The sequence below is a fragment of the Pantoea agglomerans genome (genome assembly GCF_020149765.1).
GTDB lineage: Bacteria > Pseudomonadota > Gammaproteobacteria > Enterobacterales > Enterobacteriaceae > Pantoea > Pantoea alvi.
Genome location: NZ_CP083808.1, coordinates 57672 through 114762 on the forward strand (window position 1 = coordinate 57672; position 57091 = coordinate 114762).

Consider the following 57091-nt stretch of genomic DNA (forward strand, 5'->3'; position numbering starts at 1 on the left):
TCATGCGCTTGCCTTTCAGCTTTTTGGCCTGTGCGGCGGCGGCGGGGTGCCTGCCGAGCAGATCGCCATAGGTATGCACCACATCGGCGTTAGAGGCGACCGCGCGGGTTTCAAATACCCGACCATCCTCCAGATGCACGGCGGAAATCGCGGCCTCTTTCGCCTCGATATGGCTGACGCGCGCGTTCAGCTCCAGCGTGCCGCCTAAATCCTGGAACAGCTTCAGCATGCCCTGCACCAGCGCGCCGGTGCCGCCGCGCGGAAACCAGACGCCCCATTCGCGCTCCAGCGCGTGGATCAGCGTATAGATCGACGAGGTGGCGAAGGGGTTGCCGCCGACCAGCAGCGAGTGAAACGAAAAGGCCTGCCGCAGCTTATCATCCTCGATAAAGCTCGCCACCTTGCTGTAAACGCTGCGCCACGCCTGCAGGCGCGCCAGCTGCGGTGCGGCGCGCAGCATATCGCGGAACGACAAAAAGGGCACGGTGCCGAGCTTCAGGTAGCCTTCGGCGAACACGGCGCGCGAATAGTCGAGGAAGCGCTGATAGCCCGCCACGTCGGCTGGATTAAATTTGCGGATCTCCGCTTCCAGCCGCGCCTGGTCGTTATCGTAGTTAAACACCTCGCCCGTCTCCCAGCAGAGCCGGTAAAAAGGGGTCACCGGCAGCAGCTCGACATAGTCGCGCATCGATTTTCCCGCCAGGGCGAACAGCTCTTCAATAGCGGACGGATCGGTGATCACCGTCGGGCCCGCGTCAAAGGTAAAGCCCTGATCCTGATAAACATAGGCGCGGCCGCCCGGCTTGTCGCGCTGCTCCAGCAGCCGCGTTGGAACGCCTGCTGCCTGGAGGCGAATTGCCAGTGCCAGCCCGCCAAATCCTGCGCCAATTACCGTGGTGTGCTTCATCGTGATGCTCTTCGTCCAGAAGGGTGGGTGAGAATAGCCTGCAGCGCCGCCAGCACCGGGACCGGCGGCTTGCCGCTAAGAATGCGCGCGCGGTCGGCCAGCGTCAGCCGTCCGGCGTAAAACCGGGCGATCAGCCCCTCGGGCAGGCCGTAAAAGCGCTGCATTACGCGCCAGCGCCGATCGCCCTCGGCCGCCAGGAACAGCATGCGGTTAAGCATGCGGAAAAAGCCCTGTTTACGCCACGCCGCCTGCGCAAAGCGGTGAATACGCGGCGCGAGCGCCTCAGGGGAGAAGTCCGCCTCTGCGGCGAGCGCGTCCGCCAGCGTCGCCGCCAGCGGCAGGGAGTAGCCGGTCGTGGGGTGAAAAAGCCCGGCGCGCAGGCCGACGCAGGGGGCGCGATGATGCCAGAAGCGGTCGAAATCGCCCGCCAGCGTAATCGGCAGCGCGCCGCGCTCTTCGCGCAGCAGCGTCTCCAGCTGCCAGCCCTGGCGGGTGGCGTAGTCGCAGATATTCTGCCGCGCCTGCGCCGTCGCCAGCGAGGCGTCGTTAATATAGTGGGTATCTTCAATCAGCAGACGCGTCGGCGAGAGCGGCAGGGTATAGACGAAGCGATAGCCCCCCTGCTGATCCACGGCCGCGTCCATCAGAATCGGCCCCTCCAGCTGATGCGGCTGGCTCAGGCGCCACTCCTGACCGACAAAGGACTGAAAGCCAATCTGCAGGGCGGCGTCGGGCTGATAGCCGCGGCCGTCAATGACGGCGCGCGCGCGCAGCACTTCGCCGCTGGCGAGCTGCACGTGATCGGGGCCGCTGCTGGCGACGGTCTGGTTAAGCCGCAGCGCGTCGCCGAGCGTCGCGCGCAGCACCTCGTCAAAGCGCGCGGAAGTGACGCAAAAATAGCCGCTGTTAAGCTGGCGCGTCAGCGCGGGAAAGCGTACCTCGTAGTGCGGCCAGCGGTGCGCCACCAGCGGCGCAATCCACTGATGCTGCGCGGCGCTGAGATCCTCTTCGTGAAAGCACCAGGTGTGATTGCCACCGGCGTGGGCGTGGGCATCAAGCACCAGCACGCGCAGCTGCGGCTGGAGCGCTTTCAGCCGCAGCGCCAGCAGCCCGTTCGCCAGACCGGCGCCGAGCAACAGCAGATCATACTGCGATGTCATAGTACTTCTCCGCGCGCACCGGCTGGCGCGTCAGCAGCGCGCGCTCGGTAATCTCAGCCGCGCGCTCGACGCCGCCGCAGGCGGCCAGCTGCGGCTGCAGGCGCGTCATGCGCTGCTTAACCGCACCATCGTCCAGCAGGCGACGCAGGCGACGCGCAATCTGATGGCTGGTGGAGAAGCGCGATGCGCGCATCCCCAGGCCATGGTGCGCCAGCCGCGCGGCAATGCCGGGCTGATCGAATGCCAGCGGAATCGCCAGCAGCGGCGTGCCATAGGTTACGGCGTCGAGCACCGTATTTAAGCCGCCGTGGGTAATGGCCACGTCCGCCTGCGCCAGCGCGGCGCGCTGATCGACAAAGGCGGCTACCCGCGCCGCCCCGGCGCGCAGCAGTTTACGCGCCTGAAAATCGCTCAGGCCGCCACAGTGGGCGATCAGCAGCTCCGCCTCCAGTTCGCGACAGGCTTTCGCCAGCGTTTTAAACAGCCCGTAACGGCCGCCCTGCAGCGTGCCCAGCGAGGCGAAAACGCGCGGCTGCTCGCGGTTGCTGAACAGCGGCGCTGCGGCAGCGGCGGGCGGTTCGCGCAGCGGGCCGGTGGCGTGGAAATGGGCCGGCAGCTCGCGGCGCGGAAAGTCGAGGGCGTGCGGCAGCTGGCTGATTTGCGCCAGCGGCGACAGGCACTGGTGCGGCTGACGGCGGTCGGCAAGGCCAAAGGCGTCGGCATGGCGCGCCAGCACGCGATCGTGGCTGCGCATCAGCCAGTCATAAATTTTTTCGCTGGAGGCGAACCGCTCGCGCGCGGCGCTGCTGGTACCCCACAAAAAAGGCATGACCGGCAATGGAAAATGGGCTTCACGATTGACCGGCAGGGCGCAGGCGACCGAAACGAAGGGCAGCCGCAGCGCCTCCGCCACCAGCCCGCCCGCTGGCGCCATCTGATCGACGATCACGCCATCTACCGCCAGCGCCCGCAGCGCCTCCGGCAGCTCGCGGCACAGCATATCGGTGCTGCTGGCCATATCGCGGATCAGGCGCAGAATGCCCAGGCCGCCGGGATGGGCCGCCAGCGCCAGCGTACGGTCGAGCGTGCCGACAGGATGCGTTTCCAGGCCGATGGCGTGAAAGCCGATAGCGGCGTCGCTGAGCAGGGTGGCAACCTCCGCCTGCTGAATAAAGGTCACCCGATGGCCGCGCGCTATCAGGCTCTGCGCCAGCGCCTGAAGCGCGCGCACGTGGCTGTAAAAGGGAGGGGCGATCGCGGCGAAATGGCTCATAGCGTTTCTCCGGCGCGATGCAGCGGCGCAAGGCGCAGCTGGCGCAGATTAGCGCTGCCGGTGCAGAAACAGGCGACGCGCAGCTGTTCAATCAGCGTGTTAAAGTGCGCGACCACCGCATCCGTAGAGTGCAGGGCGCTGCTGAGCACCGCCGCCGCCTGGCCAACGATATCCGCGCCGAGCCGCAGCGCCTTCGCCGCGTCGATGCCGTCGCGGATGCCGCCTGAGGCGATAAGCGGTATGGCAGGCAGTCTGTCGCGCACCGCGCGTAAGGCTTCATCTGTGGGAATACCCCAGCTGGCAAAGGCCATCGCCACCGCGCGCTGCTGCGGGGTGCTGGCGCGTTCGCCCTCTACCGCCGCCCAGCTGGTGCCGCCCGCACCTGCGATATCGATCATGCTGACGCCCGCCTCGGCGAGCCGCTGCGCAACCTCGGCCGAGATGCCCGCGCCAACCTCTTTCACCACCACCGGCACCTCCAGCGACTTCACCAGCTGCGCAATCGCCTGCAGCACGCCGCGCCAGTCGCGATCGCCGCCGCGCTGCAGCGCTTCCTGCAGCGGATTAAGATGGACGATCAGCGCATCCGCCTCGATCATGCTTACCGCATTTCGCGCCAGCCTGCGGCCCTGTTCGCCCAGAATCTGCGCCGCGCCGAGGTTCGCCAGCAGCGGAATATCCGGGGCGATACGGCGTAAATCGCGCGTCAGGCCAGAATCGTTGTCGCTTTCCAGCGCCACGCGCTGCGAACCGACCCCCAGCGCCAGACCCAGCGTCTGCGCCGCTTCGGCAAGATGGTGATTAATCGAGAGGGCGCGCGCCGCGCCGCCGGTCATTGAGCTAATAAGAAAGGGCGCCTGCATGGGGCGATTGAACAGCCGCGTGCGCAGATCGATCTGATCCAGGTGCAGCTCCGGCAGGGCGCAGTGGGTAAAGTGCCAGCGGGCGAAGCTGCCCGACGCCGGCGCGGTATTACGCAGAACAATGTCCAGATGATCGTTTTTGCGTTTCGTCAGGTCCGTGTCCTTCATTGCTGCTCCATATACTCAGACAGGAAACGCGCGGTCAGCCGACCATAGCGAGTTTTTTATCGAACCAGGCCTGCACGAAGTGCCGGGTGGCGTAGCCGCTGTCGCAGGCCGAAGCGAGGTGGCGATCGGCGCGTCGCAGATGGTCGCGCAGGCGCTTTTCTACCGCTTTGCTGCCCAGCATGTTCACCAGCGTCGATTTCCCCACGTCCTGATGGGCATCTTTTCCCGTGTCGCTCTGGCCGTCGGTCAGGTCGTCCAGCAGCTGAAAGGCCTGGCCGAGATCCCGCGCGAAGCGGTGCAGCTTTTCACGCGACGCCAGCGGCGCGCCGGCGATGATGGCGGCCATCTGCATCGCCGCGCTGAACAGCGCGCTGGTTTTAAAGTGGTTGGTCAGCTGAATGGCGTCGGCGCTGCGCGGCTGGCCGCCTTCGGTCAGATCGAGAAACTGTCCCTGCACCAGCCCCTGAATGCCGACTGAATGGGAAAGCTCCGCCACGGCCTGGGTCTTCGCCTGGCTGCTGATGCCGTCCGCCAGCGCAATCACGCCGAAGGCGCGGCTCAGCAGGGCGACGGCGGCGAGAATCGCCACCGGCTCGCCGAACTGGCGATGGATTGTCGGCCGGCCGCGCCGCAGTTCGGCATCGTCCATGCAGGGAATATCGTCGAGTATCAGCGAGGCGGCATGCACCATCTCGACGGCGCAGGCGAAGTCGAGCAGCCCGCTGAGTTCGTCGCGATAGCCAAGGTCGTGAGCGGCCAGCATCAGCAGTACCGGCCGGATGCGTTTGCCCGGCGCCAGCGCGCCTTCGCGCATGGCGAGCCCCACGCAGTCGCGTTCGCTTTCTACCGGCAGCAGTCGGTCAAGACGCTGTTCAATAATCGCCAGTAACATCAGGGGATCGCTGTAGATGAGGGTAGAGTCTCTTTCAGCAAAAATGGTCATAATGGCAGTCCTTACTTGCAGGTGAGCGTCGGCCTGTCGTAATTGCAAATGAACAAAGTGGCGCAGAAAGAGCCATCTAATAATTAACGTCGAACCTGTTATTTTTAGCGTCGTCGCAGATCAGCATTGTTGTTTGGTTTTGGCGAGACGGTGAAATAAAGCGTAGTCGAGAATTCGCCTGCTGAAGGGCAAAACGGAGATAAGTGATAATAAAATAATAATTTTATTCACGAACTAAGTGCCGGGTCAGATGGCGCCGCGGCAGTGGAAAGCAGCTGGTTGAGCAAAGCAATAGCCTGCCTGACCTCCTGCGGCGTCAGCGCGCCATCTCTGGCGAAGCGCACCACCCCCTGTGCGTCCAGCAGCATCACGGCGGAGCCGTGCGGCGTCAGCTGCCAGCTGTTGCGCGCCACACCGCTGCTGTCGATCACGAAATGCTGCCAGGGCGCGTCGCGCTTGCTCGATTTAATGCTGCGCTCGACAAAAATGGCGCTGCCTGGAATGGCGTCGTCGGTATTGACGATAGTGGTGGTCTGAAAGCGGCTGCGCGGAAAGTTTGCCTGTTGGACGGCGGCGATCAGCGGCGCGTTTTGCTCTTTGGCCGACAGCCGCCCGGCGACGTGGATCACCATGCGGACTTTGCCGGTCAGCGACTGGCTGCTCCAGCGCTGATAGCCCAGCATCTCATGCTGCATCACCAGCTCGCCCTCGTTGGCGATAAAGACCGGCGGAAGAGGTTTTCCCGTTTCAACGCTGTGTGCAGCGGCAAGGAGAGGAAACAGCAGGCTGATAAGCAGCAGTGGGTAGAGTTTCACGCATCCTCGCACGCAGAAGGAAAGAGCCTCAAGCCTGGGTGAAAATCTGCCGCTTCGCCAGTTAAGAAATGATGAATTTTTACGCTTTGCTCAAAATTTAATCACTGGTTCAATGCGCCAGATCAAACAACGCGCGGTGAAAGGAATCGAAGATGCAGTGAATCGCTCGCAAAAGGAGATGGGTATGAAAAGTGAATTGATGACGCTGTCTGATGTTGCGCGCTACCTGGGGGTCTCTCCGCTGAGGCTGGTGCGTGCCTACTGCAATCGCGGATCGCTGGATGGGGTACCACTGCCGGCGCCGCTGCAAAACGTAGCGTTCAGAGAACGCTGCTGGTCGCGCGAAGAGGTACGTCAGTTCCGGCACCGACTACAGCGCGCCCGTCACCACGCCTGATAAAAAAGGGAAGGTGTTCACCTTCCCTTATTATCAACTGCCGCTAACGGTTCCGCTCATCACGCCGGTCGCTTCCGCATCCACCAGAAAACAGATCAGCGTGGCGTCGCGCTCGGCGGTTACCTCTGGCAATGCGTCGGCGTCACCGGCCACGTCCCCTTTATGCAGACGCTGTCCCTCCAGATTCACCACGCCGTCCAGCACCGCCAGCCAGGGCGCGAAGCCGGGCAGCGCGGGCACCGCCAGCGTTTTGCCGCGCTCCAGCCGTACGTCGTAGATATGCACCGCCTGACGCAGCGTCAGCGGCGCGGCACTGCCTTCCGGCCCCGCCAGCCATGTCCAGGCGTTATGGGCGACGCCGTCAGCGCGCTCCAGCAGCTGGGTTTTCGCTTCGCCTCCGGCGCGCGCCGGGCGGATAAACGCCTGCAACAGTTCAGCTTCAATCAGCGGCGCGGACTCTTCATGCCGCAGACCATCACCCGCATTTACCACCATTACCCGTTTAGCCGACAGCGGCGTGCGCTCGCCCTGCGGGTCGGTATGCTGCACCGAGCCGCGCCAGACGTAGCTGAGGATGTCATCGTTCACATGCTCATGCATCGGAATGCGCGCGCCGAGCTTGAGCGTTGTCATATCGACAATCGCCAGCGGCCCAAAGCGTTCGCCGGGGCGAAGACGGCGAATGGTAAAGGGACCATATTCAAACAGCTGGCCGCGATGGGCACGCACAATGTTCATCATCTTCTCCTGTTATGAGCTTACAGAGGGATAATAAACCTGCTGGAAAAGAAGAGAAGGAGGGGGAATTGCTGAGAGAGTTCAGTTTTTTTGAACAAGCCGCCCGCCACGGCGGGCGGGCAGCCTGCGCCTTTACTTACCCTGTTCGTCGCTCTCGCCGGGTAAGTCACCAGCTATTTAATCAATCAAAATTCAGAGGCTTAACGGTGGTACAGCAACGTTATTCTGCATTCGCGCTAAGCATCAAACCACTCTTTACCTCTGCCCGCTGTGTACTTATCTGTTATGGAGGGTGACGTGTGCCCTTTTAGCAAAGCGCTTTCCATGTTGCCAGGCATAAAGCCTGCCGGGCAGTGAGGAAAGTTTTTCAGGCGGTAACGCCTGTGATATGCCGTCTATTCACGATAATAGGGAATATCGACGGGATAGAGATTTTTTAAACTTAATAACCGACAACTGACCAGCCGCTGATGGTCTTCATACCAGTAATAAAAATTTCCAGTTTTATGATTGAAAATCATTTCATCCATATTTGCGAACTGAAATAGCAAAAGAGACCCTTTTCGCGCGTGCCCGCCACCCGTTTCAAAGTGATCCGTGCCCCATGATTCCTGTGTGTGCTCATAACGATGGAGGATGACTTCAATCTGTCCACGCACGGGACAAAGCAGTCTGATATCGGAATTATCGAGGGAGAGAGCCTGTACCTTTGTGGAAGCCAATATAAGAAAAAGTGAGAGCAAAGCATATTTCATCTGGGTGTCCTTTTTTTCCGGCTTTATGGCATTCCGTCAGGCACCTTTCATTGAGTTCGGTCATACCGGCTATTTAACTGATGGCGAAACAGACAACCTGAGATAGCGAACGACCGGATGCGATCTGTCAGGCCTGTTTTGGCAAAACTGATGGAGTAAGAGGCTGGCGCCGCCTGCTGGATTCCTGGGGAAGACTCCCGGTACCAGATTGTGCTGGTGCAGAGGGAATATCCCCGGACATCTGTATCTGTTAATGGCAGGCAGGGGTAAAAGGAGACCGCGCACGGAAGCAAAATGGGCTTTCGGCGCGGTTTTTGTGGTCTGAAAGGGCGACCAGACTTGTTGCTTTATACGCAGCGACTTTTTTAATCAGAAATCATCCTTGATTAACGGGTTTTAATCCCCGCTATCACTGCTCTCGCCGAGGAAGAAATACCACAGCGGAATCGACATCAGGCCGGTAAAGACCGAGGTATAGAGGATCACCATCAACCCCTGGGTGACATACATCAGCAGCGACCAGTCGCTAAAGGCGATCTGATACTGATCGATCACGCCGCTGATAATGGCCTTGCCCATTACCGTGCCGACAATCAGCCACAGAATCACCACGCTGCGCAGGAAATAACGCATCTCTTTCCGCTTTTCAGCGAAGCGTCCGCGCACGATGCCCAACGGCGACTGCTGATCCAGCGGCGCTTCCGGCTGCGGCATGGCGGCGCGCTGCGCCCTGCGCCAGCGCAGCAGATCGAGCGCGACAAACGCCAGCAGGCTGGCGCCCATTACCGGCAGCGCCCAGCCCAGCGCCAGCGCGACCATCAGTGAGACGGCCTGCGCGTAGCGCGGCATCGCCAGCCAGGCGATAACCAGCGTTTGCGCCGGGTTCTGCACCGGCAGCGCCGGACGACGGATCCACCACATGCGGTAGCCGAACGCGATGGTGGCGCACAGGCCAAAGCCAAAAAAGGCCAGCAGCAGCTGATTGGGCCAGCCAAACAGCACGCCCATATGGGCGTCAACGCCCCAGCGGGTCAGCTTCGCCACCAGCGGAAAGTGCGCGAACTCAACGCGGTCGACGATAGCAAACGTCGCCGGATCCACCGAAACGGCATCAACCTGACTCGGCCAGCTGCGATCGATCTCGCTGACCGTCCAGGCCTGGCCGTCCGCTTTCGGCTGGCGCAGCTCCAGTTTTGCGGCGTGAATATCGGCGCGGCGTGCGGCGTTAAGCACGCTGTCCCAGTCAGCGTCCCGGACATTCACGGCGTGAGCCGGTTTGGCTGGCATCGCCATACCGCTCATATCCATGCCGTCCATCTGCGGCATTGCGTGATGGTCGGCATGGGGATCGGCGCTGGCGGCGGGCGCGCTGGCGTCCAGTGCGGTGCGCACCTGCGGCGTCATCCAGCCCAGCTCGCTGCGCATTTTATCAATGTTGCCGCCTGCCCACTGCGACCAGGTCAGGCCGGTGACCGAAAAGAACAGCAGGCCGAGCGACAGCGCCAGGCCAAGGGTAATATGCCAGTGGCGGGCGAAGGCGAAGCCCGACGTGGGCTTTTTCACCTTTCTGCGCGGACGCGTGCCGAGCCACAGCACCAGACCGCCGAGGGCGGCGACCCAAAGCCAGGAGGCAGCCAGTTCGCTGTAGAGGCGGCCAGCGTCGCCCAGCAGCAGACCGCGATGCAGCTGATCCAGCCACATGCGCAGCGGCAGCACGCCGCTGGTGCCGTAAACCGTCATATCGCCCTTAACCTGCAGGGTATAGGGATCGATAAACACCGAGCGCGACTCAGACGGACCGAGATCGCTCTGGCTGAACTGCACGCGGGTCGTATCCTGCGCGCCAGGGGCCGGCCGCACCGCATAAACCTGCGCCGCCTCGCCGATATGACGCCGCGCCGCGGCGACCTGGGCCGAAAGCGGCTGCGCCGTTCCCTGCGGCTCGGTGGTGAGCGCTGAAGCGTAAAGCACATTCTCAATCTGCGGCGTCAGCACGTAGAGGGTGCCGGTCAGCGCAGCAATAAAGATAAAGGGAGCGATAAACAGCCCGATGTAAAAGTGCAGGCGGCGTAAAAAATTGAATAACGCGCCGCGCGGCGGCGCCGTTTCCCGAAGTGATGACATAGCACATCCATTTTTATTCAGTTAAAGACGAACCCGTTTCCGTCGCTTTACAGGGCGGAAAGGCAGGTATTCTGATTAAAAAGCGCAGCGGGAAGGCGGGGCGCGAGGCCGGTAGACGCGGCGTTGGCGTCGGCACGGCGGCGGGTCCGCGCGCTGCGTCGGCGGCGGCGCGCGGGAGATCAGCATCATCAGCCAGAGAAGGGGAACCGCAGCCCAGATCATCAGCGGCACATGCACCAGCAGCTCGCAGTAGCCGCAGGCGATACCCTCTTCCCCCGCCATCATATGACCCGGGGGCATCATGGCGTCGTCCATATGATGCATCATCGGCATGGCTTCGGCGCCGTGCGGCATCGGCATCATCGGAGCGGCCATTGCGCCAGCATGGCGCGCCATCAGATCCTTCGACACCACGGGCGCGACAAACAGCAGAAGCACCGCCAGGATAGCCAGGCAGGCGCTGAGTCGCTGTTGCAACGGGGTGAAAAAGGTCATCAAAACATCACTGGCTGGTAAACGTCAGGCGCTATTTTACCGCGTTACGGCGATAAACGGGGCTAATTCCGTAAAAATTCTTAGGCTTTGCCTGTATCGTCTGAGCACCACGCCGTACCCGCTAGAAAACAGAGCTGCCGAGACGCTCGCTGAGCAGCTCCAGCGCAGCGGTGCCCGCCAGCGAATTGCCGATGGCGTCCAGGCCCGGCGACCAGACCGCAATGCTCATTTTACTGGGAATAATGGCGATGATGCCGCCGCCGACGCCCGACTTCGCTGGCATGCCGACGCGCCAGGCGAACTCGCCCGCGCCGTCATACATGCCGCTGGTGATCATCAGCGCGTTAATCTGTCTCGCCTGACGCGGGGTGATAATCTGCGCGCCGTCGGCCGTTTTGCCCTGGTTTGCCAGATAGACAAAGCTGCGCGCCAGCTCGACGCAGTTCATCGACAGCGAGCAGTAGTGGAAGTAGGTCTGCATCACCTTGCTGACGTCGTTATGAAAATTGCCGAACGACTTCATCAGCCAGGCGATAGCGGCGTTGCGCGCCGAGTGCTCATACTCGGAGCGGGCGACGTGGCGATCGTAATGAATATCGGGCTGGCCGCTCAGCTGACGCACAATCTCCAGCATGCGCTGGCGCGGCGCGGTCAGGCGCGTTTCCAGCATATCGCATATCACCAGCGCCCCGGCGTTGATAAAGGGATTGCGCGGCTTGCCGTGCTCCAGCTCCAGCTGTACCAGCGAGTTAAACGGCTGGCCAGAGGGCTCTTTGCCGACGCGCTGCCAGATTTCATCATCGGAGTAGCGGGTGAGCGCTACGCTTAGCGACAGCACTTTAGAGATGGACTGGATAGAGAAGCGCTCCTGCGCGTCGCCTGCCTGCCAGTACTGACCGTCCGGCGTCGCCACGGCGATGCCGAGCGCATGCGCGGGCGCTTCGGCCAGCGCGGGAATATAGCTGGCGACGCTGCCGCGCGCGGTAAGCGGGCGCACCTGCTCCAGAATCTCTTCCAGTAGCGCGTTGCTGAGTTCGGTCACGAGTGAATCTCCTTTTCTGAGGCGTCTGGCGCCGGATAATGAACGCGAGTCGCCGCTGAATCAATGCAGCGCGTGTAAAATATGTGAACTCTCACCGCGACCCCGAGGCCGCTATGTTAACCAGTCTGTTTGACGCTTTCCCGCAGGCCGCCGAGCGCGGCGAACAAGAGACCTTTGAGGCGCTGCTGCGCCGACCCGATCTTTGCATCGAACGGATTATCTCGACCGGACAGGCGAGCCCGCCCGGCTTCTGGTATTGCCAGCCGCAGGGCGAATGGGTGCTGGTGGTGCAGGGCGCGGCGGGCGTGCAGCTGGAGCATGAAGCCGAAGAGCGGGTGCTGCGCGCGGGCGATTTCATCCATCTGCCCGCGCAGACGCGCCATCGCGTGAACTGGACCAGCCGCGATGAACCGACGATCTGGCTGGCGGTCCATTACGCGCTGCCGCCAGAGAGAGAGGATTGATGGCTTAGCTCATATCTGTCTGCTGCTGCCGGCCAGCGGCGCCAGCAGCATCTGCGCAAAGCTCAGCACCGCCAGCAGGGTGAGCGGCAGCGTCCAGCCGCCGCTCTGCTGGTGCAAAATGCCGAAAGCGAGCGGGCCGAGCGCCGCCAGCGCATAGCCTACGCACTGCGCCATCCCGGAAAGCTGCGACGCCTGACGGTGATCGCGGGCGCGCAGGTTGAACAGCGACAGACAGAGCACCAGCGAGGCGCCCGCGCCTGACCCGGCGATAACGAGCCACAGCGCCGCCAGCTGCGGCAGCAGCAGCAGGCCGAGCATGCCGCAGAAAATAGCGGCGGAAGAGACCAGGGCGGTCAGGCGCGCGTCGCGCAGCCGTTTGAGCGCCACCATACAGCCGAGGTTGGCAACAATGGCCACCGCCTGGTAGAGAAACAGCAGCCAGCCTGCTTCCGCCTGAGTGTAGCCAGTGCTCTGCGCGTAGGGCGTAAACCAGTCGATCAGGGTGTAAAACGCCAGCGACTGCAGCGCCATAAACAGCGAAACCTGCCAGCCGATGATCGATCGCCAGGGCGTGACGCCCGCGGAGAGGGAAGAGGGCGCGCCTGACGGGCCTGCTGCGCGCGGCGTCCGCAGCAGCGGCAGCCAGGCGAGCAGCGCGACAACCCCCGGCAGCGCCCAGACGCCGAGCGACAGCCGCCAGTCCGCCTCGGACAGGGCAGCAAGCGGCACGGCGATCCCCGACGCCAGACTGGCGGTCAGCGACATGGTCGCGGCATAGAGCCCGATATATTTCGCGGTATGCTGGGTAAAGTCGCGTTTAATAAGCGGCGGCAGCAGCACGTTGGCGGCGGCGATCCCCGCGCTGAGCAGCGCCGTGCCGCTCCAGAGGGCAGCCTCGGCCGGCAGCCAGCGCAGGATTGAACCCAGCGTAATCAGCAGCAGCGCCGCCCAGAGGCTGCGCTCCAGACCGAAGCGATTGCCCAGCATGGCGGCGAACGGCGCCAGCGCGGCGAACATCATCAGCGGAATAAAGTTGAAAAAGCCCGCGGCGGCGGCGCTCAGGCCGAAGGCGTGGCGAATGTTCTCCAGCACCGGGCCGACAGCGGTAATGGGCGCGCGCAGGTTAGCCGCGGTCAGCAGTAACACCAGCAGGAAAAAACCAGGTTGGGTAAGACGGGAAGCCCGTAGAAGAGTCATGAAATCCGCATCACAAAGCACGGCAGAGCCGCTGTGGTGCGTTGGTTGACGTTAACGCTTACGCATCAGGCGCTGGTCCCGATGTCTGGGCGCTACTTTAAAGGCTGCTGCCGTTGCTGTAAAGCTGAACCGCCGCCGCCCCGCTTATATATTGCTGAACAATACCAGACAAAATGATAATAAAAGCGCTGACTTATTCTGGGTTGTCAGATGCTACCCGTGCTAAATAAGCGGAGCGATAATCAAAAGGTGTTTTTCAAATAGCGGGCGCCACCTGTTCGCTATTTAACTGAAGCGGCATCTCAGACAAAAATAAGAATATTCCTTAGTAATCAACCCATTTTTACGCCACGCTTCGCTTTTATTAAATTTGCGCAATTGTGCTTAGCAACTATTATTAATTTCTGTAGCGTCCTGGCCAGGAAAGCAATCACCTGATTTGATAAGAGGAACTTGTAATGGCGATTAAAACACTGGTGGATCTTTTTATTCATGACCTTTCTGATGTTTACAGCGCAGAAAAACAGATTACGCGTGCGCTGCCAAAAATGGCACGCGCAGCCACTGACGCCTCGCTGAAAGCGGCGTTTGAAGCCCACCTTGAAGAGACGCGCGGACAAATTGAACGTCTGGACCAAATTGTTGAAAAGACTGAAGAACTGCGCATCCGCCGTATGAAGTGTCATGCGCTGGAGGGCCTGGTGGAAGAGGCTCAGGAGATTATCGACTCCGTTGAAGCCGGTCCGGTGCGCGACGCTGGCTTAATTGGCGCCGCCCAGAAAGTTGAACACTACGAAATTGCTACCTACGGCACGCTTACTGCAATGGCAAAAAGATTAGGCTTTGACGAAGCGGCAAAATTACTGGCCGAAACGCTGCAGGAAGAAAAAGCCACAGATGAAAAGCTGAATGTAATTGCTGAGAAAACCAGTTAATTACCCCCTGGTAGACGATTTATTTTCGCAGCGCTAACGTTTTTAAAGAGGTGAATTATGTCACATCAAGAGAATTATCTGGCCTGGCTGAAAGATGCGCACGCTATGGAAAAGCAGTCGGAAAGCATGCTGGAAAAAATGGCCGCTCGTCTCGAACATTATCCTGATTTAAAAGCGCGCATTCAGCAACATATTGAAGAAACGCGTCAGCAGCAGAGCTTATTACAGTCGGTGATCGATCGTAATGATACCTCCAACTCAGCCTTTAAAGATGCGCTGGGCAAACTCTCCGCGATGGGTCAGGCGATGGGCGGCATGTTTGCCGACGACGAAGTGGTGAAGGGTGCAATCAGCGGCTATGTCTTTGAGCAGTTTGAGATCGCCAACTACACCTCGTTAATCGCTGCGGCGGAGCTGGTGGGCGACCACGAAGGCGTGCGTATCTTCGAACAGATTCGTGAGCAGGAGATTGCGATGGCGGAGTGGTGCCTGACGCATCTGCCGGACGTAACGCAGCAGTTTATGACGCGCGATGCGGCTGAAGGCGTTGAAGCGAAAAAATAATAACGCCACGGCCAGGCTCTCTGCAAAGAGAGCTTAAATTCAACTTGAAAGGAATGAGCAATGTTCAGACACGTAAAGAAACTGCAGTATACGGTCCGTGTTGAAAAGCCCAATCCTGGACTGGCTAATCTGCTGCTGGAGCAGTTTGGCGGTCCTCAGGGCGAACTCGCCGCGGCATGTCGCTACTTTACCCAGGGACTGGGCGATGACGATCCGGGCCGTAAAGATATGCTGATGGATATCGCCACGGAAGAGCTGAGCCACCTGGAAATTATCGGTTCGCTGGTAGGGATGCTGAACAAAGGCGCGAAAGGTCAGCTGGCTGAAGGCACAGAGGAAGAGGGCGAAATTTATCGCAACATAACCGGTGCCGGCAACGACAGCCATTTGACCTCGCTGCTTTACGGCGGTGGGCCGCCGCTCACCAACTCAGCTGGCGTACCCTGGACTGCGGCCTATGTCGATACCATCGGCGAAGTCACCGCCGACCTGCGTTCGAATATTGCCGCCGAGGCACGCGCGAAAATCCTCTATGAGCGACTGATCAATATGACCGACGACGTCGGCGTTAAAGATGCGCTGGGCTTTTTGATGACGCGTGAAGTGGCGCACCAGATCTCGTTTGAAAAAGCGCTTTACTCGATTCGCAATAACTTCCCGCCGGGTAAACTGCCGCCGATTGAGCAATATTCCAACGTCTACTACAACATGTCGTCAGGCGAAGGTGATATGCGCGGCAGCTGGAACTCTGACGAGAACTTTGAGTTTGTGGCCGATCCGGCGCCGGCCGTTGACGGCGGCGACGGCAGCGCGTCAGTGACCCTGCCGTCCGATCAGGCGACCGACCTGGCTAATATGGCCAGCCGCACCGCCTCCGATCCCAGCCTGAACCCTACCACGGGTGCTGAACTTGGCTCGACGCTGGGCGAAGCCAATCAGATCTCGGATAAACCCCGCTCGTAACCGCCTCTCGCGTCAGTCAAACTGCTGACTGACGCGATATCCCCCTCTCCTAAATGCGACCGCACTGGCTTAACGCGGGCTGCGCGCTGACTGATTAGTGAAATTCCGGTTCAGGAAAATGGCCGCAGTCGTTCTGACTGGCGGTGGTGCCAGGCTGACAGGTCTGCTGCCGCGTTTCCGCGGAAGGTACCGGTTTTTCCGGCGCCATGGGACCTGACCGACAGGCGCTAAGCAGAGTGATAAACAGGGCAAAGGCAACAAAACGCATATCCGCTCCTTGTGATGATAAAAAGTAAGCAAACAAACGTCGTTGGTCATCAGCGTGACCAGAGGCGTAGTGATAAGTGTAGCTGGCGGCAGGAAAAGGTCGAAAAATCAGCATGAAGCCGCATGGCGGCTTACGGGATCAGAACAGGGCGAACATCAGGGCGACGGGAAAGCTCATCGGCCAGGTAGCGCCGACCAGAAAGGCGCTTAACGCCCGAATCGACAGCTTATCCTTTGCGATAAAAAAGGTGATAAGCGTGGCGATCGAAGCCATAACCGCATAGAACACCAGCATATGTTGATAGAGGCTCATCATTACTCCGCATCGTTATAGTGGTTTTGCTGCGCACTATGCGGAAAATAGTGATCCAGATCAAGTAAAAAGCCTTATCGGAAATTAAAGAAATTGATTTGGCTTCGGAGAAGCAGTGGATGCCAGCGATTTCAGGCTGAAATTGAGCTGAGAAAACGCGCCGAATCCTTCTGGCGCGGGGGCTGCACGCGCAGAAGCGCGTGGCGAAGTCAGTTTAGTCAGAGAAAGCGCTGTTCAATATCGCGCCAGCTGTCGACGCGGGCGTAGCCGGTTTCCTGCTGGTTTTGCGCCGTGCTGAACAGGACGCCTTCCCCTGTGAACTGGGCGAGGTTTTGCGGACGGGTATCGATCAGATAGTCCGCGTTGAGAATGCCTTTGCTGCTGCAGCAAATGATATTCATCGGGCTGATAAACGGAAAATTGGCTTTCAGCCATTCGAGTTTTGCCGCCAGCGAGCGTGGGAACTCCACCGCCGCGGTGGTGATAAAAATTTCATACTCCTGTGAAAGACGTTCAATCACGCGCTGCGCGTCAGGCAATGGAGGCAGGCCGACGTAAAAACTCTCTTCGCCGATCAGCTCTTCAATCTCCTGAAACAGCGCCGGGCGCGACTGCTGTGGTTTTGCTGCATCCAGTGGACCTGTCTGCGCCTCAGGTGAGGCAGCGTCAGGGCTTAATTTGTGGTTCAAGTCGATAATGACTTCATCCATCTCAATGGCGATACGTTTCATGGTTTCCCCTGGTTAATCTTGATGCCAGACGGGCTAGGATATCAGCCGCACGGCTCCGCTTGTAGTCTAAGATAAACGCCAGACAAACAGGCCAGTAAAACAGCAATTGAAGCGGGTAAATTCGACAATGTCTGTGAGGTGCGCCAGAAGAGGAAAAAAGAGGGGAGAATGCCGCCCAAAAGGCGGCATGCGGCTTAACCTTGCCGATAGAGCGCCTTAATATCCTCCAGCGTTGCTTCGCGCGGGTTGCCGCCGGTGCAGACATCGTCCAGCGCCGCCTGGGCCAGCGCCGGAATATCATCGGGGTTCAGGCCGACGTCACGCAGCGAGGCCGGAATGCCGACGTCGCGGCAGAGCTGTTTTACCGCCTCGACCGCCGCCTGGCGCGCCTCTGCCAGCGACAGGGTGTCGGTTTTTACCCCCATCGCGCGCGCGATAGCGCGATATTTCTCACCGGTGTAGTCTGCATTCCACGCCATGACCCTGGGCAGCAGGATCGCATTGGCAACGCCGTGCGGCACGTTATAAAAGGCCCCTAACGGATGTGCCATGCCGTGTACCAGGCCCAGCCCGACATTGGAAAATCCCATGCCCGCGACGTACTGACCCAGCGCCATCTGTTCCAGCGCCTGCATATCGCCCTCTACCGCATCGCGCAGTGACTGGCTGATAATCTCAATCGCGTCAAGATGCAGCATATCGGTTAGTTTCCATGCGCCACGCGTTACATAACCCTCAATGGCGTGCGTCAGCGCGTCGATACCGGTCGCGGCTTTCAGCGACGGCGGCATGCTGGCCATCATCTCTGCATCAACGATCGCCACCCTGGGAATATCATGCGGATCGATGCAGACGAATTTACGACGTTTCTCTTCATCGGTAATAACGTAGTTAATGGTGACTTCCGCCGCGGTGCCGGCGGTGGTGGGTATCGCGATCAGCGTGACGCAGGGATTACGCGTTGGGGCAAAGCCCTCAAGGCTGCGCACGTCCGCGAACTCGGGGTTGTTGATAATAATGCCGATCGCTTTGCTGGTATCCTGCGGTGAGCCGCCGCCGATGGCAATAAGATAGTCCGCCTCCGCCCGCTTAAATATCTCGACGCCGCGCTGCACCACGGCGATGGTGGGATTTGGCACTACCTCGTCATAGAGCGCCCAGTGAAGCTGATGCGCATCCATCAGATCGGTTACGCGCTTCACCGCGCCAGCGGCGACCAGCGCTTTATCGCTCACGATCAGCGCCTTCGCCAGGCCGCGTCGCCTGACCTCATCAGGCAGGTTGCGGATCGCGCCTGCACCAAAAAAAGCAGTCTCATTCAAAATCATTCGCTGGGTCATTTTCCCCTCCTTGCTTAACAACATTCCCTCTACCTTCCTGCTTAACCGCCCAGGGGATCTGTTGAAATCGTCACATTCCTGACGGAGAACAATTGATAAAAATCAATAGATTAGATGTTGCCTGCCGTCGACGCCTTTTTTCCAGAGGCGGGTAAAGCCATTCCTGCCAGGCAACTTTCTCATCCTCTGTTAGCCTCAATGGGAGTATTAAGGTTTTAACCAACGGAGGAAATGATGGCGAAACCGCAAAATCACGGCTGGAAACTGGCCTCGCGCCCGCACGGTAAACCGGTACAGGAGAACTTCGAGTTCGGCGAAATCCCCCTGCCTCCGCTGGAAGAGGGCGATCTGCTGCTGCGTACCATCTACCTGTCGCTCGATCCCTATATGCGCGGCCGGATGAGCGACGCGAAATCCTATGCTGAACCGGTGAAGCTGGGCGACGTCATGGTGGGCGGCACCGTCAGCCGCGTCGTCGAGTCGCGCCATGCCGATTTCCAGGCCGGCGACTGGGTGCTGTCAGGCGGCGGCTGGCAGGCCTATTCGGTCGCGCCCGCATCCGAGGTGAGGAAGCTGGGCAACGATCTGGCTAACCCCTCCTGGGCGCTGGGCGTTCTGGGCATGCCGGGCTTTACCGCCTATATGGGTCTGCTTGATATCGGCGAGCCGCAGCCTGGCGAAACCCTGGTGGTGGCGGCGGCGACCGGGCCGGTGGGCGCGACGGTAGGGCAGATCGGCAAGAAGAAAGGCTGCCGCGTGGTCGGCATCGCGGGCGGCGAAGAGAAATGCCGCCATGCCGTTGAGGTGCTGGGGTTCGACCTCTGTCTGGATCACCATCAGGATGACCTGGCGGCGCAGCTGGAACAGGCCTGCCCGGACGGCATTGATATCTATTATGAAAACGTCGGCGGTAAGGTGTTCGATGCGGTGCTGCCGCTGCTGAATACCAAAGCGCGTATTCCGGTATGCGGACTGGTTTCCGGCTACAGCGCAACCGATCTGCCGGACGGCCCGGATCGCCTGTCGCTGCTGATGGGCGATATTCTGAAGAAGCGCCTGCGCGTGCAGGGCTTTATCATTTTCGATGATTATGGCCATCGCTACGGCGAATTCCTTGAGGCGATGGAGCCCTGGGTTGAGAAGGGTGAAATCCGCTATCGCGAGCATATCATTGACGGATTACAGAATGCGCCGGCGGCGTTTTTTGACATGCTGGAGGGGAAAAACTTCGGCAAAACCGTGGTGCGCGTGGCGCAGGACGAAGAGTAAGAATTCTGGTCCCGCCCACAGGCGGGACCCTTTTTTTATGCCGGGATCAGCTTTTCCTGCTTCAGACGATCGAACAGCGCGAAGAGATCGTCGCGCGTGCTGTGATAGCCGATAAAACCCGCCTTGCGACTTTTGCTCATATCGGTAAAGACCTCCATCGGGCGGCCCAGATCGGCGTCGGTATGCCACCAGGAGACCAGGCGGTTAATATCCGCCTCGCGCAGCTGATAGTGCTGCGCCACCGCTTTCCACTGCGCTTCCGCATCATCCATGCGCGTCTCCAACGGCTGCGTTTCATCCGGCATCGGCTGCGCCTCTATGCCAAAGTAGCTGGCAATCTCGCCCCACATCCACTTCCAGCGGAATACGTCGCCGTTGACGGTGTTGAAGTCTTCATTCTGCGCGCCAGGGGCGCTGGTGGCCCACTCCAGCTGCTCCGCCACCAGCGATGCGCTGCTCATGTCGGTCACGCCGTGCCACTGCGCGGCCGAGCCGGGGAAGATAAACGGCAGATTGTGGAACTTGCACAGGGAGGCGTAGACCGCCAGCGTCTGTCCCATATTCATCGCGTTGCCCAGCGCAAAACCGATGATGGTGTGCGGGCGATGGACGCTCCAGCGATAGCCATATTTTTCCGCGCCGGCGAAGAGTTCATCTTCCTGCGCGTAGTAGAAGTTATCGACCGGCTGACGACCCTGCTCTTCACGGAACGGCGTCATCGGCACCGCGCCTTTACCGTAGGCGTCAAACGGACCGAGATAGTGTTTCAGGCCGGTTACCAGCGCAACATGGCTGCCGTTAAGACGCTCACCCAGCGCCTCTATCACGTTGCGCACCATTCCGCCGTTGACGCGAATATTCTCTTTTTCCGTTTCCTGGCGCGCCCAGACGCTGAAGAAAAGCGCGTCAGGCTGGAGATCTTTCAGCGCCTCTTTGACCGACTCCGGCGAGGTCAAATCGGCGGTAAGGGCATGGCAGCCCTCCGGCACCGGCGTGCGTCCGCGCGACAGTCCATAGACTTCCCAGCCGTCCGCCAGCAGACGCTCCGCCGTCGCGGTGCCGATTACGCCGCTGATCCCGGCGATAAGTGCTCTCTTTGACATGCTTTCTCCCTTGGGTCTTACAACAAGACAAAAGGGGAGTGTAGACCGGGATCGGCAGTTAAGCCTGGCATGGCGCCGCTATTCTTCCCTTATCCATACCAGCCATACCCTTTTGGCTCGCGTGAAAAACCGGCGCGGCGCAGGGCGTCGATCAGTGGCGACTGGCCTGCGGGCTTGCCGTCAATGACCTCCAGCGTAAAGCCAGAGGCTCTCTCCCGACGTAGCGCAACCGCCAGGGCGGCAACCGCCGCCGCGTGCCAGCCTGGCTCGCCATAGCTCAGCAGCTCTTTACCGCCCTGCGCCAGATAAAGCGCCAGCTGCCCGTGACAGATCACCACCAGCGCACCGCTGCGCCGAACCGGACGGGTGGCGGCGCTATGCGCTGGCCAGCGCAGCGTAACGCCAAAGGGAGAGGCGGGATCGACGGCGGAGATCGCCACCGCCAGCGGCTCGCGTGCGCTGCGCTCGGCGATAATGCGCAGCCGTTCAATCGTGGCGTTCTCTGCAAACTGCGCGCCGCCCAGCCCGGCGACAAAGCGGCCGCGCAGCACCCGTCCGGCATCCTCCAGTCCGCGCATCACCGGCTGCAGCGCCGGAAAACCGCCCGGCACCTGCTCCGCCATTGCCGCGCCGCGCGTTACTACTCCCCAGCGGTCGAGCATATTCTCGGCAATCGCCAGCGCGAGCTGAGCCGGCGGCGCGGCGGCACGCGAAAGGCGCGACCAGCGTCCAGGCAGGGCAGGCGTAGCGGGGCGGCCCAGCGGCAGGCTAATGCGGCCGCGCCGCGTGCGCAGCGAACGGGTCGGTTTTGCCCGCGCGCTGTTCGCCATGCCGGTGAGCTGGCGCAGCGCCGCCCAGGTATCGGAGGTGACATAGCCGGCCCACGCCAGCTCCCACAGCGCGCTCTGGATCTGCGCCTCATCGACGGGCTGCCCGACGGCGACCGCGGCGGCAATCTGGTGCGCGAACCATGCGCCGCCCTCATCCAGCCGTGCCAGAATAGCCTCATGCAGCGGCGTCAGGCGCAGCGCGTCGTTGCTCTGTGGCAGCGGCAGCAGAGTTTCCGCCGCGAACTCGCGCAGGTGCAGCGAGACCAGGCCGTCGTTATGGCCGAGCGAACGTTCGCCCACCCAGATCACCTCGCCGGCTGAAAGCAGCTCGTCCAGCATCGCGGGCTGATAGTCGCGCACGCGCGGCGGCAGGATCTGCGACTGCCAGACTGAAGCGGGCAGCGCCAGTCCGGCCAGCTGCTCCACCACGCGCGCGACGCCGTTCACCCCTTCGTAACTCCCCTGCGCGACAGGCGACTGCGGCGTTTCGCCGGTTAACCCCTGCCGTTCCAGCAGCAGCGATACCCATGCTTCCGGCGGCACGGGACGCGTCGCCTCGCGCGCCGCCTGCAGAGAGCGAATGCGCAGGCGTTTAAAAACCTCTTCGGCCACCCACTGGTCGCCCCAGCCAGCGGCCTCCTGCTCAACGTGCAGGCCAAAATCGCCCTTAAGCAGTTTGCCCTGCGCCCGCATGCGCTCCAGCGTGTCGCTGACCACCGCCGGGCCGAGCCCGAAATGACGGGCCAGCTCACCGGTAGTAAAGGGAGTATGGGTACGGGCGTAGCGGCCGATCAGATCGCGCAGCGGATCGGCCACCGGCTGTAAAAAAACGGCGGGAATATCTGGCGGCAGCGTGACCCCCAGCGCGTCACGCAGACGCGCGGCATCTTCAATCGCCGCCCAGCGCGGTTCCCCGGCAATGGTCACGCCGATAGCGCGGTGCGCCTCCGTCAGCTCAGCGATCGCCCGCCCGGACCCGTCGCCCTCTACGCGCGCGGTCAGCGCCGCTGCGCTCAGCGGCCCCAGCTCGCGCAGCAGATCGGCGACGCCCTCTTTGTCGCTGGCTTTATAGCGCGCGGCGAGGCGCTGCAGCTCTTGCGCTACCTGCGCCGTCACCCCGGCGTCCAGCAGCTCGCGCATATCGACCTGGCCGAGCAGTTCGCTCAGCAGACCGCTGTCGAGCGCCAGCAGCGAGGCGCGCCGTTCCGCCAGCGGCGCATCGGTGGCGTAGATAAATTCCGCTACGTAACCGAACAGCAGCGGGGCGGCGAAAGGCGACGGCGCCTCGGTGGTCACCTCGGCAAACTGCACGCTGCCGTTCTGAATGCGCGTCATCAGCTGATGCAGCGCAGGCAGATCGTACACATCCTGCAGGCACTCGCGCGCCGTCTCAATCAATACGGGGAAGTCGGCATAGTCGCGCGCCACCGCCAGCAGCTCTCCGGCGCGCAGCCGCTGCTGCCACAGCGGCGATCGCTTGCCGGGATTGCGGCGCGGCAGCAGCAGGGCGCGCGCCGCGCATTCGCGAAAGCGCGCGGCAAACAGCGCTGAATGCCCGATGGCTTCGGCGACCACGCGCTGCAGGGCATCGGCGTCGAACTGAAACAGCTCGGCACCCGGCACGCGTCCCTCCATATCGGGAAAGCGCGCGACGATGCCGTCATCGCTCGCCACGATAGCGGGATCCAGCCCCATCCTGCGACGTATGCGCTCCGCGACCGCCAGCGCCCAGGGCGCATGTACGCGCTGGCCCCACGGCGAATGGAGGATCACGCGCCAGTCGCCGGTTTCATCGCGGCAGCGCTCAATCAGCAGGGTGGTGTCGGTTGGCAGCAGCCCGGTCGCCTCGCGCTGCTCCGCAACAAGCGCCTGAAGATTGTGCTGCGCGCTGGCGTCGAGCCCCGCTATTTGACGAACCTCGCCGGCTGTTTGCTCTGCCTCCAGCGTGCGCAGAAAGCGGCCGATGCTTTCGCCCAGCAGCGCCGATCGCCCCAGCCCGTCGCCGCGCCAGAAGGGAAGGCGCGCCGAGCGGCCAGGGGCGGGCACCACCACGACCTGATCGTGGGTGATCTGCTGGATGCGCCAGGAGGTGGCGCCGAGCGTGATAATGTCGTTTATCCGCGATTCATAGACCATCTCTTCATCCAGCTCGCCCACCCGGCGCGATCCCGCCTGCTCTTCGCCCTCCGGCAGCATCACGCTGAAGGCGCCGCGATCGGGAATGGTGCCGCCGCTGGTCACGGCGAGATGCTGCGCGCCAGGGCGGGGGGAGAGCAGATTTGCTTCCCGATCCCATATCAGGCGCGGGCGAAACTGAGCAAACTCGTCAGAGGGGTATTTGCCTGCCAGCATATCCAGCGTGGCGTCAAACAGGCTGCGCGGCAGGTGGCGAAAGGGATCGGCGCGGCGCACCAGGGTGAACCACGCATCCACCGAAAGGGTATCCATCGCCACGGCGGCCACCGTCTGCTGCGCCAGCACGTCGAGCGGATTCTGAGGCGGCGTAACCGGCTCCAGCTCGCCGCTTAGCATGCACTGCACAATCACGGCGGCATCGAGCAGATCGCGCCGGGTGCGCGGAAAGACGATGCCGCTGGAGACGCCGCCCACCTGATGGCTGGCGCGGCCGACGCGCTGCAGGGCGCTGGCGACCGAGGGCGGCGCGCCGACCTGGATCACCAGATCGACCGTTCCCATATCGATGCCCAGCTCCAGGCTGGAGGTGGCGACGACGCAGCGCAGTTCGCCCGCCTTAAGGGCGTCTTCGATTTCACGTCGCTGCTCTTTTGAGACCGAGCCGTGATGCGAGCGGGCGATGGCGGCCGTTGCGCCGTCGCTGCGTTTCTCCGTGCCACCGTTAAAAGAGTCCCAGGCGTGAGCGGGCTGCGCCAGCGCGTCTTCAGTGCCAACGCGGGCGGCGTAGCGTTCGTTAAGCCGCGCCGTCAGCTTCTCCGCCAGCCCGCGAGAATTGGCAAAGACGATGGTGGCCCGGCGCGCCAGTACCAGCTCAAGAATGCGCTGTTCGATATGGGGCCAGAGCGAGCCTGCCGCGCTGCCGGCGTCGGGCGCACCGCTGGCGTCCGTGCCGCCAGGGATATCGGTCATATCCTCCACCGGCACGGCGATGCGCATCTCCAGCGCGCGCGAGGCGGGCGGGTTAACGATTAGGGTCTCCTGCGTGCCGCCGAGAAACTGCGCGACGCGCTCGACTGGCCGTACCGTAGCCGAGAGGCCGATGCGCTGTGCCGGCTGCGGCAGCAGCGCATCCAGCCGCTCCAGGCTCAGCGCCAGCTGGGCGCCGCGTTTGCTGCCCGCCACCGCGTGTACCTCATCCAGAATCAGCGTCGTCACGCCGCGCAGCGCCTCGCGGGCGCGCGACGTCAGCATCAGAAACAGCGACTCCGGCGTGGTGATCAGGATATCGGGCGGCGTGCGCTGAAGCCTTGCTCGTTCGTTGCCGGGGGTATCGCCTGAACGCATGCCGACCGTTAGCGTAATCGCCTTTTCGCCGCGCGCCTGACGCTGCTGGTAAACCCCCTCCAGCGGCAGCTGCAGATTGCGCTGCACGTCCGCCGCCAGCGCTTTTACCGGCGAGATATAGAGAATGCGCGTGCGCGTGGCTTTATCCGGTATCTCCTGCGCCTCGCGCTCGCGGAACAGCGCATCGATGGCGTGCAGAAACGCCGCGAGGGTTTTGCCCGATCCGGTCGGGGCGATGACCAGCGCAGGGTTGCCGCTGGCGATGGCATCCCAGGCCGCCGACTGCACCGGCGTGGGCGCGGCGAAGGTGAGCTGGAACCAGCGTTGCGTGGCAGGAGAGAAGCGTGAGAGCGCAGCAGCCTTAGCGGACATAAAAGAGTGAAATCACCGTATTAGCAGGGAATGCCTAAGCGTAGACCCTGACGCTAAGCGTTGCGTGGTGAAAAAGGGCAGACTTACAGCGATTAACCCCCTGGCCGCAGAGATGGATCACTTTCCCGTGCTGATTCCCGCTGCGCCTTCCATACTTAGGTTCCAGCCACCTGAACGGAGACAGAGGTTATGAGATTAGCAAGCGCCTTTCTGCTGGCGGCACTGCCTGCGGCGAGTTTCGCTGCCGCGCCGCTCTTTACGCTGCAATCGCAGGATTTTACGGATAACGCCTTTTTATCGAAGTCATTCGCCGGCAATAACAAAAACAGCCCCGCCTGTACCGGCGACAACGTCTCGCCCGCGCTGAGCTGGTCTGACGCGCCGCAGGGCACCAGGAGCTTCGCGCTGCTGGTTACCGATCCTGTCGGCGGCAAAGGCCTCGGCGTAACCCATATGGTGGCCTACAACATTCCCGCCACTACCACCGCTTTCGCCCAGGGCGATCTCACCCAGGGCAAAGGCTACACCGGCGGCAAAAATTCCCCAGGCACCACCGCCTGGTATGGGCCGTGCCCGCCGGTCGGCAGCGGTATACATCACTATAACTTTGTGGTGATCGCTACCGATTTACCGCCTGAACAGCTAAAGCCAGGCCTGACCCATGAAGAGCTGGTGAAGGAGCTGAAAGGCCACGCGCTGGGCGCCGCCTCGCTGGTGGGACGGTTTAGCAACGATCCGCAGGGTTAACAGAGAAGGGCGCGCAGGCAGGTTTGCCCTGCGCGCCGGGCGGGCTTACCCGCCGGAGACGTGCTTCGCCGCCGCCGCGTTGGCCAGGCGAACAGCGCTGGCGAGACTCTGCTGTGCCGCCAGCGCGTGACAGAGCACGCCGGTAAAGCAGTCGCCCGCGCCGTGGGTGCTGACCAGCCGGATCTTTTCTGCGGGCTGGCTCAGGGCCGCCGCGCCCTGCTGGCAGAAGGCAACGCCGTGCTCGCCAGCGGTTATCACCACCTGACGAAAGCGCTGGGCGAGCGTCTCGGCGGCGACCCTGGCCGAGGCGAGATCCTCGACCGTGACGCCGCACATATCGCGCGCCTCTACGGCGTTAACCACCAGCAGATCGATACAGGCAATCAGCGCCGGCTCCAGCTCCCGCGCGGGTGCCGCATTGATGCAGACGGGAATGCCGCGCGCCTGCGCCGCCGTCGCCGCCAGAAGAGTGGTTTCGGCGGCGATTTCATTCTGCAGGATTAGCATCGCGGCGTCGCGCCACAGCGGTTCGCCGCGCAGCGCGTCTGGCGCGATATGCTGGTTAGCCCCCGATACCACCACCGCGCCGTAGTCGCCTTCCGCGTCGCTGATCGCCACGCTCATGCCCGACGCGATGCCGTCCACCATCTGCACGCCGTCAATGTTGACGCCGCCCGCCTGCAGGGCGGAGAGCAGAAACCGGCCCGGCTCGTCCGCTCCCACCGCGCCGATAAAATATACCTCTGCGCCGGCACGCGCGGCCGCCAGCGCCTGATTGCCGCCTTTACCGCCAAATTTATAGCGGCAGGCGGTGCCCATTACCGTCTCGCCTTTTTCCGGGCGATGGGGCGCGTCCAGCATAATGTCGTAATGCAGGCTACCGACGACGACAATTTTACTCATGGTTAGAATTCCCGAAGATCCTGAACCGCATGCTGAGTTTTCATTAAATTCCGCTCCGCGCGCTTGAGGTCTTTTTTGGCGATCGCCACAAATAAGGCATCAAGAATATTTAGCTGCGCAATACGCGAAGCGGCGTTTTCTCCGAGCAGATGCGATCCCTGAGAGGTTGAATTAAGCACCACATGCGCGTTGCGCGCCACGGGCGACTCGGCGTAGTTGGTGATAGCAATGACCTTAGCGCCGTTGCGCGCCGCCAGTTTTACCGGGTCGTTTACGGCGCGCGTGGAGCCGGTATGGCTGATAGCGATAACAACGTCGTCGTCAGACAATACTGCTGCGGACATCAGCATAATATGGGCGTCGTCGTAGGCGGTGGACTTGATGCCGATCTTCAGCATCTTGTGCGAGAGATCGCGCGCCACCGTCGCTGATCCGCCGACCGCATAGAGATCGATATGACGCGCCTTAAAAATAATATCCGCCGCGCGATTAAACTCAGAGATATCGAGAATCGACATCGTCTCTTCTATCGCCTGAATAGAGGTTCTGAATACCTTCGCCAGTAATTGTTCGGACGAGTCGTCTGGTTCAATTTCCGCGTGCAGACCGGCCACTTCAGATTCGTTGTAATAAATTAAACCGCTTCTGAAATCCCGGAATCCGGAGAAGTTAAGCTTTTTAGCGATCTTGACTACCATCGCCTCGGAAACATTATTTTCCTGCGCGATCTCTTTTAATGAGGTGCGCTCGCTAATGTCCGTGCGTGCAAGGATCGCTTCTACCACGCGCCGCTCAAGCGGCGTCAGCTGTGGAATGCGCATCCGGATTTGAGCGCCAATGGCTCGCGGATCTAGCTTCATCAATTGCCTCGGGTCGCTCTGTCGATCAACATCGCTATGATAATAATCAGGCCGGTGGCAAGCAATTGATAAAAAGCCTGAATATTAAGCAGCGTCAGACCGTTACGCAGCGCGCCGAGAATAATGACGCCGATCAGGGTGCCGAAGATGCTCCCTTTACCGCCCATCAGCGAGGCGCCGCCGATCGCCGCCGCCGCGATAGCGTCCAGCTCCCAGAGGTTGCCGATGGTCGGCTCGGCCGCGCCCAGACGGCCAATCAGGATCAGCGCGGCCAGCGACGCCAGCGCGCCGGAGACCACATAAACAGTGACCTTGGTGCGCTTGACCGGCACGCCCGCGACGCGCGCCGCCTCTTCATTGCCGCCTATAGCGAGGATATATTCCCCCAGCGGCGTTTTATTCATTACCACCCACAGCAGCAGCGAGATAACCGCGACGATAAGAATCGGCCCCGGAATGCCGAACAGCGTGCTGTTAATCAGGCTGCGAAACGACAGCGGAATGCCAAATACCGGGTTGCCGCCGGTGTAGATCAGCGCAATGGCGCGGAACAGCGACAGGCCGCCGAGCGTAACGATAAAGGGCTGAAGACCCGCATAGGCGATCAGCGAACCGCTGAAAACGCCGCACAGCGCGCCGATGCCCAGCGTCGCGAAGATCGCCAGCGGTACCGGCACGCCCGAGGTCATCAGGGTGGCGCCCAGCACCGCCGAGAGCGCCGCCGTCGGCCCAACGGAGAGGTCGATGCCGCCGGAAATAATCACCAGCGTCATGCCCAGCGCAATTAGGGCGTTAATCGACGACTGCTGCAAAATATTCAGCAGGTTCGGCACGGAAAAAAAGACCGGCGATAGAAATGAGAAGGTAATAATAATTATCAGCAGTCCGATTAAGGTGCCTGCGTCGCGCAGATTAAACTTTAACAGCGACGAAACCGGCGTCGTCGCGCGATGGGGAAGTTGCGTCATCATAGTCAGGGCCTTTTTTAAACTTAGCAGGGAGAAACGTTAAGCGGATTCCAGATCGTTAATCGCGTAGCGGGCGATGTTCTCTTCGGTAATGGCGTCACCCGTTAATTCCCGGGTGATTTTGCCTTCGCGCATCACCAGCACGCGGTCGGAGATGCGGATAATTTCGGTCATCTCCGACGACACCACGACGATCGCTTTTCCGGCCTGCGCCAGCTTTTCAATCAGGTTATAGATTTCCGACTTGGCGCCGATATCGATGCCGCGCGTCGGCTCATCAAATAAAAAGACATTGGCGTCCGCCGCGACCCAGCGTCCGATAATCACTTTCTGCTGATTGCCGCCGCTCAGGGTGCCAATGGTTTTCTCAATATCGAGCGGACGCAGTTTCAAATCGCTCATCACCTCCTGCGCCGCGCGGTTCAGCTTCTCCGTGCTGACGAGGCCTGCGCGGGTGAACTGGCGCAGAGAAGGCAGCGCCATATTCATCTTCACCGCGCGCGCTTTGATGATGCCCTCTTTTTTGCGGTCCTCCGGCACCAGGCCGATGCCGGCGCGGATCGCCGCGCTGACGTCGTGGTTGCGCACCGGCTGCCCGTTAACCCACACGCTGCCGCCGCTGCGCTTGTCCAGCCCGGCAATCAGCTTCAGCAGCTCGGTGCGTCCCGCGCCGACCAGCCCGGCGATGCCTAACACTTCGCCGGCCCGCACGCTGAAGCTGGCGGGGGAGATCTCACTGCCGCGCGCCAGATTCTCTACCCTCAGCACCTCCCGATCGGTCACCCAGGCGTTGTGGGCAAGCTTCTCGATTTTGCGCCCGACCATGCGGGCGACGATGCTCTCTTCGTTTTCGTCACAGATATTCACCACCCCGACCTGGCGGCCGTCGCGCATAATAGTGGCGCGATCGCAGACGCGGAAAATTTCATTCATCTTGTGCGAGACGTAGATCAGCGAGACGCCCATCGCTTTCAGGTCGCCGATCAGCTCGGCGAGGCGATCGAACTCGCGCGGCGTCAGGCTTGAGGTCGGCTCATCCATGGCGATAACTTTGGCGTCATCCAGCAGGGCGCGGGCGATTTCCACGATCTGCTGCTGCGAGACCTTGAGGCTTTTGATCGGCGCGGCGGGATCGATAGTGGGATCGAGCTGTTTGAGCAGCAGCGCCGCGCGCGCCAGCTGCGCCTGCTTGTCGACCCACAGGCCGCCGGCGCGGGTGATCGGCCTGCCAAGAAACATATTCTGCGCCACGGAGAGCTCCGGCACGTGCTGTAGCTCCTGATGGATCATCGCGATGCCGGCCTGGCGTGCGCTAAGCGGATTTTTCATCTGCACCGCTGTGCCGTTCACGCTGATTTCGCCGCTATCCGCCAGCCGCACGCCGGAGAGGATATTGAGCAGCGTTGACTTACCCGCGCCGTTCTCGCCAATTAGCGCGTGTACTTCACCCGGCTTCACGGAAAAGTCGACATTCTGTAAAGCGGCGGCGCTACCGTAGGTTTTGCTGATGCCGCGCATCGTTAAGCGAAACTCTTCCATATCCCCTCCGCCTGCGTTATTGCTGGGCTAACAGCTGGCGCAGCTTGTTGTTGTCTTTGGTGGAAAACGCCTCGACGTTCTCTTTGGTGATCAGCGCCTGCGGCGTTGAAATCACGCGTGACAGTTTCTGACCGTTGATCAGCCGCAGCATAACGTCCATCGCTACTTCGCCGGTCAGCACCGGGAAGCTGTCGACGGTGCCGGTCAGCTCGCCGCGCTTGATCGAAGCGTAGGCGTCGGAGATGCCGTCGGTGCCGAAAATTTTGGTCTGGTCGGCCTTGTTCAGCGAGCGCACCGCCTCTACCACGCCAAGCGCCATGGTGTCGTTGTTGGCATAGAAACCGATAAGATCGGGATGCTGCTGCAGGATGGTGGACGCGGCGTTAAAGGCCTGTTCACGGCTCCAGTTGGCGGGCACGCTGGCAACGATGTTGAACTTGCCGTTCACCTGTAGCGTCTCTTTAAAGCCGCGCGTGCGCTGGCCTGCGGCATAGACGCCGGGCTGACCTTCGATCACCGCGACCTTGCCGCCCTGCGGATAGTGCTGAATAAACCATTTGGCGACGCGCACGCCGTTATCTTTCTGCACGTTGCCGACGTAATAGCGGGCGTTCGGCATCACCGCGTCGTTAACGTTGACCACCGGAATATTTTTGGCGTTGGCGCTCTCCAGCGCGGGTTCAAGGTTGATGTCGGTTTGCGGCGACACCAGCAGCCCGTTGAACCCTTGTGAAATAAGCGTCTCAGCGATAGAGAGCTGGCCAAGCTGATCGTCTTCGTTGGCGGCGGCCTGATAGGCGACGGTGAAGCCATATTTTTTCGCAACGTTCTGGTAGCCTTCGCCGAGGGAGCGCCAGTACTCATTGGTCAGGGTTTTCGACACGCCGCCAATCTTCAGCTTGCTGTCAACTTTCGGCAGCGCGCCATATTTGCTGTCGAGCTGCGTCCAGTCGGTGCGATCGGGCTCGGTGTCGGACTGCAGCGGCGTAAGCTCGGCGGCGTACAGGCTGCTGCAGAACAGCGAAGAGGCGAGTACAGAGAGTAAGAGTTTTTTCATTTTATTATCCTGCGTTCTCGTTGTAGGGGGGTCCTGGTGCAAGCGCGACAGTGGTTATCTGGCAAGCATAATGTCGTTTACGATCTGCTGAGAAGTCACCGCATCCTGACGCCCGATGGCGTCGAACAGTGCGGCGTTATCATTGAGCTGTTCGCACAGCCTCAGCAGACGGGTGACCGTGGCAATATTGGTTTCGGCTTCGCGCACCGGGTCGAGCCCGCTGGCGTCCGGGAAGGTGTCGAAGTAGTAGGCGCCCTGATAGCCGTCGCGCTGCATCTGCCAGAGAAACTCCAGCGTGGCGCGCGGATTGACCGATCCCGCCATCAGGCCGTCGTCGCGTTTGCCCCAGCCGTCGTTAAGATCCAGCCCCAGCAGGCGAGAGCGGCGCGCCACCATCGCCGCCGCATAGGCGGGGATCTCGTTGGCGAACAGCACATGGGCGAAATCCAGCGTAATGCCGAGGTTAGGACTTCCCGCCTCTTCTACCGCCAGCAGGCAGGTGGTGACGTTAGGAAAGATACTGTAGGCGCGCGGCTCGTTGGGCTTGTACTCAATGCTGACGTCGATATCGGGCGCATAGTCGGCAACTTCACGCACTGCGCTTACCGCGTCTTCCCACATTTTTTTGTAATCGGCCTGAAAGCAGTAGTCGAAGCCATCCTGACCCATCCACAGCGTCATCAGGCTGGCACCAAATTCGCGCCCGGCGTCGATGCCGCGCTTGGTTAATTCGATCGCCTCGCGGCGAATAGCGGCGTCGGGATGGGTAAAGGCACCGATTTTGAACTGCGGCGCGTCCCAGCGCATCTGCATACCGTTGACCGCCAGCCCGGCGTCTTCGATTGCCTGACGCATCGTTGGAATAGCCTGGGTGATATGTTGCGGGTAGTTCAGGTCGAGGTGTGTCAGACCTTTAACGGTTCCGGCGCGCGCGATCATCTGCAGCACCGAAGGCTTGCCCTTTAGATCTGGCCAGTAGCGGTGTGCGCCGGAGGCAAAGGAGTTCAGGCGTGTTGCGAATTTGAGTTGCGACATGTGAGGTTCCTAAACCAGTTGTGAAGTACTTTCTGTTTTCACAAAAATGTGTGAAGTGATATTTTTTATACGCCTGCGATTTTTTTACACAAGAGGGGCAGCGCGACAAAAGTGCGTTTTGCGAGGGCGCTCACGAAAGTACAGATTGCGAACGCGTTGTGCGTTCGAATAGAGGCGGGGCAAAGAGAGGTAAAAATAATAAAAAAAAGCCTGTGCTTAAACAGGCTTAAAAAACTGAGCGATCGGTTAAGTTTAATTTTTTCTCCGCCTTCTGAACGAAAGAGAGGAGATAGCGGGCATACAGGCGCGCCTTTTATCAGACCCCGACAAGATCTTAAAGCGTGACCTGATGCCTTTCCCGGGCGTGGCAAAAAAGGGCTGGCAATATTAAGTGAGATAAGCCGGTTAATAATGACCCAGAAGCATGGAAAAACCTCTCCTGCTTTTTTACTTTCTGCATGCTTCAGGCTGCTGCAGTGACTGACAACTTGCTGGATTACGACTTAGGGATTTCTGCAGGGATTTATTCACACCCCGTGATTTCTGGGTCGGATAGCAGGCTGCGGTTTCATCGCCTGGCCTGCGCTCTTTCAGCGTGCAGCCCGGCGCGTAAGCTGTTTGCAGCGGCTGCTCACCCGTTCAGGCAGGGCAGCACGCTTAATGCGCCGTTTTTTCGCATGAGGGGCGTCGACTGATTTTGCCGCCGGTTCGTTCGGCCTCCACCGTACGTTCGCGGCCGTTTTTAAATATGCTGCCGCTAATCTGGCCGCCTTTGCGTCCCGCTTCACGCGCTCTTTCCGGGTTTTCCGCAGAATTACCCGCACCACTGCGTCGTTGAAACATACCGTCACCTCACCCAGAGAGAAAATCTCTATATAGCTGAACTATGAAATCAGAAAGGCAATATTTCAATATTGAGCTGCAGAGCTAAAATTTAATTCGTGAAAAGGATTAATTACTTATTCAGCATCAGGCTGGCTAATTAGTTAATAGTTAATCAACTAAACGGCATTCCTGTACAATTTATTATCTCTGGTACACCTTTACTGAAAGCGTTAATTCGTGAAGGGAATCACAGAGTAACCAGGCTGCCTGTCAGCCGGTTGCGCCCGGCTTAGCAGGCATTCTGCCGGTGCTCGCAGGCAAAGGCAAAAAGGGTATCCCGCCGTATAGCCCGGCGTTTGCTGGACAGCGCAGCGCGGCGGCCAGCGGCAATGGTCTATACTCTGGTTAAACGAAGCGGGAAACAGCGAGAAAAATAACGTGACGATGAGTGAAGAGGCTGAGCGCCAGCAGTTTGAACGCTGGATCCGCAGCGATGAGTCTTTTGAAGAGCGGTGGCTCAGGCGCGACGATTCCACAGGCTATCGCTACCATCTGGTGGAAAATCGCTGGAAGGCATGGCTCGCGCGCAGCAAACTTAACGATAACGCTCAGCCCTGACAGGACTGTTGTGCGTTAAAGATCACCCTCACTAAACATCTCCGCGCGGGTCGGTGACTTTTGCCGCTTTTTTTCAGTAAATTTCCTCTGTTTCCGCACGCCCTGAAACAGGCACCTTATTGCGAAGAAAAATTAAACAGTCAATTATTTGCAGGGCTGACCCTTACGCCATTATGTAGCAAGATTAACCCGGTTATTTATTTTTTGGGAATCATGTTTAATCGTGGAAAAACGCTGGGCTCGGTGTATCGGCATCGGTCGGGTAAACTTTAGCTTTAGATAGTAATAAAAAATTATCCTCCATGATCGCTTACGATAAGCTGGTGCTTCGCACCGACAGGATTTTACAAGTTATTGTAATGTGAGCCTATTTTTCAATTTGGCTTAGTTTGAATAACCAGTAAATATTGCCTGTACTCTGGGTGGTAAATCACCGTTAGCAACCTATAATCCATTTCTGCCGCATATTTTTGCCGTGCTTTTTATGAACAACTGCGCCTGAGACTATTAGCAGCAACGCCCCGGCTATCTATTAAAGATATTAGCCAGGCTTATTTTTGCGCTTATTGCCGAATGCCACCAGACAGTCTTACCAGGATGAAAAATGATGAAAAACCTGCTTGATAAAATTAACCTGCCCGTCAAATTTCTTATTCTGGGCATATTCGCCCTGATTTTGTTTGTTTTACCTACAACGCTGTTTATTCAGACGGGAAATCAGGCTATCGATGCTAAACAACAGGAGCTGGGCGGCATTCCGGTAGAAAAACATATGCTGAAGCTGCTGAATCTGCTGCAGCGTCACCGTGCAGAAACCGCCATCGCTATCGCGCTGAAAAAGCCTGATAACCCGCCGCGCATGGCGCTGGTAGACGAAATTAACCAGCAGACCGACCTTATTCAGACGGAGCTGAAGCAGCAGGACCCCAGCGCACAACCGCTTCAGCGTCTGGATAAAATGGCGCAGGCCTGGGTGAAGCTGCAGAGCGATATCAACGGCGGCGCGCTTACCTTCGCGGACAGCCTGACCGAGCACGCCCACCTTATTCAAATTATGCTGAGCGCGAATCTTGACGTGCTGGACTACTACGGTATGTCTCTCGACAGCGATTTGAATACTTACCAGCTGATTAACAGCATTTTTATTCGGCTGCCGCAGCTCACTGAGACGCTGGGACAGATCCGAGCCGGCGGCACCTCGCTGATCGCCTCCGGCACTATCTCCGAGAGCGACTTCAGCCGCATGAGCTATCAGATAGAGGCGGGGAAAGCGGCGCTGGATCAGTTTAACGCCAATCTGGAAAAGGTGTATGCCATTGAGCCGGCGCTGGCAGCGGACTTCAGCGCCGCCGCGCAGGAGGCGAATCGTCAGGCCCTGGCCGCGCTGCAGCTGGCCGACCATATTTTCGTCAGCAAAAGCGCCAGCGTCGCGCCGGTGGAATATGTTCAAATCTTTACTAAGGCAATCAATGAGTTCAGCGCCATTGGCGAGCAGAACGGCGAGCGTCTCGCTCAGATGATGCAGAAGCAGATCGATACCCGTCGTCATGGGCAGTATACGCTGCTGGCCGGTTTGCTGGCGGTCGCGCTGGTGGCGATTTTTATGGCGCTGATGATCAGCCGTTCGGTTACGCGCCCGCTGCAGGATGCGGTTCGCCTCGCCAGCAAAGTTGCTGAGGGCGATCTCACCTCGACGCTGCATATCGGCGGCAGCAATGAGATGGCTGCGCTGCTGAACGCGCTGATGAAGATGCAGCAGCATCTTGCCCGGCTGGTTTCCGATATTAAGAGCCACGCCGCTACCATCGCCAGCTCTTCTGAAGAGATAGCGCAGGGCAATGGCGATCTCTCTTCCCGCACCGAAGAGCAGGCAGCCTCGCTGGCGCAAACGGCAGCCAGCATGGAGCAGCTGGCCTCGATTATTCAGCAGAACGCTGACAATACCCGCTTCGCGTCGGACAAAGCGGTATCCGCCACTCAGGCGGCCCAGATGAGCGGCGAGGCGATGGCGTCCGTAATGGCGTCGATGCAGAAGATCCGCGGCAGCTCAAGCCAGATTGAAGAGATTACCTCTGTTATCGACAGCATCGCGTTCCAGACCAATATCCTGGCGCTTAACGCTGCGGTAGAAGCTGCCCGCGCCGGCGAATCAGGCAAGGGCTTCGCGGTGGTCGCCACAGAAGTGCGCGCGCTGGCGCAGCGTTCCGCCCGCGCCGCGAAGGAGATTAAAAGTCTGATTGAGCATTCGGTCGGCCAGGCTCAGGAAGGGATCAGCATGGCGCAAAGCGCCGGCGATAAGGTTAAGCAGAGCCTGAGCGCCATCGAGCAGACCTCGCAGCTGATCCGTGATATCTCCTCTTCTTCGGCGGAGCAGAGCAGCGGCATTTCGCAGGTTAATATCGCGGTGAATCAGATGGACCAGGTGACCCAGCAGAATGCGGTGCTGGTGGAGCAGTCAGCGGTCTCAGCGGACAATCTGGCCGAGCGCGCCGGGCAGCTGCGCCATATGGTTGCGGTATTCCGTACCCTCTGAGGCGGCAACAGGGCCGATTCGGCCCTTTACCTTCGCTGCCCGTTTGTCAGCAAAAGCGGCGGTAATTTTATACCGCTTTTGCGTAACGCATACGGCTTAAACCGCTATGCTTATGGGTCAGGCCAGAAAGAGCAGAGGTATATTTGTATATAACAGAGGTCGATATTGACCATTACGCGCTGGAATTAAGGCGCATTGCAGCAGGGTATCAGACAGGCGAAAAATTGCCGGATGTAAAGAAGAAGGTCGACGGGCTTATCGATACGCTTAAAAGCTCCCTCGCCAGCGACGCGCAGCTTCAGGTGCAAGCCTGGAGCGAGCTGGCGGAGGCGTTAAGCCACTATATGAAAAACACCGCCGATCCCGACTGGACCACCATCATGGCCTACGCCAGACGAAAGGTGAACCGCAGTAAACAGAACGCCATGTTCAGGCGTAAACGCTTCAAGGATTAAACCGCCAGCGGCGGTTTTTTTCTGCCTGTTCCTCTTTTTTTCGCGCCTCTTGCTGACAAATCTCCCCAACCCGCTCGGGCTATACTCTGCTGCTTCACCGCAGTGCAACGTTGTTATGCAGTAATGATCTGATGCGCAGATTCACCCGTTATTCACCTTAAACACGCCGTGTTACCGGAAGTGGGAGATCACCATGAAGAAGATTGGCATCAACGGTTTTGGACGTATTGGCCGTCTGGTTTTAAGACGAATTCTGGAACAGCAGGAAGCGGTGGAGGTGGTGGCGATCAACGATCTCACCTCGCCGGAGATGCTCGCCTACCTGCTGAAGTATGACTCCAACTACGGCGCGTTCCATGGCGACGTCGGCGTGGATGGCAATGCATTGCTGGTCAACGGCAAGAAAATTACGGTTTTCGCCGAGAAAGAGGCGAAGAATATTCCGTGGGGATCGCTGGGCGTTGACGTGGTTATCGAATGTACCGGTTTCTATACCTCGGCGGAAAAAGCGCAGGCGCATCTTGATGCCGGCGCGGGCAAGGTGCTGATCTCCGCGCCAGCCGGCGAGATGAAAACCATCGTCTACAACGTCAACCACGACACCATCAGCGCGGAAGATAAAATCATCTCTGTCGCCTCCTGCACCACCAACTGCCTGGCGCCGATGGCGAAAGCGCTGCACGATAACTTCGGCATCAAGGTCGGCACCATGACCACTATCCACGCCTATACCGGCACCCAGGCGCTGGTAGACGGGCCGCGCGGTAAAGATTTCCGCTCTTCGCGCGCCGCGGCGGAAAATATTATCCCGCACACTACCGGCGCGGCGAAGGCGATCGGCCTGGTGATCCCGGCGCTGACCGGCAAGCTGAAGGGCCACGCGCAGCGCGTGCCGACCAAAACCGGTTCGGTCACTGAGCTGGTGTCGGTTCTGGATAAGAAAGTCACGGTTGACGAGATTAACGCGGCGCTGAAGCGCGCCTGCGAGAACAATGAATCTTTTAAATATACCGAGGATCAGATCGTCTCTACCGACGTTATCGGCGTGCCTTACGGCTCTGTCTTCGACGCGACCCAGACGGAGATCAGCGAAGCGGGCGACCTGCAGCTGGTGAAAACCGTCTCCTGGTACGATAACGAATATGGCTTCGTCACCCAGCTGGTGCGCGTGCTGCATCTTTACGTATCGCTGTGATCTCAGGCGGGCTACTCAGCCCGCTTTCCCTCCGAGCTGCGCCTGTAAAAAGTTCAGCAGCACGCGATTGACCTCGCTGCGCTGGCGATGCTGCGGGTAGACCGCATTCAGGCAGAGCGGCGCGGGCTGATACGGCTCCAGCACGCTCACCAGCTCGCCGCGCTTTAGCGCCGGCTCGACAATAAATCCCGGCAGCAGAACCAGCCCCAGTCCGGCGACCGCCGCGTCGCGCAGCACCTCGCCGTTATTGCTTAACATCGGGCCCTGAACCATCACGCTTTTGCTTTTTCCCGCCAGCTGCAGTTCCCAGCCGCTAAGGGCTTCTCGTCCGTAGCGCAGACAGGCGTGCTGAGCGAGATCCTCCGGCGTCTCCGGCGTACCCGCGCGCGCCAGATAGGCGGGGCTGGCGCAGATCAGACGCCGCTGCTCGCCAAGGCGGCGTGCAATCAGCGTTGAATCCGCCAGCGCGCCGATGCGAATCGCCATATCGAAGCCTTCGCCGATCATATCGACATAGCGATCTGCCAGCTCGATGTGAAACTGCAGCGCGGGATGCTGCGCCAGGAACTGCGCGATCAGCGGTGACAGATGACTCATGCCGAACGACATCGGCATGCTGATGCGAAAGGTGCCGTGCAGCTCCTGTCGCCGCGTCGACATCGCCTGCTCCGCCTCGTGGATGTCATCAAGAATGCGCTGCGCATGGGTCAGAAACAGCATACCCGCCTCGGTCACTGATAGTTTTCGCGTGTTGCGGATCAGCAGCTGCGAGCCGAGCGACGCTTCCAGCGCGGCCATTCGGCGGCTGACGTACTGCTTGGAGAGCATCAGCTGTTCCGCAGCGGCGGTAAAGTTGCCCGCATGGATCACAGCGACGTAAATACGAAGATCTTCAGTCTGCATATTGTCCACTTATTTGTGACAGTGATTGCCATTTCAGCCGATTTTTAAGAATTTTAGTTTACGGTATTGTCTGTTCCATCGGAAGGGCAAAAGCGCTTCCCCCTTACAACACAGGAGCAGACCATGATTGAGCAACGACTGTCAGAGCAACGCGGCCATGGCGACCACGGCTGGCTGAACTCACGCCACACCTTTTCGTTTGCGAATTACTGGGATCCGAAACAGAGCGGTTTTTCCGACCTGCTGGTGATCAACGACGACCGGGTTGCGGCTTCACGCGGTTTCGGCGCGCATCCGCACTCCAATATGGAGATCCTCTCTTACGTGCTGGAAGGGGCGCTGGAGCATAAAGATTCCATGGGCACCGGTTCGGTTATCGTTCCCGGCGACGTGCAGCTGATGAGCGCGGGCAGCGGCGTGACCCACAGCGAATTCAACCATTCGAAAAGCGAAGGCGTACACTTTCTGCAGATCTGGATTGTGCCGGCTGAAAAAGGAACGCCGCCCGGCTATCAGCAGATTTCGGTGCCGGAAAGCGAAAAACGCGGACAGCTGCGTCTGATCGTCTCGCCTGAGGGTGAAGATAGTGCCTTGTCGGTGCGTCAGGATATGCGCCTCTACGCCGGTCTGTTTGATGGCGACGAGCAGCAGACCTTTCCGCTGGACGAGACGCGCTACGCCTATATCCACGTTGCGCGCGGCAGCGTAACGGTAAACGGCATGCGTTTTAACGCGGGCGACGGCGCGCGCGTGCGCAACGAGAGCAGCCTGACTTTTAGCGAAGGCGACAATGCCGAAGTACTGCTGTTCGATCTGCGTCCGATCGAGGTAAACCATCCGAGCCGCTGATCGCTGACTCAAGCGCGTCACTGAAGGTGTCAGAACCTGACTGAAGTCACGCTGGCACCTTATTAACTAAAGCAGCACGCCGCATTTGCGGCGTGCTGCTTTGCGCTTACTTCTCGTTGCGCTCTTCCTCTTTCTCCAGCCCGAGCGGCACTTCATGATCCAGACGGTGCGGCTTCAGCAGCTGAATATCCAGGATCACATAGGTCATCGTGGTGATAAACAGCGAGATCACGCTGCCGATCACGCCGCTGGTGGTAAAGGTAAAGAAGTTATACATCACCACCCAGGTCACGCAGATAAACAGCGCCAGCGCGACGTTAATCGCGGAAAACGAGTAGTGGGTCGTGCGCGCGCCGAGATCCATGATCTGCTTATACAGATTGCCGCCGGTGTACTTCTCCAGCAGCATGATTGAGCGCTCCCAGTTTTGCAGCCGACGGGCGCTGCTGCGGGTGACAAACAGGAACAGCAGCGACAGGAAAAAGCCGGAGAAGGCGATCAGCACCGGCACCGCCTGCAGCGCGTAGTCGAGGCTTTTATGACCGGTGGTATGCGAAAGATCCAGCGTCAGCGAGGCGCCCAGCGCGCCATAGAGAAACACGAACAGCGCGAGGAAAAGCGCGTTGCGCTTCCAGTCGCTCTCGACTTCAACCATCCGCTGCGCCCGCGCGCTGTACAGCGCCTGGCGTATTGATTCCGCCTGCGCGGAATCAGGCTCGAGCTTCTCTACCGGCTCGCCGAAAAAGGTGTGCAGAAACGGCTCATCCGCTTTTTCAATTATCATTTCTTTTATCCATACAGGTGATACGCGATGGGCACAGTGTAATGGAGGGGTGCCGCATGGCAAAGCGCGGCTTTCAATCTGGGGCAGAGTGCGGTGGCGCGTTCTGAAAAGGTTTTTACCCTCTGCTAAGTCTGCGCCGTTGAAGGTCACTTAAATGGGTGGGCGAATCGGCGTATCTTAAATTCTTTAGCCGGTTGAGGCTGGAATAAGTGCAGCGCCGCTCAGTGAGCGAAACACTATTGCTGAGAGGTGCGCCGATCGAGGCACGACAACGAAAAAGACCCGCAAAGCGAGCCTTTAATTTATTAGGTGCTGATATTTATTTGCTTGAAAAAATAAAAGACAGAACGACATGAGATATTTTTATTGCGCTATAGAAAGTTAACATCATGACTAGCGGTTTAGACAGCCTTTCTGGCGCAGTAAACCAACAATTGAACGCCACATTTGCACCGCTCAGCAATGAGGCCGCTATCAATATACCCAAACCAGTCGATATGCCTTTTATTAACTTTGGGTTAACTTTCATTTACCATGAGCACCCATCACTGCCGCAGTTGCCTGAGTTTGATCTTCCGCTACCGCCGTCTCCACTAAGACTGCCTCTGGATGATCCTCCGGCGCAGTCGGGGCTATAACCACTATTAGCGTTAGCACCAGCAACCTTTTCCAGCTGCGTGGCATTCAAAATTTCCATATTCGACTCTCCAGTTTTTAATTTAAACAGACTAAGCAGCGCTGCATTTTTTTTATATCAACCGGAGAAAAAATAAGCAAGATTCAGGAGGTGCTTAAAATGTTTAAATCGACGATAGATTACACAGCACTTTTGACAGGCAGGCTTTTAGCACCGAAATCATTTCTAATGAGAACAGATGCAACCAATTTTTTACCAGTTATCGAGATATGTATAGCGTTGTTTTGATTCAGTGAATTAAAGGTGTTAAAAATAACAATTACTTCACAGCCACTATGAATTTATAGCCATTGAGGGAGAAGGTTTTCACAAGGGAGCGAGGCCATATTTATCATCGCCAGACGGATTTTATTCTGTTTATTATTATTCAGCGGCCAGAGAATATCTAAACCTCCCTGGACTTGCTCCATAGAGATTGCATGGATAGCAACGCCTGCTTCAGGCAGAGCGCGAAGACTGTGCAGATGAATGTCCGCTAAGAGCGAGGAGCGGACGTTCAAAGTTGTTCTCACCAGCACACCTGTGGTTACTGACAGTAATCGGGGATACCATCAGCTATTCATCTTTCACTCTCTCCTTGAGTCAGCATTACGTTCAAGGGCTGAAATCAATTACTTTGACGAGACATTTCATTCAACCCCTGGAGATATTTGCATTCGGTGTAATCTCAGGCCATTTTCCTTTTAGTTATGTCCGGGTGAATGGCGAAGATGTTCTCATTCTGTTTGAAATATCTCCCCACTGACAACTATCAAAACGTCCGCTTTTGGTGCTTTTCGGATCCCGGCATGTTAACGCAGAAACCCTGTGCCAACAGGCTGCACCAACCTGGGGGCGATTACTTTATTTCTGTGCGCAAACCCCAGAAACCAGCCCCGCGGGTTGGCCCGGGTATGTTTAATCACGGTTTAATGTCATTGCAAAAGAAATAAAATAAAACATAGCGAAACAAATGAACCGGACCTTGAATATGGCAATCATTAAAGGGATGTGCAATATATTTAACACTGCATTAACACAGTGGGTGATAATCATGCCTCTCTGCTCAGCATAATAAATCCGGCAGGGAAAACAGGAGTTGGCTTTTATTTCAGTACATACAAATCCTGAAAATAAAGGAGGCTGCTGCACCAGTGAATACCATCGCAGAAAAACTGTAATACCCATTCAGCGCAGAAAATAAATTTATTTCATCAATGATAAGAGGAAGCATCGTGAAATTTAAAAATATGACTGTGTTAGTGAGTATGGTGCTGCTGTACTCGGCTCAGGGGATGGCGAGGCAGTATGATGCCCTGCATCAGGCATTGCCCTAAGCAGCCCTAAAGCCACCTTCCTTCTCGTCGGGGCCGGGGTGCCGGCGGGGCCGGGGGACAGGGCGGAGCAGGAGGCGCGTTTGGCGGTACGGGTGGTCAGGGTGGTCAAGGGGGGCAGGGCGGCCAGGGCGGAAATGACGGCAACGGTGCCGGAAATTCCAGTCAGAACGGCAACAATTCAAACAATGACAACGGCAGTAAAAACGGCAACGGTGCCAATCAGGGCAACAACAGCAACAACGGCACCGGAAACGCCAACGGCAGTCAGGATGGAAACGGAAACGATGCCGGCAACAGCAGCAGTGGCGGCGGCGACAGCAGCGGTGGCGATGGCGGCGATGGCGGTAACGGCGGTGATGGCGGCGACTGATGTCTGGCTGATTACCCGACTACAGCTCCTGCCTTTGTCCGGGCGGGCAGGAGCATTCAGTTTTCACAGCACAGGAACTCCTTATGAAAAAGACCAGATTCTGTACAGTTTTGATGGCCGCTGCACTGGCAGTGGCGTATCCGGTTTACTCGCTGGCCCAGACGGCCAGCGAAGCAGATGTCGCATCCTCAGATCAGTCTGCCGTGCCTCATGCAGGCAGCGACGGCGTCAAGGGCAGTGGTGACAACGGCGGCGCCGGCGGAAAAGGGGGAGCTGCGGGCAAAGGCACAAACGGGGGAAATGGCGGCAATGGCGGGAACGGGGGAAATTCCGGCAGCTCCGGCGACAGCGGCGATGCCGGTGGAGCGGGTGGAATGGGTGGTGCCGGTGGAACGGGTGGTGCCGGTGGAGCGGGCGGTGCCGGTGGAGCGGGCGGCGCGGGTGGAGCGGGCGGCGCGGGTGGTGCCGGTGGTGCTGGTGGTGCCGGTGGCCACGGCGGAAGCGGCGGACAGGGTGGTAACGGGGGAGCCGGTGGCAAAGGCGGCTCGGGAGGCGAAGGTTTTCTGAAAAGGGTTTTTGAATCGCCACAGGTTTAACAGACACCTCAGAGCCATTTAAGATGACTTAAAGAGAGGTGCCCATGAGCGGTAAGCGTTATCCCGAAGAGTTTAAAATTGAAGCGGTCAAACAGGTTGTTGATCGTGGTTATTCTGTTTCCAGCGTTGCAATACGTCTTGATATCACCACCCACGGCCCTTACGCCTGGATAAAGAAGTAATAAAGAACAGTCAGATGCTCCGGCTGAGATCCGCCGTCTCCAGAAAGAGCTGAAGCGGGTTACCGACGAACGGGACATATTAAAAAAAGCCGCGGCGTACTTAGCAAAGCTGTCCGACTGAGGAACGTCTTTAACCGTGACAACACCCGTTGCTGGCCTGTTCGCCTGCTCTGTCGGGTGCTGGATGTTCATCCCAGTGGCTTTTACGCCTGGCTTCAGGAGCCGCATTCACAATGCCATCAGGCAGACCTGAGACTGACAGGACAGATTAAACCGTTCTGGCTGGAATCGGGATGCGTCTATGGTTATCGCAAGATCTATCTGAATCTGCGGGACAGCGGGCAACAGTGCGGAGTCAAAAGAGTCTGGCGACTGATGAAACGTGCCGGGATAAAAGCTCAGTTCGGATACCGGAGCCCGCGTGCTCGTAAAGGCGAGGCCAGTATCGTGCCGCCCAACAGGCTCCAGCGACAGTTCAATCCGGATGCTCCGGATGAGCGTTGGGTAACGGACATTACCTACATCAGGACCCACGAAGGCTGGCTCTGTCTTGCCGTGGTTGTTGATCTGTTCTCACGCAAAGTTATCGGCTGGTCAATGCAATCCCGGATGACAAAGAACATTGTCCTCAACGCATTGCTAATGGCTGCATGGCGGCGTAATCCCCAAAAACAGGTGCTGGTTCACTCTGATCAGGGCAGTCAGTACACAAGCCATGAGTGGCAGTCGTTCCTGAAATCACATGGACTGGAGGGCAGCATGAGCCGTCGAGGTAACTGCCACAATAATGCAGTTGCAGAAAGCTTTTTCCAGTTGCTGAAGCGTGAACGGGTAAAGAAAAAGATCTACGGAACGCGGGAAGAAACCCGCAGCGTTTTTTTGATTACATCGAAATTTTTTATAACAGTAAGCGTCTGCATAGTTCTGGCGATCAGATGTCACCGACAGAATATGAAAACCAGTATTATCAACGGCTCGGAAGTGTCTGGATTATCCGTGGCGATTTAGGCTGCTTTTTTATCACGCGGGCTTATTGCTTGCCGGCATAGTTAAAACATTAAGAACTGGCAGTCGAAAGGATTGAAAAAGAACTTGTGCATTACTTTTAATAAGCAGGTCTGCTTCTGGCACAAAGCGGACATGCTAAAAAATCATGATGGCTGCCAGGACAACATCAGGTCCTGATACAGGAATATCGGGGAGCTGACTGACTGATTTTCATTTTGTTATCTTCTCAACAGCAAGACTATTTTGACGCCCTTGCACCGCTCATGCCTGGGGCCCCGTCATGGCCTCCATTACTGCCTCCGCTCCCTCCCATACCACCTACTCCCCCGGGTCCTGCATCACCGCCATTACCGCCATTACCCGAGCCATCGCCATTTCCGCCATTGCCCCCGTTTCCACCGTCCTGACCGCCATCCCCCCCATCTCCGCCATTTCCATTACTGCCCGCACCTGCATTTCCTCCGTCCCCTCCGTTACCGTCACCACTGCCATCTCCACCATCTCCGCCGTCACCGTCAGCCCATACAGACGAGCTGACAAGACCAGTAACAACAGCAGAAGTTACCGTGAAAACGGTAACGAAAGGTCTTAGTAAAGCTGATACAAAAATAATGAAGAAAACGCCTTTCCGGATAATCTCTCGCATCAGATATCTTCCTCTCAGTCTTTACTCTTCAGGGTTAAATATCACCACCACCATCACCACCATCACCACCTGACGAATTGTCGCCACTGCCCCCATCGCCGCCATCCCCACCGTCAGCGCCGTTGGTGCCCCCATTTCCGCCATTACCTCCATCAGAGTTATTTCCTGTGCCGGCATTGCCGCCATTTCCTCCATTACCACCGGATTCGCCCGGGCCACCATCACCGCCGGTGCCGCCGTTTGCGATCAGGACAAAAGCGATGGCTGATCTCTGTACGGTATAGAAAGGAATGGCACAGGCTGCGTGTGTGATAATCGTGAGTGCACATAAACTGGGTTTCAAAAATCTGATAATGCACCTATATGGATTTGGGCTGGTCATTGTTGCCCCCGTTTCCCCCATTACCACCAGCTGAGTTATCAGCTGCACCACCGTCGCCGCCATTTCCGCCATTAGCGCTCGGGCTCATGTTTTTATGATGTTTGTGGTGTTTATGGTGAGAACCTGGTTCTGCTCCGGCGCCATTGCCGCCATTGCCTCCATTGCCTCCATTCGGAGCTCCATTTCCTCCTTTGCCGCCATTTAGGCAATCAGTACCGGGAACGCCGTCTTTACCATTCTGACCATCAGGAGAGTTGCTTTGCCCATCCTGACCATTTTGGCTCTCACAGGCAGAAAGTTGTGGGGCAGCCACTATCTGAGTACTAGCTGACACCTGAAGGGAAAATATCCCGTGAAATAAAGGGACCAGGGTTAATAAATACCGTTTTCTGTACATAGTTATTAAACCTCTTGATGAGTAGCTGCCACAAGATGTGGCAGCTGTGGCCAAATGTTACGGTGAATTAATTAAGCACCATCACCACCATCACCACCATCACCACCGCCATTTCCATCTCCGGAGCCATTGCCGTCTCCAGAGCCATTTCCTGTTCCATTATCATTACCGCTACCATTGCCGTTACCGCTGGCACTGTTATTACCACCGTCACCCCCATCGCCGCCCGGGGAGTTGGCACCAGAACCACCATCACCGCCATTACCGCCATTAGCATCACCGATTAAAACGTAGGGATGTACCGAATGAGATGTAATGGGCATACTGTGAAGAGTAGAAGCGGCAGACAGACGAGCTGTTGCAACCAGTAAAAAGCCTAAAACAAGAGTGATTTTGTCAGATCTCATAATCCATCCTTAAAAGTAATAAATACATGAGAAAAACAAATTGCTTGTAAACCTGCATACAGGGATTTTTCAGTTAATTAAAAAAAATCGTAAAAGGAAAGCACAGGAGGTGTAATAAAAAGTGTCTGTAGATTAGATTATGTGTATAAAAAGCGATAGCCTTTGACTGCTTTTTAAATGCATGTTTTGGATGGCACTAATTTATTATACTAACTCTTAAAGGGAGATCTCTGTCACGATCACATTTTTTACAGGCTGAAACGCATTACACTTATATGAAAACCTTCGCCTAATAATAAAAACATGACAGCTTATTAATAGATCGCATTTATAAAATCAATCCTCGCGTTATTTCAGAGATTAAAAATCATAGAAGAGCTTATGAACATGATTATCTGAAGCTAGAGGAGGTGCAGCAATCAGGCATAGTCAGGCTGGAAGGATTAAAAAAGTATACTGCCCATAGCCATATAAAAAAGAGCCAGATCACGTAATTTACCTTACAGCTCTCGACGGATACGAATTCCATATATATGAGAGATTTGAGAGGTGAATTTATTTGTAATCTGAGACACCGGTGTACGCAGGCTCAAATGCATGCGGTCCAGCGAGGCAAGCAGGCAAGAGGTGTTGCTTCAACGCAGCGTGACCGAAGAAGTCAGGTCGCCAGCTCCAATAGCCGCTGCAAGTGCCTGTGCCTGAACTGGTTCATCGCCCAACTGGCGTATCAGCGCGCCAGTTACCACCGAAAGTAGAACTGAAATCAGCGTAAAAATGCCAAAAATAACCTGTGCCTGGTTTACTGCTTTAGCGTTCTCAGCCACAGCCGACTCGCTGTCCTTCATCTGAAGACCGAACATCGTGTTCGGTGCGAACGGTAAATTTCAGTGAACAGGACGTTTGAACTTAAGAAGGTAGTGGGCCATTTCATGAACTTTACGTTGCAGACCCAGCTGTACCGCCTTTTCATCAGTTGGCATAGCTTTAAGTTCAGGGTTCTCCATTTCACGGTATTCCTTGCCTCCTGCAGATATTCATCATACGGTCAGCGCCAGGCGATTTTTAACATAAAGGGTTTTGCCCCCTGGAGAGCCCTCAGCGCGATTCAGAGGCCTGACGGCCTTTGCTGACACCTTTCCGGCAAGAGCCCTGAAAACGCCTCTGATGATTCCGGCGCGTTTACATGGCCAGGCAGTGAGATCTGATCTCCACCGATTAATGCATGCATATTTGGAAACGCCCGCTTTTGGCACAGAGCAGACATTGAAAAACCCAGAGTGTTCAAGGAATTTATCCGTTCATTCCATTAGTCTACTCCTGAATTCAGTTGCAGAATTGCATCCGGGCCTTTTTCCAATGCCGGCCCCTCCTTGACGGAAATGCTCACATCATTCCCATGACCTGCGACATATCTTGCCTGCACGCCATATGTTGCATCGATTTTTATGTTATGTAACGAAACATCCTGGATTGGGGATTCCGGCAGGCCGCTGAAAATCATGGCATAGGTCGCTTTAGTCGCCATTATATCTGAGAGGGCTATCCCACTAATTTTTGGCGTTGAAGCCGTAACCGGGTTCGTTTCTATCGGCTGCGTAAAAGTATCACCTTGTGCTCCTGCCTGGCCGCTGTAGCTGTTGGTCACCAGAACTGGCGTGTTTACATTGGACAGGGTGAGATGACTGGCGATAAGAGGGCCTATGGCATTGCCTCTGTCTCTGGCTGATTTAATGCGCACGCCATTTTCCGTATTCAGGAAGGTGACACGACTAATCGTCACCTTTCCGATACCGTTCGCGGTTTCACTCCCTACAGAAATACCGTGGCCATCACGCATAATGGAGTCATGGATAGTGATATCCTTCGATGCTGCTCCCGTGCCGTTGACCAGCCCAGACTTAATGGCAATATTGTCATCACCCGTTGCAATATCCATGTTTGACACAGTAATTTTCTGAGAAGAAACAATGTCTATTCCGTCAGTGTTCGGCGAGGTGACGGGATTGGTGATCTTCACTTTATTCACATTAATATCGAAGCTATTGCGAATAACAATGTTCCACATTGGCGAATTAGTCAGGTGTAAGTTTTCAATTTTACCCTGCGTGACATTATTGAGTTCTACAAACCAGGGGCGCGGAACACCATTTGCCAGAGGAATGCCGGGAAAGCGGTCGGTGAAAATTTTTTTATTCCCACCTCTTACTTCGCCCCGTATTTTTAGTGCTTCAGGCCACCAGGTTTTCTCACCATTGCCATCCAGCTTACCTCCGCCTGTAATGGACACATTTTTCACACTATCGGCGAAGATAAAGGCTTCATTCACTCTGGCTGGATGCCCGATAAACGCTGAAATGAATTTTCCCTCCTGATTGCTGGCCTTAAGCGTTGCCCCTTTTTCAATTTTTAGCGTGATATTATTTTGTAACTGCAGCGGCCCACTCAACCAGAGCCCAGGCGATAGCTGGACGGTTCCTCCACCGCGTTGACTACATTGCTGAATAGCCTGTTGAATAGCATTTGTGTTAAGGGTTTTTCCGTCAGATTTACCCCCAAATTCCTGGGGGTGACAAACTGAAGAGGCGGCTTGCGCTAAACAAGACGAAAAAGAAACACAGCAGGCCAGGGTAATCAGAGATTTATTCATGCATCCTCAGCAGATTAAATTATTCAACGGCCGTCAGGCAGGGCAACCAGTTTTATGGTATCAGGTAGCGTAAATACGCCATCCTCGTCTTTGTACCTGTTATTTTGTTCACTTTGCTTCCTTAGCGAACCAGTGACGGACGTTTGGCATCATAGCGCCAGTTATCAATTAAGAATTGCATACCCAGCGCATCGTTTCGGTTCTTATCTGGCAGCATGTTGTAAAGTGCATGCGCCTGTTCGACGCGTTCCATATTCAACTCGATGCCCAGACCTGGACCGGGTGGCAATTCCAGATAGCCATCGCGGATCTGCGGCGGCTGGTGCGTCAGTTGCTGTCCGTCCTGCCAGATCCAGTGGGTATCAAAGGCGGTCTGACGTTCACCAGGCGCCGCCGCGCCAAGGTGCGCCACCATAGCCAGTGAGATATCAAAATGATTATTGGAGTGGCAGCCAGTGGTCAGACCCCATTCGTTGCACAGCTGCGCCACCACGTTGGCGTTGCGCATGGTCCAGAAGTGCGGATCGGCGAGCGGAATATCGATAGCGTTAAGTTGCAGCGCATGGTGCAGCTGACGCCAGTCGTTAGCGATCATATTCGTCGCGACCGGCACGCCCGTGGCGCGACGGAATTCCGCAAGCGTTTCCCGGCCTGAATAACCCTGTTCTGCACCGCAAGGATCTTCCAGATAGGGCACTTTCCCCGCCAGCTGTTTACCAAAGCGAATCGCTTCATCCAGCGACCAGCTTGCATTGGGATCGACGGTTACGCGCGCGTCAGGAAAGCGCGTCAACAGCGCTTCGACCGTTTCAACCTCCACTTCGCCTGCCATCACGCCGCCTTTTAGCTTGAAGTCACGGAAGCCGTACTGCTCAACTGCCGCTTCAGCCAGCCGTTGCACTCCAGCACTGTCCATCGCGGCCTCATGACGCAAACGGAACCAGCCATCCGGCGCCTTGTCTCCCGAGCGATATTGCATATTGGTGAGCCTGCGATCGGCGATGTAGAACAAATAGCCCAGCACCGGGATGCGGTCCCGTTGTTTACCGCTGGCAAGCAAGTCTGCAACTGGCAGGTTAAACAGCTTGCCTTGCAGGTCCAGTAACGCCGCCTCAATGGCTGCAGCAGCGTTATAAAACTTCTCCGGGTTCATCTGCGGAATATGAATATCGTTGGTATGTGAGGTTTGCTGCTGACGCGCCTCGCTGTTAAAGAGCTGGCTCAGCGTGGCATTAAGACGTAGCAGCGAGCTGCCCTCAATTAAAGGGCAAAACTGTTCCAGCAGCTGCAAGGTCGATGCATGACAGGGGGTTTCGCCCCCACCGGTGTGCCCGGCAGAATCGGTCAGAATGACGATAATGCGTGTAAAGAAGCAGTTATGAGCCCCCCCGATATTCAAAAGCATGCTGTCGTAGCCAGCCACCGGTACGATGCGCATGGAGTTAATGACTGGACTGTCTGACATGGTGTCTCTCCTTATAACCCAAAGGTGGGGGAGCAGGTTTGCTGCGCAGCAACAGCCACAGGCCGGTAGCCACTGACACACTGGTCAGCGCGTAAAGACCACCGGTGGTGCTGCCTGTGTGCATTTCAAGATAGCCGAACACCGCAGGCGCAAAGAAACCGCCAAGGTTACCAATGGAGTTGATCATCGCAATGCCTGGTGCAGCGATCGCTGCGGGTAGTTCACTCTGCGGCATCGGCCAAAAGAATGCGGCGCTAACTTTAGAGCCAATACAAGCCACAATCATCGCCACAAAGCCAAACCACGGCGTGCCGAGCGTGGCCATAAAGGTGCCGCACGCGGCGAGCAGCATGGCGATTCCGAGACCTTTATCCAGCTTATCGCGATAACGATCGGTAACTTTACCCAGCAGAAACAGAGCAACGATAGCGAATAACCACGGGATGGCCGTCAGCAGTCCGGTTTCAAAACTATTGAACCCTTGAATACGTTGGATAATTTGCGGTAACCAGAACACCAGCGTGTAGCCGGTCATCGTCATAGTGAAGAAGATCAAGCAGTAGGAAAGAAGGCTGCGGTCGGTGATCACCCCCCAGCGATCGTGCGCGACGGCATGCTCTTCACGAGCGCTATCTTCCAGGGCCAGCTGCTGCGCCAGTGCCTGTTTTTCCGCATCGCTTAGCCATTTTGCCCCTTCTGGTTTCGATATCAACACAAGCGCCGCCAGCACGCCGATTACTATCGATCCACCACCTTCCATGAACATTACCCATTTCCAGCCCGCAAGCCCACCAACATCATGCATCATCAGGATTGCGCCTGTGAGCGGGCCAGAAAACAGGAAAGCGCTGGCGGTTGCACTTAACACCATTGCGGTAGCTCGCCCTCGCCAGGCATTTGGCACCCATTGACGGAAATAGTACAGAACGCCAGGGAAGAAGCCCGCCTCAGCTACGCCAAGCAGGAAACGCAGCAGATAAAAATGCAGCGGCGTGCTAACGAAACCGGTAAGAACTACCACCGCTCCCCAGGTTATCATGATGCGCGTGAGCCACACACGCGCGCCGTATTTTTTCAGCATCATATTGCTGGGCACTTCAAACAGCGCATAACCAATAAAGAAAAGCCCCGCGCCTAAACCGAAAGCAGCAGCGCTAATGCCAGCATCAGTTTGCAGTTCGGCTTTAACGAAGCCAATGTTGGCGCGGTCAATCTGATTAACGATAAGCATCAGCGCCAGCATGGGAATAATACGACGGAAAAATTTGCCGATTGCAGAAGCAATATGAGCTTCGTGATCGGCCGATAATTCATGTAGTTGTTGTGTCATGCGTCACCTGTTGGGGAGAGAAAACACCGTTACAGGTATACGCAGAAGAGTGGGTGAGGAGTTATGTGTTGTTGCCCTGGAACTATTAGGCAAATGCCGTGCATTTTTTAATTTTCATGAAATTATGTAAATTTACGCCGAAAGGTTTCGTGTTGGTTTGTGCGCTGGCTCACTCGGGTAGTTATGTCCGCTTTTGGCACTGAGCGGACATGCATACAGGACAATGTCCGCTATGAGCAAGAAACGGACAAAACCTGAGGTCATGACAGGCTTAAACAGGGCGAATGGATTTCTCAATCGCGCAAACTGCACGCAAGAGACTGCTGTTTTTCAGAGTAGAGCATCAGAAGAAGCCGATAGAAAGGTGTAAGGCCGAAAAACGCCAGGCATGAATATTGCTCTCCCGGCGCGCAGGAGAGCAACAGGCTCAGGCAATCAATATTGCCCGGAAGTCATTTACGTTGGTTAACGTCGGGCCGGTTATCAACAAATCATCAAGCGCGTGAAAATAGCTATAGCTGTCATGTCCATCAAGATAGTTAATCGCATTAAGGCCGCGTATTTTGCCGCGAATCAGCGTGTCCGGGAAAACCATCGCGCCCGCTGCATCTTCCGTGCCGTCAATACCATCACTGTCCCCCGCGATTGCCCAGATACCGTTTTCACCCTGTAGTGCACAGGCAAGGCTGAGCAGAAACTCGGTATTGCGGCCACCTTTTCCTGACTGACCCTTGTTGACCGTTACGGTGGTTTCACCGCCTGACAACAGCACCGCAGGGCCGGCAACCGGATGACCATACCGCTTTACTGACCTGGCGATACCGGCCATGACCACGGCCACTTCACGGCTTTCACCTTCGATTGCATCTCCCAGAATAAGCGGTGTCAGCCCGTGCTGACGTGCCGCCGCTGACGCCGCCTGCAAAGCCATCGCAGGCGTAGCGATCAGCCTGACTTCGCTGTTTGGTACCTTTTCAACCGGGCTGTAGGACGTGTTTAGCAGCTCGCGAACCGGTTGCGTAACGGCAATACCATATCGCGCCATCACCCTGAGCGCATCCTGCGGCGTGCTGCCATCAGCGACAGTAGGGCCTGATGCTACGTCCGTTGGATTATCGCCCGGCACATCGCTGATAATCAGCGAGACAATACGGGCCGGTTGCGCCAGCACCGCCAGCTTGCCGCCCTTCACTGCGGAAAGATGACGACGCACCAGGTTCATCTCTTTGATGCTGGCGCCACTGTGCAGGAGGGCTCGGGTAATGTTTTGCTTGTCTGCCAGGGTTAATCCCGTAGCGGGCAGAGCCATCAGCGCGGACCCTCCGCCAGAGATCAGCGCCAGCACAAGGTCATCTGAAGTTAAACCGCGCAACGCCTCTACAATCAGCATTGCGGCAGTTTCGCTCATGGCATCTGACACGGGGTGCGCTGCCTCAAGAATGCGGATGCGGCCCGCAGGTACGCCGTGGTCGTAACGGGTAACGACCACGCCTGACATATCCACACCCGGCCAGGCCGCATCTACCGCTGCCGCCATCGCCGCTGAGGCTTTACCGGCGCCAATCACCACACAACGGCCGCGTGGTTTTTCCGGCAAATTCGGAGGGATCACCGGCCCGGCGCGGGCGCTGTCGACAGCCTGCTTAAAGATATCCTGCAGGATCGCTGCAGCCTGTTCATTGTTCATGGTTATGCGGTCTCGGCAACGTCAGCTTTGGCTTCGATAAATTGCACCACGGCGCGGGTGACGTCAGCGGTACTGGCGGTGCCGCCGACATCTGGCGTCAGAATGCCTTTTTTACACACGTATTCGATGCCTTCCATGATCAGCGCAGCGGCATCGCGTTCGCCCAGATGCTCAAGCATCTGCACGGCGGTCCAGAAGGTCGCAACCGGATTAGCGATGCCTTTGCCAGTGATATCGAATGCTGAACCATGAATCGGTTCGAACATGGAAGGGAACCGGCGTTCCGGATCGATATTTGCGGTCGGTGCCACGCCCAGACTGCCTGCCAGCGCACCCGCCAGATCAGACAAAATATCGGCGTGCAGGTTGGTGGCAACGATGGTATCCAGCGTTTGTGGATGCAGCGTCATGCGATGCGTCATCGCATCGACCAGCATTTTGTCCCACTGCACATCCGGAAACTCCAGCGCTACTTCGGCGGCAATCTCATCCCACATCACCATGCCGTGACGCTGGGCGTTGGATTTAGTCACTACGGTCAGCAACTTGCGCGGACGCGACTGTGCCAGAGTGAAGGCGTAGCGCATAATGCGCGTGACGCCCACGCGGGTGAATATTGCCACTTCGGTACCCACCTCTTCCGGTAAGCCCCGGTGCGCACGACCGCCGTTACCGGAGTATTCGCCCTCGGAGTTTTCGCGCACGATGACCCAGTCAAGATCGCCGGGGCCGCGGTTACGCAGCGGGGAGGTAACGCCCGGCAAAATTTTTGTCGGACGCACGTTGGCATATTGGTCGAATCCCTGGCAGATAGGCAGACGCAGACCCCAGAGAGTAATGTGGTCAGGCACATCGGGAGCGCCTACCGCACCGAAGTAAATAGCGTCAAACTTTTTCAGCGTGTTCAGTCCATCTTCCGGCATCATCACGCCATGTTTTTTGTAGTAACCCGAACCCCAGTCAAAGGTTTCTACATCAAACGTCAGCTGCGGATCGCGATGAGTCAGCGCATGCAGCACTTGAACACCCGCTGAAATAACCTCCGGACCGATGCCGTCGGCAGGGATAGCGGCAATTTTGTAGTTACGCATAGTGACTTCTCCAGTTGATTAATGAGTATGAGGATGAGGGATCTCTGCCGCTTGTGGCTTATTCGCACCGGCAGAAAGAATCAGGACAATCAGAGCGGAGAGTGCCAGCAGTCCGGCGACAAAGTAGAGGCCCCAGCTGTAGTTACCGGTTTGCTGACGGATTACGCCAATCATCATCGGGCCGACAAAACCGCCGAGATTGCCGATGGAGTTGATAGTGGCGATACCCGCTGCCGCTGCTGGCCCGCTGAGAAACAGCGTTGGCATGCTCCACAGTGGAGGCTTGGATGCGCTGATTCCCACGGTGACCAGCGTTAAGGCGATGATCACGGCGAACAGCGTGGTGACGTTACCGGCGTAAATCAGCCCGGCCGCAGCCAGCAGACAGGCGCCAATCACATGCCAGCTGCGTTCTCTGGTGCGGTCAGAATGACGTGCCCACAGGATCATGGCGATAACGCCGATGACAGCCGGGAAAGCGTTGAGGAAACCAATCTCCAGCGAGGAAGCACCGAAACTGCGAATAATTTGTGGGGACCAGATACCAAGCGTGTACAGTCCAGCGGAAGTACCGAAATAGACCAGCGCCAGCGCCAGAACGCGCTTGTCCGCCAGCCCGCGCCATGCACTGCTGTGACCCTGTCTGGACGCACGAGCCAGATCCTCGGCCTGCATGGTGTTTTCCAGCCAGGTGCGCTCCTCGTCAGTCAGCCATTTGGCTTTGGCCGGGCGGTCAGTAAGAAAGAACAACACGACAACGCCCAGTATCAGCGCCGGGGCCGCCTCCAGTACAAACATCCACTGCCAGCCGGCATAGCCGAGGAAACCATGCATCTCCAGCAGGGCAGCTGAAACAGGGGATCCCAGTGCGGTTGAGAGCGGAGCTGCGGCCATAAAGATAGCAGTGACCTGCGCGCGTTTTGCTGCCGGGAACCAGTAGCTCAGATAGAGGATAATGCCTGGAAAGAAGCCTGCTTCAGCCACGCCGAGCAGGAAGCGCAGAATATAGAAGCTGGTCGTACCCTGCACAAAAGCCATGCAGCCAGACACTAGGCCCCAGGTGATCATCACGCGGGCGATCCAGATACGAGCGCCCACTTTATGCAGGATTAAGTTTGACGGGACTTCAAAAAGAAAATAGCCGAGAAAGAAAATGCCGGCGCCCAGCCCAAATACGGTAGGTGAAAAGCCCAGATCCTGATTCATGGTCAGGGCAGCAAAGCCTATGTTCACTCGGTCCAGAAACGCAATGAAATACAGCAGCATAATAAAAGGAATGATGCGCAGGGTAACCTTTCGCATAACCTTTTTTTCGAGGTCGTTATTCATTTCAGGATGCTCCACAGTCATGTAGGGTTGTTATAGTTTTGTAATAATCCCAGTATGAATTTTTGAGCGGCTTTATCATCAGCACTGCTTTATACAAATAATTTGCATAATCAGGTTTGGGTGGAAAAATGGATATAAATCAGTTGCGTTGCTTTGTGGTACTGGGTGATGAGCTTCACTTTGGCCGGGCAGCCCGAAAACTTGAAATGATGCCTGCGTCACTCAGCCGATTCATAAAATTGCTGGAGGAAGATCTGGGGATAAGACTGCTGAACCGATCGACCAGAAATGTGTCGCTGACGCCTGAAGGGGCAGCATTTTTGAATGAGGCAAAAACCGTGATTGCTGATTTTGATGCGCTGCGGCTGCGGTTCCGTAAAAAAACATCCTCGCAGAAAAGAACGCTGCGAATAGGCGCTATTGACAGCGCAGCCAGAGGGTTACTGCCAGAACTGATTAATCTTTTCGTCAGGCAGTTCCCTGATGCGGATATCCATATTACTGAAGATAAAACGCACAGCCTAATCCCCCGGCTGCTCTCCGGATGGCTGGACGTGATCTTTGTACGACCTCCTGAACAGGTTGACGTAACGCTGACAACGCGATTTATTGCGAATGAAACCTGCGTGCTGGCCGTTCCAGCTCATCACCGACTAGTGAAACATAGTGAAGTCAGTATTAATGATTTTCGTAATGAACCGGTAATCGTGCCGGAAAGGCGCACCCGGCCTCACAGTCACGATCTGACGATGAATGTTTTCA

At 57.6% G+C, this 57091-nt stretch carries 53 protein-coding genes and 1 pseudogene (2 of these 54 only partly in view); 14 read left to right on the forward strand and 40 right to left on the reverse strand.

Features of this window, described 5'->3' with window-relative positions:
* From LB453_RS00290 to LB453_RS00315, 6 genes are all read right to left on the reverse strand, one after another.
* A protein-coding gene (locus LB453_RS00290) for a phytoene desaturase (protein ID WP_103797017.1) crosses the window boundary here: on the reverse strand, positions 1 to 907 show its 5' portion. Its footprint begins 575 nt before the window's first position; 907 of the gene's 1482 nt are visible here — the first part of the coding sequence; it begins with the start codon at positions 905 to 907; the stop codon falls past the left edge of the window.
* Entirely contained in the window at positions 904 to 2067 is a 1164-nt protein-coding gene (gene crtY, locus LB453_RS00295) for a lycopene beta-cyclase CrtY (protein ID WP_103797018.1), read from the reverse strand. The genes LB453_RS00290 and crtY overlap by 4 nt, the downstream gene beginning before the upstream one ends.
* Complete coding sequence (locus LB453_RS00300; protein ID WP_103797019.1) at positions 2051 to 3340, reverse strand: glycosyltransferase; 1290 nt, start codon at positions 3338 to 3340, stop codon at positions 2051 to 2053. The genes crtY and LB453_RS00300 overlap by 17 nt, the downstream gene beginning before the upstream one ends.
* Complete coding sequence (gene fni, locus LB453_RS00305; RefSeq protein ID WP_103797020.1) at positions 3337 to 4371, reverse strand: type 2 isopentenyl-diphosphate Delta-isomerase; 1035 nt, start codon at positions 4369 to 4371, stop codon at positions 3337 to 3339. The genes LB453_RS00300 and fni overlap by 4 nt, the downstream gene beginning before the upstream one ends.
* Before the next feature lie 34 nt (positions 4372 to 4405).
* Complete coding sequence (locus tag LB453_RS00310) at positions 4406 to 5263, reverse strand: polyprenyl synthetase family protein (RefSeq protein WP_224481418.1); 858 nt, start codon at positions 5261 to 5263, stop codon at positions 4406 to 4408.
* A 278-nt stretch (positions 5264 to 5541) separates the two neighbouring features.
* Positions 5542 to 6129: a YtfJ family protein gene (locus LB453_RS00315; RefSeq protein WP_103797022.1), complete on the reverse strand. Its 588-nt coding sequence runs from the start codon at positions 6127 to 6129 to the stop codon at positions 5542 to 5544.
* Positions 6130 to 6313: 184 nt separating this feature from the next.
* Here LB453_RS00315 and LB453_RS00320 point away from each other — a divergent pair, with 184 nt between their 5' ends.
* The gene (locus LB453_RS00320) at positions 6314 to 6526 is read left to right on the forward strand and encodes a hypothetical protein (RefSeq protein ID WP_103797067.1); all 213 of its coding nucleotides are present in this window, start codon (positions 6314 to 6316) and stop codon (positions 6524 to 6526) included.
* A gap of 33 nt (positions 6527 to 6559) precedes the next feature.
* On the opposite strand, the gene LB453_RS00325 is transcribed toward LB453_RS00320, so the two are convergent.
* From LB453_RS00325 to glsB, 5 genes are all read right to left on the reverse strand, one after another.
* On the reverse strand, positions 6560 to 7264 hold the full coding sequence (locus LB453_RS00325; protein ID WP_103797023.1) for a pirin family protein: 705 nt from the start codon (positions 7262 to 7264) through the stop codon (positions 6560 to 6562).
* Between the two features lie 395 nt (positions 7265 to 7659).
* The gene (locus tag LB453_RS00330) at positions 7660 to 8019 is read right to left on the reverse strand and encodes a hypothetical protein (protein WP_103797024.1); all 360 of its coding nucleotides are present in this window, start codon (positions 8017 to 8019) and stop codon (positions 7660 to 7662) included.
* A 396-nt stretch (positions 8020 to 8415) separates the two neighbouring features.
* On the reverse strand, positions 8416 to 10143 hold the full coding sequence (locus tag LB453_RS00335) for a DUF2534 family protein (RefSeq protein WP_103797025.1): 1728 nt from the start codon (positions 10141 to 10143) through the stop codon (positions 8416 to 8418).
* A gap of 75 nt (positions 10144 to 10218) precedes the next feature.
* Positions 10219 to 10638, reverse strand: coding sequence for a DUF2946 domain-containing protein (locus LB453_RS00340; RefSeq protein ID WP_103797026.1), 420 nt, complete (start codon positions 10636 to 10638; stop codon positions 10219 to 10221).
* A 121-nt stretch (positions 10639 to 10759) separates the two neighbouring features.
* Positions 10760 to 11680, reverse strand: a complete 921-nt coding sequence (glsB, locus tag LB453_RS00345) for a glutaminase B (RefSeq protein ID WP_103797027.1) — start codon at positions 11678 to 11680, stop codon at positions 10760 to 10762.
* Positions 11681 to 11793: 113 nt separating this feature from the next.
* Here glsB and LB453_RS00350 point away from each other — a divergent pair, with 113 nt between their 5' ends.
* The gene (locus LB453_RS00350) at positions 11794 to 12144 is read left to right on the forward strand and encodes a cupin domain-containing protein (protein ID WP_103797028.1); all 351 of its coding nucleotides are present in this window, start codon (positions 11794 to 11796) and stop codon (positions 12142 to 12144) included.
* 9 nt (positions 12145 to 12153) lie between these two features.
* Here LB453_RS00350 and LB453_RS00355 read toward each other — a convergent pair whose 3' ends face one another.
* Positions 12154 to 13341: a CynX/NimT family MFS transporter gene (locus LB453_RS00355; protein WP_103797029.1), complete on the reverse strand. Its 1188-nt coding sequence runs from the start codon at positions 13339 to 13341 to the stop codon at positions 12154 to 12156.
* A gap of 458 nt (positions 13342 to 13799) precedes the next feature.
* Between LB453_RS00355 and LB453_RS00360 the strand changes: the two genes are divergently transcribed.
* From LB453_RS00360 to LB453_RS00370, 3 genes are read left to right on the forward strand one after another with little or no spacing between them, the layout of a single operon-like run.
* Positions 13800 to 14276 carry a ferritin-like domain-containing protein gene (locus tag LB453_RS00360; protein WP_033749031.1) on the forward strand — a complete coding sequence of 159 codons (477 nt, stop codon included), beginning with the start codon at positions 13800 to 13802 and terminating at the stop codon, positions 14274 to 14276.
* 57 nt (positions 14277 to 14333) lie between these two features.
* Positions 14334 to 14840, forward strand: coding sequence for a ferritin-like domain-containing protein (locus LB453_RS00365; RefSeq protein ID WP_224481402.1), 507 nt, complete (start codon positions 14334 to 14336; stop codon positions 14838 to 14840).
* 60 nt (positions 14841 to 14900) lie between these two features.
* On the forward strand, positions 14901 to 15803 hold the full coding sequence (locus LB453_RS00370) for a manganese catalase family protein (protein ID WP_103797031.1): 903 nt from the start codon (positions 14901 to 14903) through the stop codon (positions 15801 to 15803).
* A 94-nt stretch (positions 15804 to 15897) separates the two neighbouring features.
* Here LB453_RS00370 and LB453_RS00375 read toward each other — a convergent pair whose 3' ends face one another.
* From LB453_RS00375 to fucO, 4 genes are all read right to left on the reverse strand, one after another.
* A complete protein-coding gene (locus LB453_RS00375) occupies positions 15898 to 16071 on the reverse strand; it encodes a hypothetical protein (protein ID WP_193390062.1) in 174 nt (57 codons plus the stop codon).
* Positions 16072 to 16209: 138 nt separating this feature from the next.
* A complete protein-coding gene (locus tag LB453_RS00380) occupies positions 16210 to 16383 on the reverse strand; it encodes a GhoT/OrtT family toxin (RefSeq protein ID WP_103797032.1) in 174 nt (57 codons plus the stop codon).
* Positions 16384 to 16601: 218 nt separating this feature from the next.
* Positions 16602 to 17114, reverse strand: coding sequence for a 5' nucleotidase, NT5C type (locus LB453_RS00385; protein WP_103797033.1), 513 nt, complete (start codon positions 17112 to 17114; stop codon positions 16602 to 16604).
* Between the two features lie 194 nt (positions 17115 to 17308).
* Entirely contained in the window at positions 17309 to 18454 is a 1146-nt protein-coding gene (gene fucO, locus LB453_RS00390; protein WP_103797034.1) for a lactaldehyde reductase, read from the reverse strand.
* A 234-nt stretch (positions 18455 to 18688) separates the two neighbouring features.
* Here fucO and LB453_RS00395 point away from each other — a divergent pair, with 234 nt between their 5' ends.
* Entirely contained in the window at positions 18689 to 19723 is a 1035-nt protein-coding gene (locus tag LB453_RS00395) for an NADP-dependent oxidoreductase (protein ID WP_224481403.1), read from the forward strand.
* A gap of 35 nt (positions 19724 to 19758) precedes the next feature.
* Here the strand turns inward: LB453_RS00395 and LB453_RS00400 are convergent, their stop codons facing one another.
* Together LB453_RS00400 and LB453_RS00405 are read right to left on the reverse strand one after the other, a co-directional pair.
* Positions 19759 to 20826, reverse strand: a complete 1068-nt coding sequence (locus LB453_RS00400) for an SDR family oxidoreductase (protein ID WP_103797036.1) — start codon at positions 20824 to 20826, stop codon at positions 19759 to 19761.
* Positions 20827 to 20915: 89 nt separating this feature from the next.
* On the reverse strand, positions 20916 to 25508 hold the full coding sequence (locus LB453_RS00405; protein WP_103797037.1) for an ATP-dependent helicase: 4593 nt from the start codon (positions 25506 to 25508) through the stop codon (positions 20916 to 20918).
* A 189-nt stretch (positions 25509 to 25697) separates the two neighbouring features.
* On the opposite strand from LB453_RS00405, the gene LB453_RS00410 reads away from it, so the two are divergent.
* The gene (locus LB453_RS00410) at positions 25698 to 26255 is read left to right on the forward strand and encodes a YbhB/YbcL family Raf kinase inhibitor-like protein (RefSeq protein ID WP_103797038.1); all 558 of its coding nucleotides are present in this window, start codon (positions 25698 to 25700) and stop codon (positions 26253 to 26255) included.
* A gap of 45 nt (positions 26256 to 26300) precedes the next feature.
* Here LB453_RS00410 and LB453_RS00415 read toward each other — a convergent pair whose 3' ends face one another.
* The 7 genes from LB453_RS00415 to LB453_RS00445 form a co-directional block, all read right to left on the reverse strand.
* Positions 26301 to 27158, reverse strand: coding sequence for a PfkB family carbohydrate kinase (locus LB453_RS00415; RefSeq protein WP_103797039.1), 858 nt, complete (start codon positions 27156 to 27158; stop codon positions 26301 to 26303).
* A gap of 2 nt (positions 27159 to 27160) precedes the next feature.
* Positions 27161 to 28018 (reverse strand): MurR/RpiR family transcriptional regulator, encoded by an 858-nt coding sequence (locus LB453_RS00420; RefSeq protein ID WP_103797040.1) that lies wholly within the window; start codon positions 28016 to 28018, stop codon positions 27161 to 27163.
* Positions 28018 to 28989, reverse strand: coding sequence for an ABC transporter permease (locus LB453_RS00425; RefSeq protein ID WP_199187356.1), 972 nt, complete (start codon positions 28987 to 28989; stop codon positions 28018 to 28020). The genes LB453_RS00420 and LB453_RS00425 overlap by 1 nt, the downstream gene beginning before the upstream one ends.
* A gap of 36 nt (positions 28990 to 29025) precedes the next feature.
* Positions 29026 to 30525, reverse strand: a complete 1500-nt coding sequence (locus LB453_RS00430) for a sugar ABC transporter ATP-binding protein (RefSeq protein WP_103797041.1) — start codon at positions 30523 to 30525, stop codon at positions 29026 to 29028.
* Between the two features lie 16 nt (positions 30526 to 30541).
* Positions 30542 to 31582, reverse strand: a complete 1041-nt coding sequence (locus LB453_RS00435; RefSeq protein WP_103797042.1) for a substrate-binding domain-containing protein — start codon at positions 31580 to 31582, stop codon at positions 30542 to 30544.
* Positions 31583 to 31636: 54 nt separating this feature from the next.
* The gene (locus LB453_RS00440; RefSeq protein ID WP_103797043.1) at positions 31637 to 32617 is read right to left on the reverse strand and encodes a TIM barrel protein; all 981 of its coding nucleotides are present in this window, start codon (positions 32615 to 32617) and stop codon (positions 31637 to 31639) included.
* Positions 32618 to 33274: 657 nt separating this feature from the next.
* Positions 33275 to 33460 (reverse strand): general stress protein, encoded by a 186-nt coding sequence (locus LB453_RS00445; protein ID WP_103797044.1) that lies wholly within the window; start codon positions 33458 to 33460, stop codon positions 33275 to 33277.
* A gap of 426 nt (positions 33461 to 33886) precedes the next feature.
* Between LB453_RS00445 and LB453_RS00450 the strand changes: the two genes are divergently transcribed.
* The 4 genes from LB453_RS00450 to gap all read left to right on the forward strand — a co-directional run bounded on the left by LB453_RS00450 (position 33887) and on the right by gap (position 38243).
* The gene (locus LB453_RS00450) at positions 33887 to 34060 is read left to right on the forward strand and encodes a hypothetical protein (RefSeq protein WP_224481404.1); all 174 of its coding nucleotides are present in this window, start codon (positions 33887 to 33889) and stop codon (positions 34058 to 34060) included.
* 607 nt (positions 34061 to 34667) lie between these two features.
* Positions 34668 to 36593: a methyl-accepting chemotaxis protein gene (locus LB453_RS00455; RefSeq protein WP_103797069.1), complete on the forward strand. Its 1926-nt coding sequence runs from the start codon at positions 34668 to 34670 to the stop codon at positions 36591 to 36593.
* A 224-nt stretch (positions 36594 to 36817) separates the two neighbouring features.
* Positions 36818 to 37048 (forward strand): hypothetical protein, encoded by a 231-nt coding sequence (locus tag LB453_RS00460; protein ID WP_103797045.1) that lies wholly within the window; start codon positions 36818 to 36820, stop codon positions 37046 to 37048.
* A gap of 193 nt (positions 37049 to 37241) precedes the next feature.
* Positions 37242 to 38243 carry a type I glyceraldehyde-3-phosphate dehydrogenase gene (gene gap / locus LB453_RS00465; RefSeq protein ID WP_103797046.1) on the forward strand — a complete coding sequence of 334 codons (1002 nt, stop codon included), beginning with the start codon at positions 37242 to 37244 and terminating at the stop codon, positions 38241 to 38243.
* 15 nt (positions 38244 to 38258) lie between these two features.
* Here gap and LB453_RS00470 read toward each other — a convergent pair whose 3' ends face one another.
* Positions 38259 to 39146 carry a LysR family transcriptional regulator gene (locus LB453_RS00470; RefSeq protein WP_103797047.1) on the reverse strand — a complete coding sequence of 296 codons (888 nt, stop codon included), beginning with the start codon at positions 39144 to 39146 and terminating at the stop codon, positions 38259 to 38261.
* 123 nt (positions 39147 to 39269) lie between these two features.
* Between LB453_RS00470 and LB453_RS00475 the strand changes: the two genes are divergently transcribed.
* The gene (locus LB453_RS00475) at positions 39270 to 39995 is read left to right on the forward strand and encodes a pirin family protein (RefSeq protein WP_103797048.1); all 726 of its coding nucleotides are present in this window, start codon (positions 39270 to 39272) and stop codon (positions 39993 to 39995) included.
* 106 nt (positions 39996 to 40101) lie between these two features.
* On the opposite strand, the gene LB453_RS00480 is transcribed toward LB453_RS00475, so the two are convergent.
* From LB453_RS00480 to LB453_RS23280, 3 genes are all read right to left on the reverse strand, one after another.
* Positions 40102 to 40779 (reverse strand): hypothetical protein, encoded by a 678-nt coding sequence (locus LB453_RS00480; RefSeq protein ID WP_103797049.1) that lies wholly within the window; start codon positions 40777 to 40779, stop codon positions 40102 to 40104.
* A 978-nt stretch (positions 40780 to 41757) separates the two neighbouring features.
* Positions 41758 to 41988, reverse strand: a complete 231-nt coding sequence (locus LB453_RS00485; protein ID WP_146053855.1) for a hypothetical protein — start codon at positions 41986 to 41988, stop codon at positions 41758 to 41760.
* Positions 41989 to 43350: 1362 nt separating this feature from the next.
* Positions 43351 to 43776, reverse strand: a complete 426-nt coding sequence (locus LB453_RS23280; protein WP_199187357.1) for a hypothetical protein — start codon at positions 43774 to 43776, stop codon at positions 43351 to 43353.
* A 26-nt stretch (positions 43777 to 43802) separates the two neighbouring features.
* Between LB453_RS23280 and LB453_RS00495 the strand changes: the two are divergent.
* Positions 43803 to 44989, forward strand: a pseudogene (locus LB453_RS00495) (IS3 family transposase).
* A 277-nt stretch (positions 44990 to 45266) separates the two neighbouring features.
* Here LB453_RS00495 and LB453_RS23285 read toward each other — a convergent pair.
* From LB453_RS23285 to LB453_RS00550, 11 genes are all read right to left on the reverse strand, one after another.
* On the reverse strand, positions 45267 to 45488 hold the full coding sequence (locus LB453_RS23285) for a hypothetical protein (protein WP_158253403.1): 222 nt from the start codon (positions 45486 to 45488) through the stop codon (positions 45267 to 45269).
* A gap of 127 nt (positions 45489 to 45615) precedes the next feature.
* The gene (locus tag LB453_RS00505; RefSeq protein ID WP_224481422.1) at positions 45616 to 45819 is read right to left on the reverse strand and encodes a hypothetical protein; all 204 of its coding nucleotides are present in this window, start codon (positions 45817 to 45819) and stop codon (positions 45616 to 45618) included.
* 134 nt (positions 45820 to 45953) lie between these two features.
* Positions 45954 to 46373, reverse strand: coding sequence for a hypothetical protein (locus tag LB453_RS00510; RefSeq protein WP_103797050.1), 420 nt, complete (start codon positions 46371 to 46373; stop codon positions 45954 to 45956).
* A gap of 67 nt (positions 46374 to 46440) precedes the next feature.
* Positions 46441 to 46650, reverse strand: a complete 210-nt coding sequence (locus tag LB453_RS00515; RefSeq protein ID WP_224481405.1) for a hypothetical protein — start codon at positions 46648 to 46650, stop codon at positions 46441 to 46443.
* Between the two features lie 765 nt (positions 46651 to 47415).
* Positions 47416 to 47640 (reverse strand): hypothetical protein, encoded by a 225-nt coding sequence (locus tag LB453_RS00520; RefSeq protein WP_103797052.1) that lies wholly within the window; start codon positions 47638 to 47640, stop codon positions 47416 to 47418.
* A 446-nt stretch (positions 47641 to 48086) separates the two neighbouring features.
* Complete coding sequence (locus tag LB453_RS00525) at positions 48087 to 49427, reverse strand: glycoside hydrolase family 28 protein (RefSeq protein WP_103797054.1); 1341 nt, start codon at positions 49425 to 49427, stop codon at positions 48087 to 48089.
* A gap of 121 nt (positions 49428 to 49548) precedes the next feature.
* The gene (locus LB453_RS00530; RefSeq protein ID WP_103797055.1) at positions 49549 to 50892 is read right to left on the reverse strand and encodes an enolase C-terminal domain-like protein; all 1344 of its coding nucleotides are present in this window, start codon (positions 50890 to 50892) and stop codon (positions 49549 to 49551) included.
* Positions 50870 to 52222, reverse strand: coding sequence for an MFS transporter (locus LB453_RS00535; RefSeq protein ID WP_103797056.1), 1353 nt, complete (start codon positions 52220 to 52222; stop codon positions 50870 to 50872). The genes LB453_RS00530 and LB453_RS00535 overlap by 23 nt, the downstream gene beginning before the upstream one ends.
* Before the next feature lie 427 nt (positions 52223 to 52649).
* Positions 52650 to 53909 (reverse strand): glycerate kinase, encoded by a 1260-nt coding sequence (locus tag LB453_RS00540; protein ID WP_103797057.1) that lies wholly within the window; start codon positions 53907 to 53909, stop codon positions 52650 to 52652.
* Between the two features lie 2 nt (positions 53910 to 53911).
* A complete protein-coding gene (locus LB453_RS00545; RefSeq protein WP_103797058.1) occupies positions 53912 to 55000 on the reverse strand; it encodes a tartrate dehydrogenase in 1089 nt (362 codons plus the stop codon).
* An 18-nt stretch (positions 55001 to 55018) separates the two neighbouring features.
* Positions 55019 to 56329 (reverse strand): MFS transporter, encoded by a 1311-nt coding sequence (locus LB453_RS00550; protein ID WP_103797059.1) that lies wholly within the window; start codon positions 56327 to 56329, stop codon positions 55019 to 55021.
* Between the two features lie 128 nt (positions 56330 to 56457).
* Between LB453_RS00550 and LB453_RS00555 the strand changes: the two genes are divergently transcribed.
* Positions 56458 to 57091: the 5' portion of a LysR family transcriptional regulator gene (locus tag LB453_RS00555; RefSeq protein ID WP_224481406.1), read on the forward strand. 275 nt of this gene lie beyond the right edge of the window; 634 of the gene's 909 nt are visible here — the first part of the coding sequence; the start codon lies at positions 56458 to 56460; its stop codon lies beyond the right edge, outside the window.

What these genes read in the sequence shown, in the direction of transcription:
- gap (WP_103797046.1), top strand. Translation starts at nt 37,242, where the DNA reads ATGAAGAAGATTGGCATCAACGGTTTTGGACGTATTGGCCGTCTGGTT.
- LB453_RS00420 (WP_103797040.1), bottom strand. Translation starts at nt 28,018, where the DNA reads ATGAAGCTAGATCCGCGAGCCATTGGCGCTCAAATCCGGATGCGCATT.
- LB453_RS00440 (WP_103797043.1), bottom strand. Translation starts at nt 32,617, where the DNA reads ATGTCGCAACTCAAATTCGCAACACGCCTGAACTCCTTTGCCTCCGGC.
- LB453_RS00365 (WP_224481402.1), top strand. Translation starts at nt 14,334, where the DNA reads ATGTCACATCAAGAGAATTATCTGGCCTGGCTGAAAGATGCGCACGCT.
- LB453_RS00435 (WP_103797042.1), bottom strand. Translation starts at nt 31,582, where the DNA reads ATGAAAAAACTCTTACTCTCTGTACTCGCCTCTTCGCTGTTCTGCAGC.
- LB453_RS00335 (WP_103797025.1), bottom strand. Translation starts at nt 10,143, where the DNA reads ATGTCATCACTTCGGGAAACGGCGCCGCCGCGCGGCGCGTTATTCAAT.
- fucO (WP_103797034.1), bottom strand. Translation starts at nt 18,454, where the DNA reads ATGACCCAGCGAATGATTTTGAATGAGACTGCTTTTTTTGGTGCAGGC.
- LB453_RS00325 (WP_103797023.1), bottom strand. Translation starts at nt 7,264, where the DNA reads ATGAACATTGTGCGTGCCCATCGCGGCCAGCTGTTTGAATATGGTCCC.
- LB453_RS00375 (WP_193390062.1), bottom strand. Translation starts at nt 16,071, where the DNA reads ATGCGTTTTGTTGCCTTTGCCCTGTTTATCACTCTGCTTAGCGCCTGT.
- LB453_RS00430 (WP_103797041.1), bottom strand. Translation starts at nt 30,525, where the DNA reads ATGGAAGAGTTTCGCTTAACGATGCGCGGCATCAGCAAAACCTACGGT.
- LB453_RS00355 (WP_103797029.1), bottom strand. Translation starts at nt 13,341, where the DNA reads ATGACTCTTCTACGGGCTTCCCGTCTTACCCAACCTGGTTTTTTCCTG.
- LB453_RS00415 (WP_103797039.1), bottom strand. Translation starts at nt 27,158, where the DNA reads ATGAGTAAAATTGTCGTCGTCGGTAGCCTGCATTACGACATTATGCTG.
- LB453_RS00475 (WP_103797048.1), top strand. Translation starts at nt 39,270, where the DNA reads ATGATTGAGCAACGACTGTCAGAGCAACGCGGCCATGGCGACCACGGC.
- LB453_RS00535 (WP_103797056.1), bottom strand. Translation starts at nt 52,222, where the DNA reads ATGACACAACAACTACATGAATTATCGGCCGATCACGAAGCTCATATT.
- LB453_RS00445 (WP_103797044.1), bottom strand. Translation starts at nt 33,460, where the DNA reads ATGTTTCAACGACGCAGTGGTGCGGGTAATTCTGCGGAAAACCCGGAA.
- LB453_RS00455 (WP_103797069.1), top strand. Translation starts at nt 34,668, where the DNA reads ATGAAAAACCTGCTTGATAAAATTAACCTGCCCGTCAAATTTCTTATT.
- LB453_RS00450 (WP_224481404.1), top strand. Translation starts at nt 33,887, where the DNA reads ATGAGTGAAGAGGCTGAGCGCCAGCAGTTTGAACGCTGGATCCGCAGC.
- LB453_RS00320 (WP_103797067.1), top strand. Translation starts at nt 6,314, where the DNA reads ATGAAAAGTGAATTGATGACGCTGTCTGATGTTGCGCGCTACCTGGGG.
- LB453_RS00340 (WP_103797026.1), bottom strand. Translation starts at nt 10,638, where the DNA reads ATGACCTTTTTCACCCCGTTGCAACAGCGACTCAGCGCCTGCCTGGCT.
- LB453_RS00330 (WP_103797024.1), bottom strand. Translation starts at nt 8,019, where the DNA reads ATGAAATATGCTTTGCTCTCACTTTTTCTTATATTGGCTTCCACAAAG.
- LB453_RS00410 (WP_103797038.1), top strand. Translation starts at nt 25,698, where the DNA reads ATGAGATTAGCAAGCGCCTTTCTGCTGGCGGCACTGCCTGCGGCGAGT.
- LB453_RS00530 (WP_103797055.1), bottom strand. Translation starts at nt 50,892, where the DNA reads ATGTCAGACAGTCCAGTCATTAACTCCATGCGCATCGTACCGGTGGCT.
- LB453_RS00525 (WP_103797054.1), bottom strand. Translation starts at nt 49,427, where the DNA reads ATGAATAAATCTCTGATTACCCTGGCCTGCTGTGTTTCTTTTTCGTCT.
- LB453_RS00510 (WP_103797050.1), bottom strand. Translation starts at nt 46,373, where the DNA reads ATGTACAGAAAACGGTATTTATTAACCCTGGTCCCTTTATTTCACGGG.
- LB453_RS00520 (WP_103797052.1), bottom strand. Translation starts at nt 47,640, where the DNA reads ATGTTCGGTCTTCAGATGAAGGACAGCGAGTCGGCTGTGGCTGAGAAC.
- fni (WP_103797020.1), bottom strand. Translation starts at nt 4,371, where the DNA reads ATGAAGGACACGGACCTGACGAAACGCAAAAACGATCATCTGGACATT.
- LB453_RS00395 (WP_224481403.1), top strand. Translation starts at nt 18,689, where the DNA reads ATGGCGAAACCGCAAAATCACGGCTGGAAACTGGCCTCGCGCCCGCAC.
- LB453_RS00380 (WP_103797032.1), bottom strand. Translation starts at nt 16,383, where the DNA reads ATGAGCCTCTATCAACATATGCTGGTGTTCTATGCGGTTATGGCTTCG.
- LB453_RS00550 (WP_103797059.1), bottom strand. Translation starts at nt 56,329, where the DNA reads ATGAATAACGACCTCGAAAAAAAGGTTATGCGAAAGGTTACCCTGCGC.
- LB453_RS00400 (WP_103797036.1), bottom strand. Translation starts at nt 20,826, where the DNA reads ATGTCAAAGAGAGCACTTATCGCCGGGATCAGCGGCGTAATCGGCACC.
- LB453_RS00545 (WP_103797058.1), bottom strand. Translation starts at nt 55,000, where the DNA reads ATGCGTAACTACAAAATTGCCGCTATCCCTGCCGACGGCATCGGTCCG.
- LB453_RS00360 (WP_033749031.1), top strand. Translation starts at nt 13,800, where the DNA reads ATGGCGATTAAAACACTGGTGGATCTTTTTATTCATGACCTTTCTGAT.
- crtY (WP_103797018.1), bottom strand. Translation starts at nt 2,067, where the DNA reads ATGACATCGCAGTATGATCTGCTGTTGCTCGGCGCCGGTCTGGCGAAC.
- LB453_RS00385 (WP_103797033.1), bottom strand. Translation starts at nt 17,114, where the DNA reads ATGAAACGTATCGCCATTGAGATGGATGAAGTCATTATCGACTTGAAC.
- LB453_RS00405 (WP_103797037.1), bottom strand. Translation starts at nt 25,508, where the DNA reads ATGTCCGCTAAGGCTGCTGCGCTCTCACGCTTCTCTCCTGCCACGCAA.
- LB453_RS00540 (WP_103797057.1), bottom strand. Translation starts at nt 53,909, where the DNA reads ATGAACAATGAACAGGCTGCAGCGATCCTGCAGGATATCTTTAAGCAG.
- LB453_RS00300 (WP_103797019.1), bottom strand. Translation starts at nt 3,340, where the DNA reads ATGAGCCATTTCGCCGCGATCGCCCCTCCCTTTTACAGCCACGTGCGC.
- LB453_RS00350 (WP_103797028.1), top strand. Translation starts at nt 11,794, where the DNA reads ATGTTAACCAGTCTGTTTGACGCTTTCCCGCAGGCCGCCGAGCGCGGC.
- LB453_RS23280 (WP_199187357.1), bottom strand. Translation starts at nt 43,776, where the DNA reads ATGGCTCTGAGGTGTCTGTTAAACCTGTGGCGATTCAAAAACCCTTTT.
- LB453_RS00480 (WP_103797049.1), bottom strand. Translation starts at nt 40,779, where the DNA reads ATGATAATTGAAAAAGCGGATGAGCCGTTTCTGCACACCTTTTTCGGC.
- LB453_RS00370 (WP_103797031.1), top strand. Translation starts at nt 14,901, where the DNA reads ATGTTCAGACACGTAAAGAAACTGCAGTATACGGTCCGTGTTGAAAAG.
- LB453_RS00310 (WP_224481418.1), bottom strand. Translation starts at nt 5,263, where the DNA reads ATGTTACTGGCGATTATTGAACAGCGTCTTGACCGACTGCTGCCGGTA.
- LB453_RS00425 (WP_199187356.1), bottom strand. Translation starts at nt 28,989, where the DNA reads ATGATGACGCAACTTCCCCATCGCGCGACGACGCCGGTTTCGTCGCTG.
- LB453_RS00470 (WP_103797047.1), bottom strand. Translation starts at nt 39,146, where the DNA reads ATGCAGACTGAAGATCTTCGTATTTACGTCGCTGTGATCCATGCGGGC.
- LB453_RS00515 (WP_224481405.1), bottom strand. Translation starts at nt 46,650, where the DNA reads ATGCTAATGGCGGTAATGGCGGTGATGGTGGTTCTGGTGCCAACTCCC.